Genomic DNA, 56,305 nt, shown 5'->3' with positions numbered 1-56,305 from the left:
TAGATGGGGGTGGCCGGCGTCCCGCTGCGCGAACTCGGGTTGGTGATCCTGGTAGCGGCAGCGCTTACCTTCATCACCACCGGCATTGTGCGCAGCATCATGGTGCGCTCTGGGCACATGGCGGAGATCCGCGAACGTGACGTCCACAAGCAACCCACCCCGCGAATCGGTGGCGTGGCAATGTTCTCCGGGGCGCTTTCCGCCATTTTCGTAGCGGACCAGTTTCCTGCCTTGACTCGTGGCTTCCAACCCGTGACGCCAGAGATGAACGCCGTGGTGTGGGGGGCGTTCGTGATTGTGCTGGTGGGCGTGATCGATGACCTCTATGAACTCGACGCAATCACCAAACTCACTGGCCAAGTGCTGGCCGGAGTGGTGATGAGCCTGCTCGGCATCAACTGGACGGTGCTCTATGTGCCCTTTGGTGGGGGAACCACCATCGTGTTGGACCAGGTGGCCTCTACCGTAATCACCGTGCTGTTCACCGTGACCTTGATCAATGCAATCAACTTTGTGGATGGCCTTGATGGCCTAGCTGCGGGCCTGGGCATGATCGCTGCGGGCGCGATTTTGGTGTTTTCACTGACCATCCTCCATGACCAGGGCGGCATGGTGTCTGCCTACCCACCGGCGATCATCGCCGCCGCAGTGGTGGGGATGTGCGCAGGCTTCCTGCCCCACAACTTCGAGCCCGCCAGGATCTTCATGGGCGATTCTGGTTCTATGCTCATCGGTCTCATGCTGGCTGCGGCCTCCACCTCCGCCAGCGGCAAGATTGACATGAGCCTCTACGGCACGGTGGACATTATTGCCCTGATGAGCCCCATGATCGTGGTCATCGCGGCGGTGTTTGTGCCGCTGCTCGACCTTGTGATGGCGGTTGTCCGCAGGGTCCGCCGTGGCCAGTCACCTTTTTCCGCGGACAAGATGCACCTGCACCACCGCCTCCTTTCCCTCGGACACACGCACCGCCGGGTGGTGCTGGTGCTCTATACCTGGGTGATGGTGGTGGCCTTCGGTGCAGTGAGCTACTCCGTTGTCCCACCTGCGGTGGCAACCACCGGTGTGGTCGTAGCTATTGCGGCCGCGGTAGGCATCACCTGGCGGCCCGTGCAGCGAGCGGCACGGGAAAGCCTAGAAAGCAATTAAATTCCAGCGATGTGTAGGATTGATCAACCGTGAGCACCAATGAGCAAGAAAACTCCCAAAACGCCCAAAATGTAGAAAATGTCCCGGTGACTCCCGCGCCAAAGGTCAGCGCAGTGGGGGAGAAAACGGGCGAGATTTCGCAATACGATGATCAGCGCCGCCCCCTTTTGCGGGCATTAAAGTTTGGCAGCGTTGCCCTTGTGGTGATCACTTTGATGAGTTTGTCTATCTGGGGAGCGCTGCGCGACCTCCCAGGAATTTGGGGCGTACTCATTGGTGCGGCGATCGGCGGTAGTTTCGTGTTGCTGACCGTGCTCAGCGTGCTCCTCACCGCGAATACTAGCGCTTCCACCACCGGCGCTGTGGTTCTGGGGAGCTGGCTGGTGAAGATCGTTGCGGTGATCATCGTGTTCTACTTCATCCGAGACATGACCTTCTACGATCCGATCGCCCTCTTTGTGACCGTGGTGCTCGCTCTGGTGGTTGTGCTCGCCTGCGAAGTCTATGGGGTTATCACCGCAAAGGTGACCTACGTGAGCTAGGGGGTTGCCGTCATTTGCTGTAGCCGCGCCAGCGTTGCTGGGCGCGGTTTTTGCATGTGTGCCTCAGGGGTTTAGCGCCCTGTTGGGGACCTGTTGGGACCGAGTAGTCAAGCTACACCCGAAAGGGGGAGGTACAACGGGAAGAATTACCCCCTTTCTCCCGCGGTGTGACTGAGCTTACAAAGTTGTATTTTCAGTGCTAAAGCATGTTGTTTGCGGTGGTGTGGATAAGGGGGGCAAAGGCGGCACCGAGCCCACATGAATTCCCCTTGTTTTGCCTGATAGTGTATTTCGCGGGTCACTTGGGAAAGGCTGCCCAAATCCAAAAAGTGCACCGGAGTGGGTGCAACCTTTGGTTGGGGAGTTCTTGCCCAAGGCAATTCCCCTGCGAGCGCCATGCTGATGTGCGACGGAATCCGTGGCGGCCGCAGAGAGTTTTTTAGACGTCCATCGCACCGCAGTCTTGGGAACCCAAGGTTTGCGGCCCGAACACGGGAGAGAACGCTGAGCGTTACAACACTGTCCATGAAGGGTGAGTTTCACGCACCCTCTCTGGAACACGAATTCTTCCCGGATGCCTTGTGGTTCGCCGACGTGGCGAACGGCTGGTTCACAATCGACCGTCTGATGTTCGTCCGTCTGTTGATGGCTGTAATTCTGGGCTTGTTCTTTGTCATCGCCATGCGCAACCCGAAGCTTGTGCCTTCAGGTGTGCAAAACGTTGCTGAGTACCTGCTGGATTTCGTCCGAATTCACATTGCAGAAGAGATTTTGGGCAAGAAGGAGGGACGTCGTTTCCTCCCCGTGCTGGCCACGATCTTCTTCATCGTCCTCGTGATGAATGTGCCTTCGGTGATTCCTTTCCTGAACATCTCGCCAAACGCACGCATTGGTATGCCTCTCGTGCTGGCGCTGTTCGGTTACATTGCCTTCATTTACGCAGGTTCGAAGCGCTACGGCTTCTTCAAGTATGTGAAGTCCTCCGTGGTGATTCCGAACCTGCCACCGTTGCTGCACATTCTGGTTGTGCCTCTGGAGATTCTCTCCACCTTCATCCTGCGTCCAGCAACACTGACGGTTCGTCTCATGGCCAACATGCTCGTTGGTCACATCATCCTGGTTCTGCTCTTCTCTGCTACCAACTTCTTCTTCTGGCAGATGAATGGTTGGACCGCACTGTCCGCGCTGACCATCGTGGCCGGCGTTGCGTTCACCCTCTTCGAGATGCTGGTGATTTTCCTGCAGGCATACATCTTCGCCCTGCTGGTTGCCGTGTATATCGAATTGTCGCTGCACGCAGATGAGCACTGACGAACACCGATGAACAACTGACCCCGCGCATCCCGCGGATCACAAGTCTCTACAACATTCATACTTTTAGCTCCTGGGAAAACATCCCAAGAGCACCAAGAAAGGGAACGACACTCTCATGAACGAAGTCATCCTGGCTCAGGAAGCTGCTGGCATTTCCGGCTCCATCGCAACCGTCGGCTACGGCCTCGCAACCATCGGCCCAGGCCTCGGCATCGGCATCCTCGTTGGTAAGGCTCTCGAGGGCATGGCACGTCAGCCTGAGATGGCCGGCCAGCTCCGCACCACCATGTTCCTCGGCATCGCATTCGTTGAGGCTCTCGCCCTCATCGGCCTCGCAGCAGGCTTCATCCTCTAATACATTCCAACAACTGACGAAAGCCTGAGATTCATGACGAACGTCATCAACTACCTGGCAGCAGGTGGCGCTGAGACTCTCCCTCTGGAGAGCCAGCCAAATGTGCTCCTGCCTGCCTCTTACGACATCGTCTGGTCGCTCGTCGTGCTCGTAGTTATTGGAATTCTCTTTTGGAAGTTCGTTCTTCCAAAGTTCCAGGAAGTCCTTTCCGAGCGTGAGGACCGGATCAAGGGCGGCATTGAACGCGCAGAGGTCGCACAGGCCGAAGCTAAGGCCGCGCTTGAGAAGTACAATGCTCAGCTCGCAGAAGCCCGCGCTGAAGCAGCAGAGATCCGCGAAGAAGCCCGTGCAAAGGGTAAGCAGATCGAAGCTGAGATGAAGGCAAAGGCTACCGAGGAGAGCAACCGCATCATCGAGTCCGGTGAGAAGCAACTGGCCGCCCAGCGTGAGCAGGTAGTGGCTGAGCTTCGCCGCGAGATGGGTCAGAACTCCATCAACCTTGCAGAGCGCCTCCTTGGTGAGCAGCTCTCCGAGAACGTCAAGCGTTCCGGCACGATTGATAAGTTCCTGGCGGATCTCGACACCGTGGCACCGGCAGGAAAGTAGGCACAATGCACGCAGCGAGCCGCAACGCACTGGACCAAGTGATTTCCCACCTCGACACAGCACTGTGGGAGGCAAAGGAAAACGCAGGTGCAGTGGCAGCGCAAACCGGCGCTGAGCTTTTCAAAGTGGTGGACACCCTGGACGGCGAGCGCGCACTGCGCATCGCAGTAGCGGACCCATCCTCCACCGCTGACAAGCGTGCAGGCTTGATTTCTGCTGTGTTTGGCGGAAAGGTTTCCCAGGCCACCCTGGAGGTGCTCAACACTGCAGCATCCCAGACTTGGTCGAACCCCCGTGAATTCCGCACCGGACTGGTGACCTTGGGTCGTCGTTCGCTGCTTCGCTTCGCGGAGGGCCAAGGGCAACTTGCACAGGTAGAAGACGAGCTTTTCCGCTTGTCTCGAATCCTCGAGAAGGAGCCAGCGCTCACGCTGCTCCTCGACGACCGCAGTGCCGACCGCAACAATAAGCGCGAACTCCTGGCCAAGGTGCTGTACGGCAAGGTCACCGCAGTGACCGAAGCCCTTGCACTTCAGGTGATTGGGCGCCCCGAGCACAACGCGATTGACGACATCAACAACCTCTCCAAAGAGGTTGCCGCACTTGCGAACCGCGATGTTGCACACGTTGTCTCTGCCGCACCGCTTACCAACGAGCAGAACCAAGCACTAGCACAGAAGCTAGAGCGTATTTATGGTCGCGAGATGAACATCCACTCTGAGGTTGATGCCAGCCTCCTCGGTGGACTTGTCATCCGAGTCGGCGACGAAGTTATCGACGGATCCACCTCGGGCAAACTCGAGCGACTCCGCGCAAACTTCGCCTAAGACACGACGAGAAACTGATTGAAATTGCTGGACCAAACTACCGAGAGCAGGAAGAACATGGCGGAGCTTACGATCTCCTCCGATGAGATCCGTAGCGCGATTACGAACTACACCTCGAGCTACTCCGCGGAGGCCTCCCGTGAGGAGGTCGGCGTGGTTATTTCCGCAGCAGATGGTATCGCCCAGGTTTCTGGCTTGCCATCCGTTATGGCGAATGAGCTCCTCGAGTTCCCAGGCGGCGTGATCGGCGTCGCACAGAACCTTGACACCGACCGCGTCGGCGTTGTGGTGCTGGGCAACTTTGAGACCTTGAAGGAAGGCGACGAAGTCAAGAGGACCGGAAACGTTCTCTCGATCCCAGTCGGCGACAAGTTCCTTGGGCGCGTTATCAACCCTTTGGGTCAGCCAATCGACGGCCTTGGCGCCATCGAAGCTGAGGAAGACCGCGTGCTGGAACTGCAGGCACCATCCGTGCTGCAGCGTCAGCCAGTGGAAGAGCCAATGCAGACCGGCATCAAGGCTATTGACGCAATGACCCCAATTGGTCGTGGTCAGCGTCAGTTGATCATTGGTGACCGCAAGACTGGTAAGACCGCAGTCTGCATTGACACCATCTTGAACCAGAAGGCCAACTGGGAGTCTGGTGACAAGACCAAGCAGGTTCGATGCATCTACGTTGCAGTGGGCCAAAAGGGTTCCACCATCGCAGCAGTGCGCAAGACCCTCGAAGAGCACGGCGCTCTGGAATACACCACCATCGTTGCAGCACCTGCATCCGATTCCGCAGGCTTCAAGTGGCTCGCACCTTTCACCGGTGCAGCACTCGGCCAGCACTGGATGTACCAGGGCAACCACGTTCTGGTGATCTACGATGATCTGACCAAGCAGGCAGAGGCCTACCGTGCAATCTCCCTGCTGCTGCGCCGCCCACCAGGCCGCGAGGCATACCCAGGTGACGTCTTCTACCTCCACTCCCGTCTGCTGGAGCGTGCTGCAAAGCTCTCCGACGACATGGGTGCAGGCTCGCTCACCGCTCTGCCAATCATCGAGACCAAGGCAAACGACGTTTCTGCCTTCATTCCTACCAACGTGATCTCGATTACCGACGGTCAGGTGTTCCTCGAGTCCGACCTGTTCAACAAGGGTGTCCGTCCAGCAATTAACGTTGGTGTGTCCGTCTCCCGTGTTGGTGGTGCCGCACAGACCAAGGGTATGAAGAAGGTTTCCGGCTCCCTGCGTCTGGACCTCGCTGCATACCGTGACCTCGAGGCGTTCGCTGCCTTCGCATCCGATCTGGACGCCGCATCTAAGGCTCAGCTCGAGCGCGGCGCTCGCCTGGTCGAGCTGCTGAAGCAGGCAGAGAACTCCCCTCAGCCAGTGGAAGAGCAGATCGTCAGCATCTGGCTCGCCGGCGAAGGTGCCTTCGACAACGTTCCCGTTGAAGACATCCGCCGCTTCGAGTCCGAGCTGCTCGATCACCTGCACTCCGCAGCTCCTGAGGTCTTTGAGCAGATCAACGGTGGTGCACAGCTCTCTGAAGAGTCCACCCAGACCCTGCTTTCTCAGACAGAGGCTTTCAAGAAGGGCTTCCAGACCACTGACGGTACGCCAGTGATCAACGAGCCTGAGGTGGAAGCACTTGCTGCTGATCAGGTGAAGAAGAACACCCTCACTGTCAAGAAGTAAGGCAGTAGGCCGCAAGGCCAACAGAAACCATGACCCATCAAGGAAAAGAAGGGAGGCGTTTGATCCATGGCTAATCTTCGTGAGCTTCGTGACCGCATCCGGTCAGTGAACTCCACCAAGAAGATCACCAAGGCCCAGGAGCTGATCGCAACTTCGCGTATCACCAAAGCTCAGGCCCGAGTGGAAGCTTCGGAACCGTACGCCACCGAGATTCACAACGTGATGGAACGTCTGGCGGCTGCGAGCTCCTTGGACCACCCAATGTTGCACAATCGCGAAGACGGCAAGCGCGCCGCTTTGCTTGTGGTAACAAGTGACCGCGGCATGTGCGGTGGTTACAACTACAACGTGTTCAAGAAGGCTGCTGAGCTCCAGAAGCTTCTGGAGAACAATGGCTATGAGGTTGTTCGTTACGTCACGGGTAACAAAGGCATTGGCTACTACCGCTTCCGCGGCGAAGAAGTTGCGGGTGCATGGAGTGGCTTTAGCCAGGATCCATCGTGGAAAGAGACCCACGATGTCCGTCGCCACCTGATTGACGGCTTCAGCGTAGGCTCCAACGGCACTGCAAAGTACCGCCAAGGCCTCAACACTGACGCAGAAAACGAGCTGCAGGGCTTTGACCAGGTACACGTTGTGTACACCGAGTTCGAGTCCATGCTCACGCAGACCCCACGGGCATTCCAGCTCCTGCCTATCGAGCCGGTCATCGAGACCGCTGAGATCAAGCAGGGCGACGGTATTCTCGATAACTCCGGTGAGCCAACTCCTGACGTGGAGTTCGAGCCGGATGCAGACACGCTGCTCGACGCGCTGCTTCCGCAGTACGTTTCCCGCAGCCTGTTCTCAATCTTCTTGGAAGCTGCTGCTTCCGAGTCCGCGTCTCGTAGGAACGCAATGAAGTCTGCAACTGACAACGCCACCGCGCTCGTGAAGGACCTTTCACGCGTTGCAAACCAGGCACGTCAGGCTCAGATCACACAGGAAATCACAGAGATCGTCGGTGGCGCTGGCGCGCTCGCCGAAAGCGGAGAAAGTGACTAGATTATGACTACAGCTCTCGCAGAGCAGAACTCGCAGACCAGCGGTGTAGCTGGCCGCGTAGTGCGCGTCATCGGTCCGGTCGTCGACGTGGAATTCCCGCGCGGCGAGCTTCCGGCACTGTATAACGCGCTGACTGTCGAGGTCACCCTCGAAGCAGTCGCAAAGACCATCACCCTCGAGGTTGCGCAGCACCTCGGCGACAACCTGGTGCGCACCATCTCCATGGCGCCAACCGACGGCCTCGTCCGTGGCGCAGAAGTGGCTGACTCCGGTAAGCCGATCTCTGTGCCAGTTGGTGACGTCGTGAAGGGCCACGTCTTCAACGCCCTCGGCGACTGCCTGGACGAGCCAGGCCTTGGCCGCGACGGTGAGCAGTGGGGTATCCACCGCGAGCCACCAGCATTCGACCAGCTCGAAGGCAAGACCGAGATCCTGGAGACCGGCATCAAGGTGATCGACCTGCTGACCCCATACGTGAAGGGCGGCAAGATCGGTCTGTTCGGTGGTGCAGGTGTGGGTAAGACCGTGCTCATCCAGGAGATGATCACCCGTATTGCCCGCGAATTCTCCGGTACCTCCGTGTTCGCAGGTGTTGGCGAGCGTACCCGTGAGGGCACCGACCTCCACCTCGAAATGGAAGAGATGGGCGTGCTCCAGGACACCGCGCTTGTGTTCGGCCAGATGGACGAGCCACCAGGAGTCCGTATGCGCGTGGCACTTTCCGGTCTGACCATGGCGGAGTACTTCCGCGATGTGCAGCACCAGGACGTGCTGTTGTTCATCGACAACATCTTCCGTTTCACCCAGGCTGGTTCTGAGGTTTCCACGCTGCTTGGCCGTATGCCATCCGCAGTGGGTTACCAGCCAACCCTGGCTGACGAGATGGGTGTGCTGCAGGAACGCATTACCTCTACCAAGGGTAAGTCCATTACCTCCCTGCAGGCCGTGTACGTCCCCGCTGACGACTACACCGACCCAGCACCTGCAACCACCTTCGCGCACCTGGACGCAACCACCGAGCTTGACCGCGGTATTGCTTCCAAGGGTATTTACCCAGCAGTGAACCCGCTGACCTCCACCTCTCGTATTCTCGAGCCAGGTATCGTCGGCGAGCGTCACTACGAGGTTGCGCAGCGCGTGATCGGTATTCTGCAGAAGAACAAGGAACTCCAGGACATCATCGCCATCCTCGGTATGGACGAGCTGTCTGAAGAGGACAAGATCACCGTGCAGCGTGCTCGCCGCCTGGAGCGCTTCCTGGGCCAGAACTTCTTTGTTGCAGAGAAGTTCACCGGTATCCCAGGCTCCTACGTGCCACTCGCACACACGATCGACGCTTTTGAGCGCATCTGCAACGGCGACTTCGACCACTACCCAGAGCAGGCATTCAACGGCCTGGGTGGCCTGGACGACGTCGAGGCTGCGTACAAGAAGCTGACCGAGAAGAAGTAGGGGAGCAGAAGCAATGGCTGATATCACCGTGCAACTGGTTTCCGTGGAGCGCATGCTGTGGTCCGGTAAGGCAAGCATCGTGACCGCGCAAACCACCGAAGGTGAAATCGGCGTGCTGCCAGGTCACGAGCCAATGCTCGGCCAGTTGGTCGAAAACGGCGTTGTGACCATTCGCCCAGCAGACGGCGGCGAGAAGCTCGTCGCCGCCGTGCAGGGTGGCTTCCTTTCCGTCTCTAAGGAAAAGGTCACCGTTCTTGCTGACTACGCCGTGTGGGCATCCGAGGTGAACACCTCTGCTGCCGAGGCTGCGTTGAAGGAAGACGACGACCTAGTGAAGGCACGCGCCGAGGCAGAGCTCAAGGCAGTGCGCCGAAGCTCCGACTCCTAAACACGACCCCCAAAAAATCCGCTCAACCTGCGGGTTTTGAGGAGTAAGTGGCCTAAGTGCCCCGCAATGGATTTTCCGTTGCGGGGCACTTGGTATTTGCCGGGAAAACGTGCGTAAAATGACACCATTAATCGCTAAGTTTTCAAAGAGTTGGGCAACCGGCAGTCTTTCATCAGCTCCAAAAGGCCGCGGAATAGAATCTTTGAAGACCGTCCTCGGAGGAAGTCTCAGTGGAAATCCTTGTTGTGTTTCTCATTGTGATTGCTGCGGTGTGCGTAGCACTAGCTGCATGGCGATTTTTCACCTTGCACTCCAAGGGAACCCCGGCGGTGCTGCGAAAGCAGCCGAGCCAAGGCATGCATGGCTGGCGTAACGGTATTTTCCGTTACAAGGGCAATAATCTTCAGTTTTTTAAAGTGCGCTCCCTTTCTCCCGCCCCTGACCTTGTACTCCACCGCGTTGGAGTAGCAATCACTGGTCAGCGAGACGTAGAGGAAGAGGAGCGCTTAGTGTTGTCCTTGGGCTCGCGGATCTTGGAGTTTACTCATGAGGGGGACGAGTATCAGCTTTGCCTCTCGCAGCGCGCAGAGATGGCGTTTCGCGCGTGGGTGGAGGCCGCACCAGACGCCCGCATGGAGCGGATGAGCCCCAAGGAGCTGCGGGCCCGGTTCCGCGAGTCTTAGGCTTTGGGGTGTGGCGCTGGCGGCGTCGTTCAAGCGTAATTGCTGCTGCAGTGTGTTGGGGCTACCCTAGACCCCATGCGTTTGATGATCGCCCGTTGTTCCGTTGATTACATTGGCCGCCTGGAGGCCCACCTTCCGCTGGCAGACCGCCTGCTGATGGTGAAGGCCGATGGATCGGTGTCAATTCACGCGGATGACCGGGCGTACAAGCCGCTGAACTGGATGACGCCGCCCTGCACGCTCACTGAGACGGAAGAGGATGGTCAGATCAAGTGGGTAGTGGAGAATAAGAAGGGCGAGCAACTGCGCATCACCATTGAGCAGGTGCATTCGGATGTGCATCATGAGCTGGGCAAGGACCCAGGACTGCAGAAGGATGGCGTGGAGGCGCACCTGCAAGAGCTGCTGGCGGAGCACATTGAGACGCTCGGTGCGGGCTACAGTTTGGTGCGGCGCGAGTACCCTACCGCCATTGGTCCGGTGGATATCCTGGCGAAAGACGCACAGGGGCGCACCGTGGCGGTGGAAATCAAGCGCCGCGGAGGCATTGACGGCGTGGAGCAGCTCACCCGCTACCTGGAGTTGCTCAACCGCGACGAACTCCTCGCTCCCGTCCATGGCGTGTTTGCGGCCCAGGAGATCAAGCCTCAGGCCCGCACCTTGGCCAAGGATCGCGGCATTGAGTGTGTGACCTTGGATTATGATGACCTTCGCGGCATCGAGTCCACCGAGCTTCGCCTCTTCTAACGCCGCGGGTACAAGCAGGATGGGCAGGAAAAATAGGCGCCAGGCGCCAGTGCTCAGGGCGTTGCCTGCCGACGGCGCCGCGTACTTTGGTACCCAGGCAGTTGAGGGCCCGCGCTGGACGAACGGGGAGACGTATCTCATGCGCCGAATGGGTGCGCATGCGGCCGTGAAGTTCTACATTTGCCCCGGTTGCAACCAGAATATTCCGCCGGGGATCGCCCATGTGGTGGCCTGGCCAAAAGATTCAGGCCGGGGCGCGCAGGATCGTAGGCATTGGCACGCGGCCTGTTGGGAACGTCGGTAGGCACAAAGAAGCCACCCGCAGTGTGCGAGTGGCCTGTGTGAGTTGGGTTAGACCGGCTGGGTGAGCTCCAGCAGCACGCCGCCTGCGTCCTTGGGATGAACAAAGTTGATCTTTGCCCCGCCGGTGCCGCGCTTTGCCTCTGGGTAGAGCAGGCGCACGCCGTTGTCGGTGAGGTGCTTCTGCAGGGCCTCGATGTCCGTGGTGCGCAGGCACATCTGCTGCAGGCCAGGGCCCTTCTTGTCCAGGAACTTGGCGATGGTGGACTCCTCGCTCAGCGGAGCGAGAAGCTGGATCATGCCGTCAGTTTCACCGAGGTTCTTGGGGCCGATCATTGCCTCAACAACGCCTTGCTCCTCGTTGGTCTCCTGGTGGTGGTTCACCCAACCGAAGGCGCTGCGGTAGAACTCCACCGCGGCGTCGAGGTCTGGAACTGCGATGCCAACGTGGTCAAGGCAGATCACGAGTTCATGTGGGATTTCGATGCTTGAGATGTCGTTGCTCATAGTGCCCAAGCATAGTCCGGACGGGCACAATCGGCGCGGGAGTCTACACATTTGAGGCTATGAAGATAATCACCGAAAATGATCACGGGTTTGGGCTTCGGGGCTGCGCGGGGAGCTCGGATCAACGCGGGGAGCTCGGGCACAAAGTTTCGTCTACGATCGGGTGCATGATTGTCGCGTTTTCTGTGGCCCCCACTGAGGTGCCAAATGCACAGGCAGAGATGGCAGAGGCTGTGGCTGCGGCCGTGAAGGTGGTCCGGGATTCAGGTCTGCCAAATGAGACGAACGCTATGTTCACGCTCGTCGAGGGGGAGTGGGACGAGGTGATGGATGTTGTTAAGCGTGCCACGGAGGCGGTGCTTGCGGTCTCGCCACGGGTGGGGCTGGTACTCAAGGCTGATATCCGCCCTGGTCACTCGGGGCAAATCACCTCAAAGGTGGATTCTGTGAACCGGATTCTGGGTGGTGATTTGGCATGACGATCCCCAATAGGTTTGTTGGCGGGGCGCTGGACCTCTCCCAATTGCGCCAGGCACCCGAGCAGACGGCAGGAATTGCCCACCAACCGCAGGGCCATCAACAGCCCGGAGTAGCGCAAGCGGGCCAGCAGAACGTGCTCGCAATGAGCCTGAACATGGACAACGTGGAGGCGGAACTTATCAAGCGCTCTGCGCAGGTGAGTATCGTGATCCTGATTGGCACCCCGCGCAGCCCGGAGTCGGAGCAGTTGCGCCAGGACTTCCAACAAATGGTCCAACACGGTGCCGGCAAGTGGGTGTTCCGCTACATCAACGCTGATACCGACCCCCAGGTTGCCCAAATGTTTGGTATCCAGGGTCTGCCCACCACGGTGGCGCTCGCTTCAGGCCAGCCGCTTGCGAACTTTGAGGGCGGTCAGCCCCGTGAAGCGCTCGAGGCTTGGGTCAATGCCGTGGTGCAGGCGGTGGGAGACCAACTTCCGGGCTTAAGCGAGCAGGAAATGGCAGCAGCGGGCGCCGCCGAAGAAGAGCCCGCCGAGGACCCCAGGTTTGCTCCCGCAACCGAAGCCCTGAACCGAGGCGACTTTGCTACCGCGGTGGAAGTCTACGAGTCGATCCTGCGCAGCGAGCCGAACAACAAGGAAGCCAAGGCAGCAATGGATAACGCCAAGCTCCTCGGGAGGCTCCAAGAACTTGGCACCGACCCAGCAAACGCGGTGGCTAAGGCGCAGGAAAACCCCTTGGATCTCGCCGCTGTCCAGCAGGCTGCGGACGCTCACATTGCACTGGGCCAGCCGGAGGCAGCGTTTGATGCGCTGATTCACATCGTTGCCAACGGCGCGACCCCCGAGGATAAGCAAGCCGCCCGCGAGCGCCTGCTGGAGATTTTCGGCATCTTCGAGCCAACGGACCCCAGAGTGATTGCCGCTCGCACCAAGCTGGCCTCAGCACTGTACTAGCCCCAGTGCCGCCTGCCGTGGCGCTGCTGTCCGGCTGCGAACTCGCCCTGGCTGCGTCGGCACGCTTTCCTTGAAGAAAAACGACGCCGCCAGCGCCGCAGCCACTTGAAGGCGGCAGTGCGCTGGCGGGTCAAAGGAATGTGGGGCTAGCCCACCCAGCGGTAGTACTGGGTGCTCATCGCGGGGATGCGCACGGTGAGCTCATGTGGGTAGCCGTCCCAAGGGGAGTCCCAGGCCACGTTGTGGTCCTCGATGAGGTTGTTGGCGCCCTCGTACACCCCGGCGTCCGTGTTGAGGATGCACTCCCAGCCGCCGCCAGCAGGGACGCCGAGCTTGTAGTGATCCTGGGTGGTGCCACCGAAGTTGCACACAATGAGCAGCTTCTCGCCATTTGAGCCGTAGCGGACGAAGGACAAGATGTTGTTGTCCGCGTCGTCGGACTTGGTCCAGCTAAAGCCCTCAGAGCCATTGTCCTGGGTGTAGAGCGCTGGCTCCTGTGCGTACACGGAGTTGAGGTCGCGGACCAGGTGGGAGATGCCTTCGTGGTATTCGCCTTCCCAACCAACCAGGTCGTCCCAGTCAAGGGAGCGGCCTTCAGACCACTCGAGTACCTGGCCAAACTCCTGGCCCTGGAAGAGGAGCTTCTTGCCTGGGTGGGCGTACATGTAGGCGTAGAGGGTGCGCAGGCCGGCTGCCTTGTTCCAGGCGTCGCCCGGCATACGGTCCCACAGGGAGCCCTTGCCGTGGACTACTTCGTCGTGGCTAAAGGGCAGCACGTAGCGCTCGGAGTAGGCGTACACCATGGAGAAGGTGATCTCATTGTGGTGGTACCGGCGGTGGATTGGGTCCAGGGAGAAGTACTCCAGCGTGTCATTCATCCAACCCATGTTCCACTTCAGGCTAAAGCCCAGGCCGCCGTGCTCGGTGGGGGCGGTGACACCTGGCCAAGAGGTGGATTCCTCCGCGATGGTGAGCACGCCGGGATGCAGCTTGTGCACGGTGGCGTTCATCTCCTGGAGGAACTGCACCGCCTCGAGGTTCTCGCGCCCACCGTACTGGTTGGGCAGCCACTCTCCCTCGTTGCGAGAATAATCCAGGTACAGCATGGAGGCCACGGCGTCTACGCGCAGACCATCCACGTGGAACTCTTCCAGCCAGTACAAGGCGTTTGCCACAAGGAAGTTGCGAACCTCGTTGCGGCCGAAGTCGAACACATAGGTGCCCCAGTCCTTTTGCTCACCGCGGCGCCAGTCTGGGTGCTCGTACAGCGCCTGCCCGTCAAAGCGGCCCAGGGCAAAGGCGTCCTTGGGGAAGTGTGCTGGTACCCAGTCCACAATCACGCCGATGCCGCGAGCGTGGAAGGCATCGATCAACGCACGCAGCTCGTCCGGGCTGCCCCAGCGGGAAGTGGGTGCATAGTAGCCGGAAACTTGGTAGCCCCAGGAGCCACCGAAGGGGTGCTCGGCCACCGGCAGGAACTCTACGTGGGTGTAGCCCATCTCTGCCACGTAGTCCACCAGCTCGGTGGCCAATTCCTTGTAGCCCAGCTCGGTGCGCCACGAACCCAAGTGGACCTCGTAGACGCTCATGGGGGAGTTGGCGTGGTCGCGCTTGGCGCGCGCCTCCAGCCAATCTGCGTCTTGCCACTGGTAGGAAGATTCTGCCACCACGGAACCGGTTGCAGGAGCAACTTCCGCCTGGCGGGCCATCGGGTCCGCCTTGTCAATGCGGTGGCCTTCCTTCGTGTGGATGGCAAATTTGTAGACCTCGCCCACCCCAATTCCTGGCAGGAACACCTCCCAAATGCCCGAAGAACCCAGGGAACGCATTGGGTATTGGTTGGGATTCCAGCCGTCAAAATCACCAATTACCGCCACGCCGGCGGCGTTTGGTGCCCACACCGCAAACGAGGTGCCGCTGACTTCACCCAATTCCGTGGTGTAGCTGCGCTGATGTGCACCGAGAACTTCCCAAAGGCGCTCGTGGCGGCCCTCCCTGATGAGGTGCAGATCCATTTCGCCCAATGTTGGCAAGAAGTGGTAGGGGTCAGCCTTGTCCGTGGTGCTGCCGTCCGCCCAGGTGACGCGCAGGCGGTAGTCGGTGGGTTCTGCGCTGGGAAGCGTTGCTTCAAAGATGTCGTCGCCCGTGGGTTCTGCGGGAACCACGGTGCTGGAATCGGCACCTAAGAGCACGTCAACGGCACTCGCACCAAGAATCCTGGTGCGCACAACGGCACTGCTGCCGTCCTCGATGGCGTGCCAGCCGTAGATACTATGCGGGTCGTGGTGCTGGCAGGTGATGAGGCGTTGGCGGTCAAAGTCAGCGATAGTGCTGGGCATGGGGCTTCCTTATAAAAATGCGGCGAGAGCCGGATTATGGGGTTTTCTCTGTGCTAGCTGGGCGGCTAGCTCGTGTGCTAGTTGTTGTAATCCACTTCCGTGCGCTGGGCGAGCACTGCCGCAGCACGCCGGTCAACCTGCGGAAGGTGAAGAACGTGGGCGACGTCGCCAAGCGGAGTCAGCCGGACGAAGGTGCGCTCGGTCCAGTTGAAGCTGGAGTTGGTCACAAGATCGTGCGCCGTCACCGTTGCATGAGGCTCGTACCCGAACTCTTGGAAGTTCAGCTCCACCGTACCCTCTTGAGTGTTATTGGGGTCCAGGTTGATGACCACCAAGATGTGATCACCAGAAATTGGGTCCACCTTGGAGTACGCCAAAAGCTGGTCATTAGTGGTGGGGTGGAAAATGATGGTGCGCAGTTGCTGCAAGGCAGGGTGCTCGCGGCGCATCCTGTTCAGCGCGGTGATGTACGGCTCCAGGGAATCACCGTGTTCCAGAGCTTGCTCGAAGTCACGGGGACGCAGCTCGTACTTTTCCGAATCGAGATACTCCTCGCTTCCAGTGGCAACAGCGATGTGCTCATACAGCTCGAAACCGGAGTACACGCCCCACAGTGGTGAAAGGGTAGCGGCCAGCGTGGCGCGGATGGCAAACATAGCACGTCCGCCATACTGCAAAGACTCATGCAGGATATCCGGGGTGTTCACAAACAGGTTCGGGCGAGAGACGTCCGCCATCTCCGCGATCTCCATGCCGAAGTCTTCAAGCTCTTCCTTGGAGGTTTTCCAGGTGAAGTAGGTGTATGACTGGTCGAATCCCGCCTTTGCCAGGCCGTACAGACGCGCCGGGCGGGTGAAGGCCTCAGCCAGGAAGATGACCTCGGGGTTGTCTTCGTGCACCTTCGCTATCAGCCATGCCCAGAAGTTCGTTGGCTTGGTGTGGGGGTTGTCTACGCGGAAGGTGGTCACGCCCATATCCACCCAGAAACGGACAACACGCAGGATTTCCTTGTAGATTTTCTTTGGCGCGTTATCAAAGTTCAGAGGATAGATGTCCTGGTACTTCTTTGGCGGATTCTCTGCGTAGGCGATCGTGCCGTCCGCGAGCACCGTGAAGAACTCAGGGTGAGCCTTAGCCCAGGGATGATCGGGGGCGGCCTGTAGTGCCAGGTCCAAGGCGATTTCCAATCCGAGTTCCTTCGCGCGAGCCAGCAGAGCCTGGAAATCTTTCACCGTACCGAGTTTGGGTTCGGTGGCATCATGCCCGCCTGCCTTGGACCCGATTGCCCAAGGCGATCCGACGTCCCCGGGTCCCGGGGTGAGGGTGTTGTTGCGGCCCTTACGGTTGATCTCACCGATGGGGTGGATTGGTGGGAAGTACACGGTGTCAAAGCCCATCGCGGCCACGCGGTCCAAAGCGGCTGCCGTGGTGGCAAAGGTGCCGTGCACTGGCTTGCCCTGCTCATCAACACCACCCGTGGAGCGGGGGAAGAGCTCGTACCAAGAATTAAACAGCGCCTCGGTACGGGTTACTTCTACCTCATGCACATGGCCAGGGGTGACCAGCTCACGCAGCGGGGTGGCAGCCAGGATCTCACTGACTTCAGTGGAAAGCGCAGGGGCGAGGCGGTGGCGCAACGACTGAGGAGAGGAAAGTGCGTCCGCGGCGGCGTCGAGAGACTCGCGCTGAGCTTTGTCCTCGATTTGGGCGGCAGCAGCTCGGAAGAGGGTGGCGCCGTGGGCGAGGTCATTGGCGAGTTCCTGCTCGTCCTGGCCCGCGTCGGTCTTTTTAATAACGGCGTTGCGCCAGGTAGAGATCGGGTCACTCCACGCCTCTACCTGGAAAGTCCAGATGCCAGGAGAATCGGGGACAAAAGCGCCGTGGACGCGGTCCTGGTCAAACTGGTCACGCTCCATGGTGACACGCGCCGAGCGGCCGTTTGGGGACGTCACGAGCAGCGATGCAGCGATAGCGTCATGGCCTTCGCGCCACACAAGTGCAGAGACGGGGATGTACTCCCCAACAACTCCCTTAGATGGCCTCGCGCCACCATGGACGAGGGGACGGACGTCTTCTACTGCGAGTCTTCCGATCATGAGGTCAAAAGGCCTTTCGTTGGAGAAATAGAGGTGCCGCGAACGTGATTTTCACGTGCCGTAATGGCAAGTGTGACCCACATGCAAACTGTATCGAAGCGAACCCAGGAACACACCTGTTTTGCGGAACAAATGCTGTGTAACCAGACACGTCGAACGGGCAAAACGGGCAAATCGGGAGCACTGGCCACATTGCTATCTTTGGCGGAATCAGAGACCTTCACACTTCACCGGATTTTTGCAGCGAATTTGTGTCAATTCCACACAGCTTGCGCCAGTTGCGCAATGATGGAAAGCATGACTCCCGCAGCAGACCAAAACCACACCGCAGCTACCGCAAGTGGCCACACCGGCGCCCACATCAGTGATCACAACGGTGGACCGAGGAACCCGGATGCGCTGGTGGACTTTGCTCAAGTGGAGTTCATTCGCGGCGGGAACACCTTAGTAGGCCCCGTTGATTGGCAGGTGGAACTCGACGAACGTTGGGTAATCATAGGCCCCAATGGTGCTGGTAAGACCACGCTGGTGCGCATGGCTGCAGCGCAAGAATTTCCCTCCAAGGGAAGGGCGTGGCTCATGGGTGAGCAGGTGGGGAAAACGGATATGCGGGACCTTCGCGCCTTCATAGGAATGAGCTCTTCCGCCTTGGGGAACCGAATCCCGGCGGATGAAAAGGTTGCGGATCTGGTGATTTCTGCGGGCTACGCCATTTTGGGTCGCTGGCGCGAGGAATACGATGCCTCGGATCACGAACGGGCAACCGACCTGCTCGAACAAGTGGGTGCGATCCATGTTGCGGATAGGACGTGGGGGCAGCTTTCAGAAGGAGAGCGCAAGCGCGTCCTGGTAGCCCGTGCGCTGATGACCGACCCCGAGCTGCTCATCCTCGATGAGCCGGCGGCGGGAATGGACCTCGGCGGACGTGAAGACCTGGTGAACTATGTTGGTCACCTGGCGAAGGATGCGGACGCCCCAGCGATCATCATGATCACGCACTATGTTGAGGAAATTCCCGAAGGCTTCACCCACGCGCTGCTGCTCGATGAAGGAAAGGTGGTAGCGCAAGGGCTGATCGACGACGTCCTCACCTCAGAAAACCTCACCCAAGCGTTCCATCAGCCGATCGAACTTTCCAAGATCGATGGGCGGTACTTCGCCCGTAGGGTCCGCAGAGCACGGCACACCCGCCGTCGCGCCGAGTAGTGACAACCCGTCAACCCGTGCGGTTGCAGCGACCGCGAAAACGGGCATGGGAAACATAAAACACCTAAAGTGGTGTGCATGCCTTAACGCTGCCGTAGGGTGACAGCCGCCCGAGTGGCTTGACTGGCTGAGGAGGGAGATTCATGGCACCGGTGGAAACTGGCGCAAGTGGCATTGACGGAGCCAAACTTGCTGTCACGGTGCTGATGATTCGTGATGCCCCAGACGGCATCGAGGTCTATGTCCAAGAGCGCGTCTCTACAATGCCAACATTCCCCAACACCACGGTGTTTCCCGGTGGCGGTGTGGACCCGCGCGACTTTGAAACCGGAGACTTCCAGAGCATGCGCTCCCTCATTGCCGGCGCCTCCCTCAGCAGGTGGGCGAAGGCGCTCCACGCCGATGAGGCCCGCGCTCGGGCGTTGCTGTTCGCCGCGGTGCGAGAGCTCTTCGAGGAGACAGGCACGCTCCTCGCGGTACACAAAGACGGCACTCCGGTTACCGACGCCACCGCGTACCACCCCCAACGCCTCGCCCTGGAAAGCCACCGGCATTCCCTCACCCAAATGCTGAGTAACAATGAGCTCAAAATCCGCTCGGACCTGTTGCGCCCATTCGCCCGCTGGGTGAGCCTGCCAGAGGACCCCTACCACTTCGATGTGTTCTCCTTCGTGGCAGTAGCTCCCTATGGGCAGGAACCAGACGGCAACACTCGGGAAGCAGCAAGCTCCGGATGGTTCCCACCGAGCCTTATTCTGGACGGCTGGCGCGCGGGCCTCCTCCGCCTGGTGATCCCCACATGGGCACAGCTCACAAAACTTTCTAAGTTCGATTCGGTGGAGGAAGTCATGAACGCCCTGCGCACCGCAGACATGACACCGCACTACGGGCGGATCACCGAAGACCCAGACTTTGCCCAATTCCACAACCACGTCCCCCCAAAGCGCTTCTAACTCAAGCGAGGCAGGCGTATACATGAGCTTTAGCCCAGAAGAACTTCACACCATCTTGCAGCGCCGCCCCGAAATCGATGCGGCAATCCGTGCGCGGCCCCTTAGCAAGCACACCCAAATGGCGGATGCACAAGCATTCCGCGAAGCCTTTGGAGCAGCAGGTCGCGCAGTAATGGAACTCGCTACCGCACAAGCAGCCGCAGAGCATAATGGCAAGCTCCCACATACCTGGCTCATGTGCAACGAATCCATGCAGCAGGCAACGGCAATGCCAGTAGCGCAGTATCGCGCACGAAAAATCGCCGAGCACGGATATGCCCAAGCCATTGATGTGACCTGCTCCATCGGCACCGAGGGCGCAGCACTCACGGAACAAGGCCTCAGCTATTTTGGCAGCGACATCGACCCAGTCCGAGTCCGCATGGCCACCCATAACGTCCAGGAAGGGCACTTCATCGTGGCCGATGCCCTGCAGCCCGCCTACCGTGAAGCGGGCCTTGGCAGCGTCGTTATTGCAGACCCTGCCCGCCGCAGCAATGGCCGCAGAATCTTTAGCCCCGAAGACCTCGCGCCGCCGTTATCCGCTGTGCAAAATGCGTGGCGCGGGGCTCCGATGGCCGTCAAATGTGCCCCAGGGATCAACTACACCGGCTGGGAAGGCCTGGTCAGTGTGGTCAGCCTCAACGGATCCGTGAAAGAAGCCTGCTTGTACTCCCCAGAATTCGGCACTCGCCGGGAAGCCGTGGTGCTGCGAGACAACCACCAAGAAATTTGGCACTCCGACATGCCAGCAGAGGCCGAAGTCCGCCCACCGGGAAAGTACATCATTGACCCTGACGGGGCAGTGGTGCGCGCCGGGGTGGTGCAGCAATACGCGGTGGCGCATGGGCTGTGGATGCTGGATGAACACATTGCCTACCTTTCAGGAGAGCGCATCCCGCAGGGGCATAGCGGATTTCCATTCATGCAACGCGTCGGGTTGAAACAGCTCAAGGTGGCGTTGCAGGCTTTGGATTGTGGAGCCTTGGAGATTCTCGTTCGAGGAGTAGATGTTGATCCTGACCTGCTCCGAAAGAAACTGAAACTCAAGGGAAGGAGCCAGCTCGCGGTGGTGATTACCCGGCTTGGGGATGACCGCGTGGCCCTGATTTGCGGACCGCGCGAGTTTGCAGCCTAGGGGGCGTGTCCGGCGGTTGCGTTAGACTTGCTCGTTGGGTGCCAAGCCTTCGGGTTTGGCTCAACATGTTGCAACAGCACTGCCAGCTCCTGTGGGCAATAGGCCTGCAGCTTATGGATGCTTTGCTGAACGCGCACTCAATGTAAAGAAAGGTGAAGCCGTGCCTGCAATTGTGGCTCTGGTGAAAAACGTGCCGGATACCTGGTCAACGAGGTCTTTGGAAAAGGATTACACCCTGGACCGTGTGGGTGTGGATTCTGTGATTGATGAGATCAACGAGTTTGCCGTGGAACAAGCGCTCAGACTGCGCGAGGCAAATCCTGACGCAGGCTTTGAAGTGGTGGCACTTTCTGCAGGTCCAGCAGGCTCCGAAGAGGCGCTGCGCAAGGCTCTCGCGATGGGTGCGGATCGTGCAATCTTGCTTTCCGACGAAGCCCTGGCCGGCTCCGATGCGCTAGGCACTGCCTGGGCACTCACCAACGCGATCAACCACGTTCCAGACGTAGCCATTGTGGTGATGGGTAACGCGTCCTCCGACGGCGCCACCGGTACCCTTGCAGGCCTGCTGGCGGAATACCGCCAGGTGCCGGCGCTGACCAACATGCGCGAGCTGCGCGTGGAAGGCAACGAATTGGTGGGCGTCCGGGAAACCAATGAGGGTGACTTTGATCTCCGCGCGCCAATGCCAGCGATCGTGAGCGTCACAGACAAGGCGGACAAGCCACGCTTCCCCAACTTTAAGGGCATCATGGCTGCGAAGAAGGCAGAAATTGAAGGTCTGGACCTGGCGGCCATTGGTGTGGACGCCGCCCAAGTTGGCTTGGGCCACGCAGCAACCGCAGTGCATAGCGCGACCCAGCGTGAAGCACGCCAAGGTGGAGAGGTGATCCGCAAGGATTCTGCTGCTGCAGCGGCAGCGATCGCCGACTTCCTGGTGCAGGAAAACCTCATTTAGGGCAATACACCCAACTTCGCATTGGAACACTTCAAAGGAACAATTCAATGACCAACGCTTATGTTTTGGTAGAGCACCGCGAAGGCGCACTGCTTCCTGCCACTGCCGAACTTCTCACTGCCGCACGGGTGCTTGGGAGCGTCACAGCCGTCGTCGTGGGCGCCCCAGGTGTGGCGGAGCCGCTACGTGAGGAACTGGCCTCGCTCGGTGCTGCCGTGATCTATGGCGCTGAGGCCGCCGACTACGCCGAGCGCGTGGTTCTGCCTGAAGTCGATGCGCTGCACGCGCTCGCTGCACAAACCCCAGCGCCGATCGTGGTGGCCGCCGGTGCACACGGCAATGAGATTGCCGGACGGCTGGCAGCTCGTCTGGCCTCGGGTGTGCTTACTGACGTGGTGGAAATTCTTGCTGACCGTAGCGCGAAGCACTCCATTTTTGGCGACGCGTATGAGGTCACGGCCGCAGTGGGCGGCACGAGCCCCATCTACACCCTGCGCCCTGGTGCCGTGGCGGCGCAACCAGCACCGGCTGCTGGCGCGTATGTGAACTTCGCGCTTCCAGCGGCGAGTGCTAAGGATGTGAAAGTGACCAAGTTCGCTCCTGCTGTGCAGGGCTCGCGTCCAGATCTCACCCAGGCCAAGGTGGTTATCGCCGGTGGACGTGGCGTGGAATCCCCGGAGAATTTCAGCACCCTTGTGGAGCCTCTGGCTGACGCACTGGGCGGTGCCGTGGGTGCGACCCGCGACGCCGTAGACCTGGGCTACTACGCCCCGCAGTACCAGATTGGACAAACTGGTGTGACCGTTTCCCCAGACCTCTACATCGGCTTGGGTATTTCCGGCGCAATCCAACACACCTCCGGTATGCAAACAGCCAAGAAGATCGTGGTAGTCAACAACGATGAAGACGCTCCGTTCTTCCAAATCGCCGACCTCGGCGTGGTGGGTGACATCCACGAGATCACCCCGCTTCTGATTGAAGAGATCAACAAGCGGAAGTAATCCTTCCGTAGTTTGAGCCCCATGCATCCGGGTATCCCGAATACCCGAAACCCCAGCAGTCCGGTGCATGGGGCTCAGTTGCGTTCGGTGGCGGCGTAGAATTGCTGCCCATGGAAGTTTCCTCGCAGTGCTATTTTGACCACGCCGCAACCACCCCCATGCGTCAGGTGGCGATTGATGCCTGGTTGGAGCATGCCCACGCGGGAAATGCGGGCGGCCAGTATGCGTTTGGCCGCGCCGCGCGATCAGTGCTGGATACCTCCCGGGAGACTATCGCTGAGCTGCTGGGATGCGAGCCGATCGAGGTGATTTTTACCGCCAGTGGAACTGAGGCGGACAACCTTGCGGTACGTGGGCTCTTTGCTGCGAGCGTTGCTGGGGGTGCTGCTCGGCGCGTGATTTCTACCCCAATCGAGCACCCCGCAGTCAAGGAAACCGTGGAGTACTTAGAGGCAACGGGCGCAGACGTCGAGCTGCTGGAGGTGGGTTCCAACGGCATCGTGATCCCCAGCGCCGCTCTGGATACAAAGGCCGCCGTTGCCACCTGCATGTGGGCAAATAATGAAACTGGTGCGATCCAGCCCGTGGAGGAAATCATTCACCGCGCTCTGGCGGCTGGAACCCCGGTGCACATCGACGCCGTCCAGGTGGTTGGCCACGCTGACGTGAACTTCCACGCCCTCGGCGCCACCACCCTTGCCGCCAGCGCACACAAATTTGGTGGCCCGCGCGGCATGGGCCTGCTGCTTGCCAAACGGTCTCCGGCTCCGAAAGCAATCATCTTGGGCGGTGGGCAGGAGCGCGGCCTGCGTTCCGGCACTGTCGACGTCGCCAGCGCCGCAGCCACCGCCGCTGCACTGCGCGAAGCGGTCCAAGAAAGCACGGGGGAGAATGAGCGGCTGCGCGGCCTGGTGGCCGAGCTTCGCCAGGGGATCGCGGCGAACATTGAGGACGTGGTGTTCCACACTCCCGAAGCTGATAAGGCGCTTACCGGGCATCTCCATGTTTCGTTCCCCGGCGCGGAAGGCGATAGCCTCATTATGCTGCTGGATTCGCGTGGGTTTGCCGCCTCCACGGGTTCGGCATGTGCAAATGGAGTGAACCGCGCAAGCCATGTGCTGCTTGCCATGGGGGTAGAGGAGTCCGTTGCACGGGCGGCGCTGCGCGTCACCCTTGGCCGCACCACCACGCAAGAGGATGTGCAGGCCTTGCTCCAGGAATTGCCCGAGGTGGTGCGTTTGGCCCGCAGCGCCGGCATGGCGTGATGGAGTTTGCCTAGGTGGTGTCTACGTGGCGTGTTCGGCGTCAAAGCGCAGCACACCTGCGGCCATGAAGCGTTCACACCAATCGTGATCTTTGAATTGCGCAGGTACGGCGCCTTGGAGCAGCGAGCGCGTGATGGCGTGCATGGCTTCCTGGCCCGGAAGTTCACTATCTGTGCCGAGTAATACGATGTTGCCGTAGCGCCGACCTTTGAGCATCTGGGGGTCTGCGATGCAGGCGACGTTGCGAAACACCGTGGCCATAGTTTTCAGCTCGCTTCGCGCTAGCGTGAGGTCGCGGTGGTCGCCGCAGTTGGCAATGTAGAGGCCACCTGGGCGCAGGCTGCGGTGCACGTTGGTGAAGAATTCTGTAGTGCTCAGGGAAGCTGGGGTGGTGTCTCCGGCAAAGACGTCTCGGATGAGAACATCGCGGGAGGCGTCGGTGAAGCTATCCGTGACCTGGCGCGCTTCACCCACTCGGATCTTGAGGTGTGGAGCGCGGGGCAGGTTAAAGAACTTCCTGGCTAAGATGGTGAGCTTTTCGTCGAGCTCCACCACCGTGTTCCTGCTATCCGGGTACTGCGCGCAAAGATAGCGCGCCATGGTGCAGGCCCCTCCGCCCAGGTGGGTGATGCTGAGGCGCTCACCCGCCGGGTTCGCTCCTACAAACCAGGCGATTGCGGTGGCGAACCAGCGCATGTACTCAAACTCCAACTGCAGTGGGTCCTCCGCGATGTGTGAGGATGGCACTCCGTTCACACTTACCAGCCAACCGCCTCTTGCGTAGGGGTCGGGTTCTACGCGGACCCAACCGGTGTCCGTTGGGTATTCACCGGGAATCAACTCGTTTGGCGCATTGCTGCCTGGCGTTAGGCTGCCAAGGGATTGGGAGAGTTGGGAATGCTTTTTGGCTGATCCCTGTTGTGTAGATGGTGTGCGCTTCCTACCCATAGGTGGATACTGTAGGGCGTGTCCGTTAAGAACGCGCAATGCGTTGTGTTCTTGAGAGTTCGGTGGGTTAGGGTAGTGCTTTGATTTGGAGGGAAGTTTCATGAGAGTGCTCGCTGCGATGAGCGGAGGTGTGGATTCGGCGGTGGCCGCTGCCCGTGCGGTTGCTGCTGGTCATGACGTCACCGGTGTCCACCTCGCCCTATCCCAGGATCCGCAGGCGGTGCGGGAGTCCTCGCGCGGGTGCTGTTCCTTGGAGGACTCTGCCGACGCCCGCCGCGTGTGCGACAAACTTGGAATCCCTTTTTACGTGTGGGACTTCTCCGACCGCTTTAACGCTGAGGTGATTGACGACTTTGTCTCATCCTATGAGGCGGGTGAAACTCCGAACCCTTGCTTGCGCTGCAATGAAAAAATCAAGTTCGCAGCCTTGCTGGAACGCGGCATCGCCTTGGGCTTTGACGCCGTGGTGACCGGCCACTATGCCCGCCTCGTACAGCCCGAAGATGGTGGTGACGGCTACCTACGCCGCGGCGTGGACCCACAAAAGGACCAGTCGTATGTATTGGGCGTGCTCGGTGCCCGCGAGATTGCTCACTGTATGTTCCCTGTAGGGGACACCGTGAAGCCCAAGATTCGTGAGGAAGCCGCCGAGCATGGCTTCTCCGTGGCCAAGAAGCCTGATTCCTATGACATCTGTTTCATTCCCGACGGTAATACCCAGGCGTTCTTGGGTAAGCGCATTGGGCTACGTCCGGGCATGATAGTGGATACTTCCGGCACGGAACTCAAGCAGCATGATGGTGCTTGGAATTACACCATTGGCCAGCGCAAAGGCTTGGATATTAAGCAACCGGCGGCGGACGGTAAGCCGCGGTATGTGACCGACATCGACGCAGCCACTGGCACCGTCACCGTGGGCTCTCGGCGCGATCTTGAGGTGCACTCCATTGGTGCTGACCGCTTGAAGTACCTCCATCCCGCTATGAGCGGCACGTTTGAGGCTGAGGTTCAGGTTCGCGCCCACGGCGAGGCCGTGCCGTGCACGGTAACCGTGGACCAAGTGGCAGATCGCATGGAGATCACGTTGCACACGCCGCTGTCCGGTGTGGCTCGTGGCCAGGCTGCAGTTTTGTATCTGCCTGATGAACAGGGCGACATCGTCTTGGGGTCCGGGACGATCTGCGCTACTTCCAGCAGTATTTAGCTAAGGCGAGCTCTGCAATTCTGTTTTTCCTGTGGAGCTGCGTGAGCGCTGGATGGTGTGCCGATTTCAGCTTGCGGGTGCTTGCGGGTGCTTGCGGTGTTTGCGCTGCTCTCGCCAGGTTTGGAAATGTGGCTGGAAGAAAAACGCGGCGCCGAAAATTGCGACGCAGAGATACCACACCCACACGATTCCCATTGATTGGAAGGGAACCGCAACCCGCGCGATGACCAGCATGACGGCTGCCGTGGCCAGCGTGGTCCAGAATGACTTGTCCCATAGCGCCGAGAAAGCGAAGAAGAACAATACGACGACTGAGAGAAGTTGCATCATGGTGGTTCCTTTCCACCTAGTTTGAGGTTGGGGATGGGATTGCTGTCGGGGTTTCGTCCGGAGTTTCGTCCGGGGTTTCGCGCATCATTTCCAGCAGCAGTGCATCTGGGCTCGCGGTGGTGTCAGCCAGTGCCAGCATGTATTGGCCGGTTGTAGGACGCAGCACAACTTGGGAGCTAAAGCCGCCAGTTTTACCGTTGTGCCAGGCTAAGCCGTCATCGGTATGCACCCATCCGTACTCAGGGACCCCGTGATCGAGAACGTGCCGGACAAAGATTTCCAGATCATTCGCGGTGGATCGCACGGCACCTGCGGGCGCGTAGCCATCCATTTCCCAGGCGGCTGCCTTGTGGCCTGCTTCGTTGTAGCCCCGTGGGTTTTCTGAGTTGAGGGAACCTACCGTGGCAACAAAGGTATTTTCCATGCGGAGGGGAGTGAAGATTCGTTGCTCCATGAGCGTGGGGTAGTCATGACCGGCTGCCTCGGCAAGTGCCGTGCCGAGGATTGCATACCCGAAATTGGAATAATCTTTGTCTGCCCCGTGTCGTGATTCTGCGGCGGCGGCCTCGTTGAGGACATCCTGGGTACTTGTATTCGCGTAGGGGTTTCTTCCTAGTATTGGAGCAAATACGCTGGTTCCAGCGATGCGTTTGACTCCCGCGGTATGGTTAGCCAGATCCTCTAAGGTGATCTCAGGGTTGGGGAACTCAATCAGCGTGGCCACCGGGGTATCGAGTGACACCTCTCCGCGTTCAATCGCTTGGCGGAGCAGTTCAATCGTCATCATTTTGGTTACTGAGCCGATCTCAAACTCATCATCCGCGGTTGCCCCGAGTCCGGCAAAGGTTCCGTTTTCTATCACCGCTAGGCGGTGAGTGCCGGTGGGGGCGCGCTCGCTGAGTGTTGTAGCAAGCGCCTCAGAACCCTGGAATTCCCTGGACTGCATTATCGGCCTCACACCAAAGAACAACAGTGCTGCGAGGACCACGATGATAAGGAGTATTCGGGGCCAGGTGTGCGCCTTAATGTGCTTTGCGTTGGTGGTTGGGCTGCTCATTCGAAATCACTGGTCCTTGCTTGGGTGGTTGTTTTGGGCGAAGGCTCCGCAGCCAATACGAGTGCAAGCAGAGCCACAATCTTGTTCGCGGGAATACGCAACCGCGCCTGGGGGAGGCGTTCCACCCACCCTGCCTGTGTGAGGGCCTTGACGTGGTGATAGAGGGCGCCTTGGCTCTGGGCGAGCCCTTGATCAAGGAGGTATTGCACCGTCACATCAGCCTGGCCGGGCACACACAGCATCTCTTTGAGAATCCGCGTTCTTACTGGATGGGCAAGGGCAGTGAGGGATTCCATTGCCTCCTCCCAATGATGCTGGACAATTGAGTCAGCACTGCGTTGCCAGACGTACTGCACGTTGCGGCCATCCGGCAGTACCACTTCTCCGGAGTAGCCCACCTCACCTACTGGAGCTCCGCCAGCATGGGGTGCCGCCTGGGGGTTCGGCTCGAAAGATGCCTCGCTGTGGCTGGATGGTGGCTGGAGCTCATGCGTGAGGCGTTGTTCCATGGCACTGATCTGGTGTGCGTCGTGGTGGAACGTGGTGGCGTCGGCACCGCTGATAATTTGCGAGTATGCCGTTTCCAGAGCGAGGAGCCGCTGCTCGTAGGCCAGCATCCGATCCTGGAGGAGGCTGATCTGCTCCGACTCGGATTGATGATCCAAATTCTGCATATTTAAAATATTAAAATTATGGTTGAGGGTTGGCAAGGGTTTGAAGAATTTGAGCGCTATTTTGGCCTTGCTAGCATTGCCCCATGCAGTCCGTGCCAGTGCCAGTGCCAGTGCCAAGTTTCGCCCAGCCGACGTTTCCGGGTACCTCCTTTGCGCAGGCTGCAGAGGTCATTGCCGGGGAGACGGGGGAATTGCGTACCGTCCCGCTTCTGCCTTCCCGAGGGCTTCGAGCGGATCATGTGGCTTTTACCTGTGCGATGCTGCCAGAACTGCCCATTGAGAAGGGGCCGCGTTCGTGGCGGGTGTCGCAACGCCCTCAAATCTTGACTCGGCGTGCATGGGATACCTTTGAGCAGGACAAAGACGAGCTGGAATCGGCGTGGGGAAATAATGTCCCGCTGCTGACCCATGCACTCGGCCCGCTTTCATTGGCGGTTGAGCTGGAACTTTCCAATGGACATAGGATGATCACAGATCGCGGCGCTGTTCGCGACCTCGTGGAAATGTTGGCGGAGGCAATTGCGCGGGAGATTTCAACTTTGCGTGGCCGTTTCCAACAACCAGCGGCGGTGCATCTCTACGAGCCGCACCTTGACGCGTTAGCCCAGGGCAGCATTCCGGGGACACATGATTTTGATGCGATTCGTGCTATTCATCGCAAGGACATCACCGAAATCTTGCAACGGTTCGTGGGCATCATCAGGTCAAAAATGCAGCCTGAAGAGCAATCGATGAAACACCTGCGCCACATCGGGTTGGCCAGCGAACCCAGCGAAACCGCCCTGGAGGTGATGGGTGCCATTGGAGTGGATGTAGTTCTTCTTGACCTTCAGAAGGTGCGGGGAACTCAAGCCCTCGACTCCTGCGGTGCCCTCCTCGCATCAAGAATCACTCCTGCGTTCATCCTTGGCGAACGCAACATTTCAGCGAGGCAGGCGGCGATCCAGATCGCGCGGCGTTACGACGAACTCGGGCTGGACCGCAGTCTCCTCACTGCTGCCACGGCTACTGTTCCAGGCACTGCAACCGGGAGTCTGCTGGAACACGCGCACCGGTTGGGGCACGCGCGGGAATGCGCGGCAATCCTTGTGCGTGATGCGGGCGATCTCTAGCGTTTAGCCCTGCATGGGCCAGGAGGTGTTCACCGTTTCCGCGTTTTTCCCCTGCCCCAACAGGTAATTTTTGAAGCTCGTCTGGAGCTCAAAGTAACGCACAGTTTGGAATTCCATCAGCTCGTTGAGCGTCTTGGTGGAAATCTCTGCGCTAAACCGCTTTTTGGCCTGCACCCACGCAATGCGCGCGGCTGCCAGGGCATCTGAGGTGGCCTCGTGGGCGTTGTCGATGCGCACGTTGTACTCAGCGCAAAGATCGCTCAACGTGCGCTTGCCTTTGCGGTACGGATCAAGGGCTTTGTCCATCACGAAGGGGTCATACACCGGGCCGTCCACCACAAAATTGCCAGTGAGCTGGCGCAGCACGGTGAGGTCATAGGCCGCGTTGAACACAATCAGTGTGTAGCCATCGCGCCAAGCTTGTTGGATTGTTTCCACCGTGGTGGCAAGCACTTCCTCGTGCGGTTGGCCGTGCTCGCGGGCGCGCTCCGTGGTGATGCCATGGACCTTTGTGGCTTCTTCGGGGATTTCTACTCCAGGGTCCGCCAAAAGCTCCCTCGGATGGGCGCCTTCTGAGTCAATGTGCACCAATGCTGAGGTGACAATGCGCGCTTCAAAAGGATTTGCTGAGGTGGTTTCCAAATCAAAGCTCAACACCTTGGAGGGATTGAATGGTTCGGTGTTGGGATCAAACGCTGGTGCAGTCATGTTCCCAAGCCTATCGAACGCCCCGGACACGCGCGGTGGAGTTGCATTTTGCGATGCGGAAAATGGGCTATTCCTGCAGCTAAAGGGCGTGTCCGTGGGTGCAGGTAGACTGACCACCGTGACTGAACATGAGCAAGCCAACCAGCAAACCACTCAACAGGTACCGGATGCTGAAATCCGCCACCAATGGGAGGATTTAGCCGAACAAATCCGCTATCACCGCCAGCGTTATTACAATGCGGAGCCGGAAATTAGTGACCAAGAGTTTGATACCCTTTTCCGCGCACTCCAGCGCCTCGAGGAGGAGTATCCGGCACTTGCGGTTCCGGAGAGCCCCACTGTTGAGGTGGGTGCCGCGCCGGCGCAGTCCTCCTTTGCCAACGTAGAGCACCTTGAGCGGATGCTCAGCCTGGACAATGTATTTAGCGGGGAAGAACTTACCGAGTGGCTTTCGCGCACTCCTGCGAACGCCTATCTGACCGAGTTGAAGATCGATGGCCTGAGCATTGACCTGGTGTACCGTGGCGGCAAACTGGAGCGTGCTGCTACACGCGGTGATGGCCGAGTGGGCGAGGACGTGACCGAAAATGCCAGGGTGATTGCAGACATCCCCCATGAACTTCAACACTCCCCAGATTTTCCCGTTCCTGAGGTGTTGGAGGTTCGCGGAGAAGTATTCATCGCGGTAGAAGATTTCTCCGTGGTCAATGAGCTGCGCCAAGAAGAAGGGGGGAAGCCGTTTGCGAATCCAAGGAATGCGGCGGCGGGGTCTTTGCGGCAAAAAGATACAGAAGCGGTGAAGCGACGCCGGCTCAAGATGATCTGCCACGGTCTGGGGCACACGGAAGGCTTTACTCCTGATTCCCAGTTCCACGCATACGAGGCGCTGGCGGCTTGGGGTCTGCCAGTTTCTGAGTACACCGCGCTTGTACGCAGTGCAGAGGAAGTGCAGGAAAGGGTCCAGTACTGGGCGGAACATCGCCATGACGCCACTCATGAAATGGATGGCCTGGTGATCAAGGTGGATGACATCGCAGAGCAGCGTCGCCTTGGTTCCACCGCAAGGGCTCCGCGGTGGGCGATTGCGTACAAATACCCACCGGAAGAAGTGACCACCAAACTCTTGGATATTCAGGTTGGCGTAGGGCGCACCGGCAGGGTCACGCCCTTTGCGGTGATGGAACCCGTCTTCGTGTCTGGCTCAACTGTGTCTATGGCAACGCTGCATAACCAAACGGAAGTCAAGCGCAAGGGCGTGCTGATTGGTGACACCGTGGTGCTGCGCAAGGCTGGAGAAGTAATCCCAGAAGTATTGGGGCCGGTGGTGGACCTGCGTACCGGGGAGGAACGGGAGTTTGTCTTCCCAGCGCAGTGTCCATCGTGTGGCACCACTTTGGCGCCGCAGAAAGAAGATGATGCTGACTGGCGCTGCCCGAACTCCCAATCCTGCCCTGCACAGCTCAGTGCAAGGCTCACCTACTTGGCTGGGCGCGGATCTTTTGACATCGAGGCCCTTGGCGAGCGCGCAGCGGAGGACCTCATCACCTCCGGTGTGCTCAAGGATGAGTCCACGCTCTTTGATCTCACTGAGGAAGACTTGCTTAAGACCAGCGTCTACACCACCAAAGCTGGCACACTCAACGCCACAGGAAAGAAGCTCCTGGCCAAATTGGAACAGGCGAAACGAGCCGACCTATGGCGAGTCCTCGTGGGCCTTTCCATCCGCCACGTGGGCCCAACCGCAGCGCGAAGCCTTGCTACCAGGTATCGCTCCATCCCAGCCCTCATGGAGGCTGAGGTAGAAGAAATCGCCAACACCGATGGCGTTGGCATGGTGATCGCGCAGAGCCTCAAAGATTGGTTCACCGTGGACTGGCACCAAAACATCTTGGAGAGTTGGGCGCAATCTGGGGTGACCATGCAAGAGGATGCATCTGATCTTCCCGAACAAGTACTCGCAGGGCTTACCGTGGTGGTCACTGGCAGCCTTGAGGGATTCAGTAGGGACAGCGCAAAGGAGGCGATTTTGAGCCGCGGCGGCAAGGCTGCCGGTTCCGTGTCCAAGAAAACCGATTTCGTGGTGGTGGGTGAAAACGCTGGATCCAAAGAAACCAAGGCTCGCGAGCTCGGCCTAAGGATCTTGAACGAAGAAGAATTCGTCACCCTGCTGGAAGCTGGTCCCGACGCCCTGTAGCCGGAGGGGGTGCGTTCCGCAGGCAGCACAAAGCCCCTGCCGCAGAAGCGCAGCAGGGGCTCTATGGCAGAGGCGACGGTGGGCCGGGTTGCAGGGGTTGCAGGAGCGGCCGGGTTGCAGGGTGCTCTAGTGGCGCAACAGCCTTCCCAGGATCACTGCCAAATTCCCAATGTGCTGGACCTCTGATGCCAGGAAATCTGGGCCACCAACACGGCCTATCACCAGTACGAGGCCGGTGTCACCAAGTGGGGCTGCCGCGAGGGAAGAGTCCAACAAAGACCAGGACTCCGGAATCCATTGCTCACGCTCAGGGTTGAGGGTGCGCGCCGTTGTGACTTCAATGTGGGTCGGGGTGGAACCATCTTCCTCCGGCGCGGCAGGAGAAGCGGTCACGCGGCTGACCCCATCGCGCACATCAAGCAAAACTGCCCAGTTGGAGGTGAGCGCCTGGGGCATGCGATTCACCAAATCTACAAGTGCCTCAGAATGGGTGGAGGCACCGGCAACAGTTGCCAACAATTGGATCTGGCCACGCCGATCAACGGTGCCGGAAAATGGGCGAATAGAATCCACCTCCACACCATCCAAAGCCTGTGCGGCGGTGATAATCGCATCTGCCATCACGTCTGGAGGCAGGGAAACCACCATGTCATCCATCACGGTGCCATTCGGAAACACCTGCACCACATCCACGGAATGGATGTTCGCGCCGGCCTCACCAATTGCATTGGCAATCCGACCAAGGCTACCCGGCCGGTCTGGCATGAGCACACGGATCAAATATGACATAACAAGCCTTTCTAGGGGGCGCAACCTGCTGAAACTCCAAGCGAGGGCACCGTTGCCTGTGGTGGTGGCGGATGCCTTGCCCACTGCATCGGAAAGCTGCGTGCGGCCTAGGGTTGGTTGCGCATGCACAGCACACGCAGAGCTAAAGAGCAGAATCAACACAGCACTTGTATGTAGGTGACACAAGCGCAATCGCTCCTAATACTACGTGCAAATTTTGCGAAGCGCGGAACCCCCAATATCCGAACCCACGGTGGGTCCCGTGCCGGGGTGGGGGAGAAGGGTGCCTTGGGGGCGTCGGAAAGCTGAGAATCCGTGCGGTAGTATTGTGTACTCAGTGCTGCCTGCGGGGCCCGTTGCCCACGTGTTGCCCAGGCAGGCGGAATCAAGAAGACCTACGAGAGTAAGGATGCGCGAAGTGCCTGAGATTTCACGCGATGAAGTCGCCCACTTGGCTACATTGTCACGGTTGGCCCTCAGTGATGAGGAGCTGGACCAATTTGCCACCCAAATCGAAGCGATTGTGGGTGCAGTGAGCAAGGTGCAGCAGGTGGCCGCGGAAGGCGTGGAGCCCATGTGCCACCCGCATGACATCACCACCACCATGCGTGAAGATGTTGTAGAGCAAATTCTTACCCCTGAACAGGCGCTGGATCAGGCACCGGCAGTGGAAGAACAGCGTTTCGTCGTTCCGCAGATCCTGGGGGAGTAAACCATGACCAACTACCTTGTTCCTGAAACTGGCCTCACCTCCCTGAGTGCTGCCGAGCTCGCCGAGAAGATTCACTCTCGCGAAGTGTCCTCCCGTGAAGTCACCCAGGCGCACCTGGACCGTATCGCCGAGGTAGACGGGAAGCTGCACGCATTCCTGCACGTGGGTGCCGAGGAAGCTCTCGCGGCTGCCGACGCCGTAGACCGCTCCCTGGATGCAGGGGAGGCACCGGCCTCACCGCTGGCAGGTGTTCCACTGGCACTTAAGGATGTGTTCGTGACCACGGACGCACCAACCACCTGTGCATCCAAGATCCTCGAGGGGTACGTTGCGCCTTACGACGCCACCGTGACCCGCAAAATCCGCGAGGCCGGGATTCCGATTTTGGGCAAGACCAACATGGACGAGTTCGCCATGGGTTCCTCCACGGAAAATTCCGCGTACGGCCCCACCAAGAACCCTTGGGACGTGGAACGCACGCCTGGCGGCTCCGGCGGCGGATCCTCCGCAGCGCTGGCATCCGGTGAGGCCCCATTGGCAATTGGTACGGACACCGGCGGCTCCATCCGCCAGCCGGCGGCACTCACCAACACCGTTGGTGTGAAGCCCACCTACGGCACCGTGTCTCGATACGGCCTGGTGGCATGCGCATCCTCCCTGGATCAGGGCGGCCCTACTGCACGCACGGTCCTGGACACGGCATTGTTGCACGAGGTCATCGCGGGCCACGATAAGTACGACGCCACCAGCGTCAATCGCCCAGTAGCGCCCGTTGTGGAAGCAGCGCGCGAAGGGGCCCGGGGTGACCTCAAGGGCATGAAGGTTGGCGTGGTGAAGCAGTTCAACCGCGAAGGCTACCAGCCGGGTGTGATTGAGCAGTTCCGTAAGGCCGTGGACCAGCTCGTGGACCAAGGTGCAGAGATCGTAGAGGTGGACTGCCCGCACTTCGATGACGCGCTCGCCGCCTACTACCTGATCCTGCCTTGTGAGGTTTCCTCCAACCTCGCCCGCTTTGATGGCATGCGCTACGGCCTGCGCGTGGGCGATGACGGCACCCGCTCCGCCGACGAAGTGATGGCACTCACCCGTGCAGCGGGCTTCGGCCCAGAGGTAAAGCGCCGCATCATCCTGGGCACCTACGCGCTGTCAGTGGGCTACTACGACGCCTACTACCGCCAAGCACAGCGCGTGCGCAGCCTGATTGCCCAAGACTTCGCACAGGCATACGCCCAGGCAGACGTGCTGATCTCCCCAACCACCCCAACCACCGCCTTCAAGCTTGGGGAAAAGCTTCAAGATCCAATGGCGATGTACAACTTCGACCTCTGCACCCTGCCACTCAACCTCGCCGGCCTCTGCGGCATGTCCCTGCCTTCGGGTTTGGCAAGTGACACCAACCTGCCAACCGGCTTGCAGATCATGGCACCGGCGTTCAAGGATGACCGCCTCTACAAGGTAGGCGCAGCCTTCGAAGCTGGGCAGAAGTAAGGAACTAGGAACTCAGATAGGAACCCGGCGCTCCCATACTGGTTGCACCCACAAGGTCCCGCTGCCCGCACCTGAGAACAGGTGGCAGCGGGATTGTGTATTTCGCGCTAAAATCACTAGCGCACAACGAACAACTTGCTGGCGCATTTCGCCAAGGTACTGAATGCTTGGTGCCCAGAGCTCCAATGCTGGGGCTCCAATGCTGAAGTCCCTTGAGGGAACCCGGTGCGAATCCGGGGCTGACGCGCAGCGGTAAGTGGGGACTAGCCATCCACAACGTCACTGGGTGCCCAAAAGGTACCTGGGAAGGCGGATGGTGAGGGTTGATCCACAAGTCCGAAGACCTGCCAGGAAGTGACCATCGCGCAGCCGTCCGCGTACATGCGGCTGCCTGATACGGACCGCGGCCTCACCAACCACGGGAAGGCTGAAGGCAACGTTCCTGCATCAGTGAAGGTCACACACCATCACGGTGTGCGCTCGGTGCAAGAACGCCTTTTGCTGTGGTGAATGTCAGGCACCAAAAGCGATGCGCAGTTCACTCCCCGTCAGCGGTGAGGCGGCACAAGATTAACGTGCTCCCTCTCCACTGGCGGGTTTTTGGTTCGTAGGGGTGCAAGACTGAGGGTGGCTTATGGGGGAGTATCGTTGGTGCAATGAGCACAGAACACATTGAAGCCCATGCAAATCACCAAGGGGAGGCAGGCGGCATCCAGACCAAGGTGCTGCAAAAAACTGCCGCTGGACGCCCCTTTGAAGTAGCTACCATTACCCGCCGCGCACTGCGTGAAAACGACGTGCTGATTGATGTGAAGGCAGCGGGCATCTGCCACAGTGATATCCACACAATCGAATCCGAGTGGGGCCCAGCACATTATCCGCTCACCGTTGGCCACGAAATCGCCGGCGTAGTCCAGGCCGTGGGCTCTCAGGTAAGCAAGTGGCAGGTTGGGGACCGCGTTGGCGTCGGTTGCTTAGTGAACTCCTGCGGAGAGTGTGAACAGTGCCTCGCCGGGTTTGAAAACCACTGCCTCAAGGGCGCGGTGGGAACCTACAACTCCGTGGACACAGACGGAAGCATCACCCAAGGTGGCTACACCCAGAAAATCGTGGTGGATGAAAACTTTGTGTGCCGAATCCCCGACGAACTGGACTTTGACCACGCAGCTCCGCTTCTGTGCGCGGGCATTACTCTTTATTCACCAATCGCCGCGTGGGATATCAAAGAAGGAGACCAGGTAGCCGTTGTGGGCTTAGGCGGCCTTGGACACATGGGGGTGCAGATCGCAGCCGCAAAGGGCGCTGAAGTGGAAGTGCTCTCGCGCACTCTCAAAAAAGCGGAACTTGCAAAGGAACTCGGGGCTGTGGCAACGCATGTAACCACCGACCCAGATTTCTTCAGACACAATCGGGGACGCTACGACTACATCATCAGCACCATCTCCGCTGACTTTGACGTGGATGCCTACCTTAAATTGCTCAAACCCCGCGGCGTCATGATCGTGGTGGGCCTTCCCCCTAAGGCACAATCATTAAAGTTTGGCTCCTTGATCATGGGATCCAAGGTGCTCACCGGCTCAAACATCGGTGGAATTGCAGAAACCCAAGAAATGCTGGACTTTTGCGGTGAACACGGAATCGGTGCCTACATTGAAAAGATCGGGGTCAAGGACGTGGACCGCGCCTACGAGCGAGTTGTCGCGTCGGACGTGCAATTCCGCTTTGTGATTGACACCTCCACCTTTGATGAGCTGTAACCCCGCGGGCTGAACCTGGGCCTGGGTGAACCTGGGCCTAGCTGAATCGGAGGATGAGGCGGTGGTATTCGGAATCGCTTGCTCCAGGTGCTTGAGCGCTGGGAGGTACAGGTTTGTATCCCAGTTTGAGGTAGACCTCGTGTGCGTGGTGGTTGTCTGCATCAACGGAAAGCGAGATACCTGGGGCGCCCGCGGCCCGCGCGATTTTTGCAGCTTCGTTGAGCAATAGCCTGCCAAGCCCATGTCCACGGAAAGCGGTTTCTACAGCAACAGCCACCTCCGGCACACCCGATTCCACATGCCCGTAGCCATGGTGGTCTTCGGTGCCCCAAATCAACCATGCACCACCAGCGGGGATGTGGTTGCTCCAGGCAATAACACCGCCGCGTTCCGGCGTCCACCGTTCCACATAGGTGTGGTAGTCCTCTGCGAAAGCAGCGGTGACTTCACGGCCTTCATTACCGTGCACATCAGTAAGGAAGTTCAGCCGGGCGATGTACGTCCGATCAGATTCTGTGGTTGGTGTGAACAGAAAATTCTTGTCTGGCATGACATCAATTGTGCCAGCCGCGCTGGCCTTCGGCAGGGGCAGCAGCGGTGCCGACGTGCTGCCGTTTGGACTACGCCGCCTTGGTGCCTGGAAGCCTTGGGCGTCGGCAATGCTCCGCCTCGAGACGTTGCCTTTGGGACGCAGGAGACAGGACACAGGACGCGGGGCGTGTCCTAGATGGGGTGTATAACTAGATCGACGTATGAAACCGGGCGTACATAACCTTGGGAAGGTGTGGGAACATGGCATCTCAGGCGCAGAAGGCCACCGCGTTGCCGCTGCCGGAGAAGCAGGCATGGCCCGCGCTGTTTGCGCTGTGCATTGGGTTTTTCATGATCCTGCTCGACCAAACTATTGTCGCCGTGGCTACGCCGGTGCTCCAGGAAGAGCTGGGCGCAAGCTACAACCAGATCATCTGGGTGAATTCGGCGTACCTGCTGACCTTCGCCGTGCCGCTGCTGGTGACGGGACGCTTGGGGGATCGTTATGATCCTCGCAACGTATATGTGCTGGGTATGGTCATCTTTACCGTGAGTTCACTCATGTGTGGTTTGGCGCCGAATATCAGTGCGCTCATTTGGTGGCGCGCAGCCCAAGGATTGGGTGCGGCGCTGCTGACACCGCAGACAATGAGCGTGATCAACAGGATTTTTGCCAAGGAACGCAGGGGTGCAGCTCTCGGTGTGTGGGGGATGGTCGCGGGGCTCGCCGGGCTGACGGGGCCTCTTGCAGGTGGGGTGATCAGCGGCAGCGTGGGCTGGCAGTGGATCTTCATCATCAACGTGCCAATCGGCGTGATTTCGATTGCCGCAGTGTTGCGCTATCTGCCAAGTTTCCCGCGATCCCAACGGCCAATCGATGCATTGTCAGTGTTGCTGAGCATGGTCGCCGTGTTCGCGGTGGTCTTCGCGCTGCAAGAAGGCCAGCAGCAGGGGTGGGCCCCAAGGATTTGGGTTTGCATGGCGTTTGGCATTGCAGTGGCGGCGTTGTTTGTGCGCCAGCAGGGCAGGGCAGAAGCCCGTGGAAAAGATGCCTTAATGCCACTTGGGCTATTCCGGGTGCACAATTTTTCCTTAGGCCTAGTGGGCATTTTTGCCCAAGGGTTCGTGATCGCAGGAACACCATTGCCGGTGATGCTCTACCTCCAAGAAGTCCACGGGCTCACACCACTGCAGGCAGGGCTGGTGACAGTCCCGCAATCCATTGCCGCACTCGTGCTTTCCCCGTATGTGGGAAGGCTCGCGGATCGGATCTCACCAAACCTCTTGGCAGCCGGCGGATTTGGTGCGAGCGCCCTGTGCCTTGCTGCGCTGTGGGTATCCATGAGTGCAGCCTGGCCAATTTGGACAATAGTGGGCATACTTGCAGTGTTTGGCCTGGCCAACAGCTTCATTTGGGCACCCAACTCCACGAGTGCCATGCGCGACCTCCAACCCCAGCAAATGGGCGTGGCATCTGGCACCTACAACACCATCCGACAATTGGGGTCCGTCCTTGGCTCGGCTGCGGTAGGCGCGGTGCTGCAGTGGCGCATCATCATCGACTCCGCCGGCACCGCCTACGGCCGCTCGATTTTGCTCGCGGCCATCGTGATCAGCTTTGGCGCGGTTGCAGCGCTGCGAGCGAACACCCTATCCCGTGGGGTTGAAGGAGCGCCCTCAACGATCAGCAATAAGGCGGAGCAATAAGAAGGTAATCCGCTCCTTGCAATGCGGTATTAGCGAGCGAGCTTTTGGGCTTCCTCGGCCTCAGCCTGCGCCACGAACTCCATCTTGCTCGCCTGCCATTGATCCTCCGTCATACCAAGGCGCCAATATCCAGAAATGGAAGCGTCATCCTTAGGCACGCCAAGTTCCACGAACAGCAGGCTACGAACCTCCTTCACCATTTCCGCCACACCGTGCACAAACCAAGCGGTTCCAGTTGGGGCCGAGGTGGGAGCGCCATTAGGTGTGGTGGTCAAGAAGTGTTCGCGCAGCGCCTGTACTAGTGCGGTGCCGTGGGTCGCACCGTTGCGGTGCACAAAACGCACCTCTTGCCCTGGCGCAAGATTTTCGGGCAGAGGCATCTCTGCTGCAGCGTCTGCCACTTCAATGAGCGTGAACGACGTTGCCAGCGCGGGCAGCGCCGCAAGGCCCTCGAGCACGGCCGGGGCGGCAGCTTCATCACCAGCAAGCACAAAGTGCTGGTAGCGTTCCTCGGGGTGCCACGCGCCACCGGGGCCGAGGAAGCTAATCTGCGCGCCGGGTTCCACCCGGGAAGCCCACGGACCAGCGACCCCCTGCGGTGCACCTGAATGGTTGTGCTCCACAAAGTCGATGGAAAACTTGCCGTGCTCTGGGTCGATTGCACAAAGCGTGTAGGTGCGGCGCACCACTTGCTGAACGCCAATCTCTTCAGCGCTGTTGACCACCAAAGGCTCACCGTTTTCCTGGAACAACAGCTTCACGTAGTGATCCGTATGGGCAAACTCTGCGCCAACCAAGTCTGGGCTATCAAAATGCACCCGGATCAGGTTGGAGCTTCTGCGCTGCTTTCCGGTGACGGTGGCAGTCCGAGGAATCATCTTGCGCCGTGGGCGAGGGGAAGAAGATGCTTGTGGTGCTGCTGATGCGGGAGGTGTGGGTTCCATAGCAGCAAAGCCTACCCAACATTGTTGCTTAGGGTAGGCTTTGCTATTTTCCGTTGCCGGCAAATACCAATACTGCTGCGAAAACCCTCAAGTTGTGCCTTTCCCCTTCCCTTGGGGGACGCACGGTGGGGCAGCGGGGCTCTGTTGTCTCGCGTTGTCTTGCGTTGACTTGCGCGGCTCCTGCCTTGCGGGGCTGAGGTCTAGCGGGCGTCGGAAAGCGCGTACGCCGCTCCGGCAGAAGCCGCGGTGACGGCGAGTACGCTCGGCCAGGCACCAATCTTTTTGGCGAGTGGGTGAGAGAGGCCGAACGCTGCGATGTAGGCTGCGCTCAGGCCAGCGGTGAGTGGAACGCCGCCTTTTGCGTACCAAGTGCGCCCTGCCCAAATTCCTGCCGCAGCGAGGAGAACCCCACCGAGTGGGCGGATCCCGGTTTCGCGGGCGGTGAGCCAGCCGCCGATGAGGCCAGTGGCGATTAGCGGTGCGGTCTGGACGTCTTTGGCTTTTTTGATGTCGATTGCGCTCATGCTCATCGAGGATACCTGATGCGAGTGGTGGCCGATGCGAGTAATCTCACAGGCATGCCCGAGTCTTTCCGCAGCAAGACACTGATTTTTGCTCGGGCGTAAGCGGGCACGTTCGGCTATTATTGGGCACATGCGTATTGCAACTTTGACCTCAGGCGGCGATTGCCCCGGCCTGAATGCAGTGATCCGCGGCATCGTCCGCACCGCCTCCGAGTACGGCTCCACGGTGGTGGGCTACCAGGACGGCTGGGTGGGCCTGATGGAAGACAAGCGGGTTCAACTCTACGACGATGAAAACATTGACCGCATCCTGCTGCGCGGCGGTACCATCCTGGGCACCGGTCGCCTGCACCCTGATCGCTTCAAGAACGGCATTGAGCAGATCAAGGAAAACCTGGCAGACGCAGGGATCGACGCCCTCATTCCCATCGGCGGCGAAGGCACCCTCAAAGGTGCAAAGTGGCTCTCCGACAACGGCATTCCCGTAGTTGGCGTGCCAAAGACCATTGACAATGACGTCAATGGCACGGACTACACTTTCGGCTTTGATACCGCCGTATCCGTTGCAACCGACGCAATTGATCGCCTGCACACCACCGCTGAGTCGCATAACCGCGTGATGATCGTGGAGGTCATGGGCCGCCACGTTGGTTGGATCGCCCTACACGCTGGCATGGCAGGTGGCGCGCACTACATCGTGATCCCCGAGGTGCCATTCGATATTGCAGAGATCTGCAAGAAGATGGAACGCCGATTCCAGATGGGTGAGAAGTACGGAATCATCGTGGTGGCTGAGGGTGCGCTGCCCAAGGAAGGCACCATGGAGTTCAACGAGGGCGGCGTGGACCAATTCGGACACCAGACCTTCAACGGCATCGGCCAGGTCATCGGCGATGAGATCAAGCGCCGCTTGGGCCACGACGTCCGCACCACCGTACTCGGCCACATTCAGCGCGGCGGTACCCCAACCTCCTTCGACCGCGTCCTGGCAACCCGCTACGGAGTCCACGCGGCACGCGCTTGCCACACCGGCGACTTCGGCAAGGTTGTTGCACTCCACGGTGAGCACATTGAGCTCATCCCACTCGAGGATGCAGTGGGCCAGCTCAAGGTTGTGCCTCAAGGGCGCTACCGCACCGCGCAGGCTCTGTTTGGCTAAATGTTTGGCTAAAAGTGAGGCTCAAGAATGTAGAGCAACTTCGCTAAAATCGGCCGTCTCGTATGGGGCGGCTGATTTTTTTGTGGACTCCTCACGGCGGTAGGGTTCTCCATCGTTGTCGTCGGCGTTCGTTCCTCATCCGCATTGTTGTAAACTCGTAGGCTATGACTGACCTGATGGATTACGAGGACGTTCTAGAAAAGTTTGACCCTGTAATGGGCCTTGAGGTGCACGTGGAGCTCGCCACGGAAACCAAGATGTTCTCAGCCCCCTCCGCACACTTTGGTGCAGAACCAAACTCCAACGTTGACCCAACCTCCCTTGGTTTGCCAGGTGCGCTGCCTGTGGTCAACGCGAAGGGTGTGGAATGGGCAATCAAGATTGGTCTTGCGCTGAACTGTGAGATCGCAGAATCTTCCCACTTCGCGCGAAAAAACTATTTCTATCCGGATCAGCCAAAGAACTACCAGATCTCGCAGTATGACGAGCCAATTGCCTACAACGGCTACCTCGACGTTGTGCTTGACGACGGCACCACTTGGCGCGTTGAGATTGAGCGCGCCCACATGGAAGAGGACACCGGTAAGCTCACCCACCTCGGTGGTGCCGACGGCCGCATCCACGGTGCCACCGCTTCTTTGGTGGACTGCAACCGTGCCGGCGTACCACTCATCGAGATCGTGACCAAGCCAATCATTGGTGCTGGTGAACGCGCCCCAGAGGTTGCCCGCGCATACGTTTCCGCACTGCGCGACCTCGTGAAAGCCCTCGGCGTGTCTGACGCGCGTATGGACCAGGGATCGATGCGCGTGGATTCCAACCTGTCCCTCATGCGCAAGGGCGCAACAGAATTTGGCACCCGCACCGAAACCAAAAACATCAACTCGCTCAAGTCTGTGGAGCAGGCGGTCCGCTACGAGATGCAGCGCCAGGCCCAGGTCATCGAGGACGGTGGTGAGATCGTCCAAGAGACGCGCCACTATCAGGAAGCCGACGGCACCACCTCGAAGGGCCGCCCTAAGGAGACCGCTGAGGATTACCGCTACTTCAACGACCCTGACCTGCCACCAGTGATTGCTCCACGAGAGTGGGTTGAGGAAATCCGGGCAACTCTGCCGGAGCTGCCATGGGTCCGCCGCGCCCGCATCCAGGAGGAGTGGGGCCTCAAAGATGAGGAGATGCGTGACCTCGTGCGCCTTGGTGCCCTCGATCTCATCGTGGCCACCGTTGACGCAGGGGCGCCTTCCGATGAAGCACGTTCTTGGTGGGTCGCCTACTTGGCACAAAAGGCCAATGAGCAGGGTGTGGAACTCGATGCCTTGTCAATTGAGCCTGCCCAGGTTGCAGAGGTTATTGCCCTGATCAAGGACGGCAAGCTCACCAACAAGCTCGCCCGCCAGGCTGTGGACGGCGTGCTGGCTGGGGAGGGCACCGTGGCTGAGGTGATTGCTGCCCGCGGCCTAGAGGTGGTGCGGGACGACGGCGCCATCGAAGCCGCTGTTGATGAGGCGCTTGCAGCAAACCCAGATATCGTGGAAAAGTACAAGGCCGGCAACACCAAGGTTGTGGGCGCAATTGTGGGTTCAGTGATGAAGGCAACCCGCGGTAAGGCCGACCCTGCACTGGTGAACCAGCTCATTGCCAAGAAGTTGAGCTGAGCTCACCCATAAACAACACCTACCCCTAGGAGCATTCCGTTACGCGGAACCCTAGGGGTTGTTTGTTGTTTTCGTGGACACGCCGCCCGCAGGTTGGCAAACTGGAGCGCATGAGTTACCGTCTTGATCCCGTTCCGGTATATACACCTTCGTCCACCCGCTACCACGAGATGCAGTATCGCCTCGTGGGGCATTCAGGGTTGCGGCTGCCTGCACTCAGCTTGGGCTTGTGGCACAACTTTGGCGATGACCGCCCATTTGCAAACCAGCGTGACATCGTACGCAGCGCCTTCGATCACGGCATCACACACTTTGACCTGGCCAATAACTACGGCCCACCTCCAGGATCGGCGGAGGAAAACTTCGGCCGAATCCTGCGCAAGGACTTTGCCAACCATCGCCATGAGATGATCATTTCTTCGAAGGCGGGTTGGAACATGGATGCGGGGCCATATAGCTTTGGCGGGTCCAGGAAGTACCTGATGAGTTCATTGGATGCTTCTTTGGAGCGGATGGGCCTGGACTACGTGGATATTTTCTATCATCACCGTCCGGACCCAGATACCCCGCTGGAGGAGACTATCTACGCGCTGCGTGACATCGTGGCTTCCGGAAAGGCCCTGTATGTGGGTATTTCCTCATATGGGCCAGAGCTCACCGCGGAGGCTGCGCAAATGGCTGCGGAGGAAGGTTGCCCGCTGCTCATCCACCAGCCGAGCTACTCCATTTTGAACCGCTGGGTGGAGGAGCCCGGAGAAGATGGGGAATCGCTGCTTGCCTCGGCGGCAGCCAATGGCCTCGGCGTGATTGCGTTCTCTCCACTTGCGCAGGGCCTGCTCACGAACCGCTACCTTGAGGGCGTTCCAGCGGATTCACGCGCTGCGGCTGGTAAGTCACTTGGCATGGACATGCTGCGGGAAGAAAACCTCAAGATGGTGCGGACTCTCAATAGCATTGCAGAGTCCCGTGGCCAATCGCTCGCACAAATGGCTATTGCTTGGGTACTGCGTGAACAGGGTGATTACGGTTCACAGACGGTGGCAAGTGCCCTGATCGGAGCATCCAGTGTGGAACAACTCGAGCACAACCTCAAGGCCCTTGAGAACACGGAGTTCAGCGTGAAGGAGCTCAATGCGATCGATGCCGCTGCGAGTGACGCCGGCATCAACATCTGGGCTGGGGCTACCCGCTCCAAGATTCACGGAGATTCCTAGAAACCCGTGCCCAACTGGTGCTAGTGCATAATCAGCCGTGCGCACAGCACTAGCATCAGCACTCCGATGGCAAGGTTTACCCATGCCCACACCTTTGGTTTGCTCAGCACATGGGCAAATCGGGTGGAGGCGTATGCAATAAAGGGGAACCACAAGAAGCTAGCGGCAAGTGCTCCGAAGGCGAACACCCATCGACCATCGGGTCCGTGTTGGTTTGCCATGCCGCCGAGCATCACGAGTACGTCGATGTACGCAGCTGGATTCAGCCAAGTAAACGCCAGCGCCGCGAGGACCGGCTTGACCCAAGGTCGCGCTGGCTGCGTCGTTACCGCGGGAGCTTGCTTTGTTGCCACCGCGCTGCCGCCGTGGGGCTTGCGGGAGGAAGATGGAGAGCCATTTTTCTTAGCCGGCGAGGGGGATTCGCTGAAGTTGAGGGATTCGCGTTGGGGGCGCAGGCCATCGCGGAAGCAAACGTAGGCGAACCACAGTAGGTAGGCCGCACCCATCCATTTCAGTGCTTCGAGCATAGCCGGTGCGCGGTCCACAAGGGCGCCCACTCCGGCTGTACCACCAAAAATGAGCAAAACGTCTGAGATCATGCACACCACAATCACTGGGATAACGCCTACGCCTTTGATGCCTTGGCGGATAATGAGCGCGTTCTGCGGCCCGATAGCCACGATCAACGAGAGGCCGATGAGAAATCCCGAGATGGCGATAGCAAAAGTGGTCATGGCATCATTTTGGACCCGTTGGTCTATGAAGTAAAACGATAGAAATTAAACTTGATGTAGAATTGCTTCATGAACCCGGTTCACCTGCGCACTTTGCTCGCCATCCTGGACGAGGGCAGCTTTGAGGGGGCTGCATTTCGCTTGGGGATTTCACCCTCCGCGGTGAGCCAACGCGTGAAAGCATTGGAGAAGGAAACGGGCAGGGTGGTGCTGCGCCGGACCATTCCTGTGACGGCAACCCAAGCCGGCGAGGTGCTGGTGCAGGCGGGGCGGCGTTTGGAGTTGCTTCAGGCGGAGACGAGCGCGCTGCTTGGCGAGCAGTTGGCCGCAATCCCGCTGGCAGTCGCCGTAAACGCAGATTCGCTTTCCACATGGTTTCGGCCAATGTATGCCGCAGTGGCTGCGCGCGAAGGCACCACGTTGAGCGTGACGGTGGAGGATGAATCGTACAACCTTGCACTGCTGCAGCGCGGTGACGTCCTCGGGGCAATCGCCAGCACCAAAGAGACCGTGCCAGGCTGCGATGCCGAGTTTTTGGGCATCATGCGCTACGTTGCCGTTGCGAACCCACGGCTATTGGATCGCTACACCAACAACGGAGAAGTGGATTGGCAGCGCCTGCCAGTATTGCGATTCGGCCCGCGCGATCACCTGCAACACAAAAGTCTCCAAAGCAAGCTCAAGGGTGCGAGTTCACGGCAGGTTCCGGTGCATCAAGTACCTAGCTCAGAGGGGTTCATGGAGGCAGCCAGAGTTGGACTTGGATGGGCGCTGCTCCCAGAAACTCAGGCGGTGCCGCTGCTGGAAAGTGGGCAGGTGGTGCGGCTTGATGACGCGCACAATGAAGTCACTTTGTACTGGCATCACTGGCGCCTCGCCTCCGAATCTTTGGAGTGGCTGACCAAGCAGGTGCACAGCATCGCGGCTGAGCACCTGTACCAGCCACCGCCTTCTAGCTAAAAAACTCCACTTGGCCCGCGATTGGATTCTTCACTTCCTCGCCTGCGGGGATCGGGCTGGGCAGTGTCACACCCTGGGCAAACGGGGTGCCGCCGAGGGCCTCGCGGCGATGTTCAGTAAACAGCCCGGAGAGATCAGGGCCCTGGGGCACGATTTGGGTGGGGTTAATGTCAGCGTGCACGATGAAGTAGTGCTGCTTGATCTCGGTGAAGTCCGTGGTATCACCAAACCCTGGGGTTTGGAACAGGTCCCGCAAATAGCCCCACAGTGCCGGCATTTCGGTGATCTTATTGCGGCTTGCCTTGAAGTGGGAGTAGTACACAGCATCAAAGCGAATGAGGGTGGGGTAGAGGTAGATGTCCGCCAACGTGATGTGCTCGCCCACCAAGTAGCGCTGTTTGCTCAGCCGCTCTTCCAGCCAGTCCATGGTGGTCCAGAGGCGGTGATAAGCATCGTTGTAGGCCTCCTGGGTGCCCGCGAAGCCGCAGCGGTACACACCGTTGTTGACCTCAGTGAATACCCGCTTTGTTACTTGGTCGATTTCCTCGCGGAGAGCCTCAGGGTACAAGTCTGGGGCGCCTTCTCGCTCATACGCTGCCCACTGATCATTGAAGTCCTTGGGGATGGATGGGAAGTCGTTGCTCACAATCTCGCCGGTAGTGGTGTCCACGATGGAAGGCACGGTGATGCCGCGTGGGTAATCGGGGAAGCGCTTGAGGTAGGCATCCTTGAGTTTGGGGATGCCCAGTACGGGGTCTACTTCGCCGGGGTCAAGGTCAAAGGTCCAGGAGTCGGCATCATGGGTGGGGCCCACTAGGCCGAGGGAAATAACGTCTTCCAGGCCCTTCAAGCGCCTGGTGATGACTGTGCGGTGTGCCCAAGGGCAGGCGCGGGCAGCGATGAGGCGGTAGCGCCCCGGGGTGACGGGCCAGAGGAAACTTCCGTCTTCCTGCGGGGTTGGTTCGCTAACGGAGTTCACAATGCGGTCAGTGATGTATTGGGTATCGCGGACGTATTCGCCGCCGGTTGCAATGTATGAAGCTTTATTTGACATGTCAACAATCTTAGCCCTAATGCCTTGCTTGAGCAAGGCTTTGTGGGGTGGGGTGGCGCATTTCGAAAATATGTTCTAAGGTGGCGGGTGTCTTGAGGGGACGTGTCCTGCCGCCCTAGTAACGTGCGGTACGCAACCTCATAGGTAGTCCCTCCCCCCTCAGCCTGTGAGGTTGCGCCAAACGTGGAATCAGAAACTGCCGTCCGCTCGGCAGGTGGGTCATGGTGCCGAGCCTCAGACGAACCCGGGAAGGAGGTGGGATGCAGATGGTGCGCAATGCGGTAATTTCCTCCCGCAGGAGAAAAGGCACACGCCATGCCGCAAGGAGGTCAAAGCGTTGGACTGTTGTTGGCATCCTGGGTCTGCTGGTTGCCATTTTCGCCGGTGTGGCCAACCTGCCAGGAAAGCCTCAAATCGGTTCAGGTGGTGTATTCGATCGAGGCCTATTGCCGGCTCAAGACGTCCCAGTATCTACTACTGGGGCTGCTGCGGATGCCTTTGCTTTGCTTTCTGAGCTCGGCGTGCAAGATGAGCTTCCTCTCGGCCTCGCCGAATACCAGCGCTCTGCGTTTGGGCAGCGGTGGAGTGATGACGTGGAGGTGGAGTTCGGGCACAACGGGTGTGACACGCGCAATGACATACTCAAACGCGACCTCCTGAACCCGAGGTTTCGCCCAGGCACCCGGGACTGCGTAGTGGTTTCCGGCACGTTGCAAGACCCTTACAGTGGGACAACTCATGAGTTCCTCCGCGGAGAAGGCACCAGTGACCTCGTGCAAATTGACCATGTGGTGGCATTGGCAAACGCCTGGCGATCAGGTGCGGCCTCCTGGGATCCCGCAACGCGCCAAGCGTTTGCCAACGACCCCAAAAACCTGCAAGCCACCCTCAAGCAGGAAAATCAGCGCAAAGGTGCGCAGGCAGCTGACGGTTGGCTGCCGAGCAACCCCGCATTTGCCTGCGGATACGCCACCGCGCAGATAGAGGTGAAGCATGCATACGCCTTGAGTGTGACCACTGCCGAACGCCAAGCCCTCGTGCAGGCACTACAGACCTGCACCTGAGATCCGCCCCGACCAAGCGCATTCACCAAGCCTCGCTCAGATCCACACTTCACAATGGCCCCAAAATTGACATGGCGCGCCGACACCACCTCCACACATTGCCTTATCCCTGATTTACGCTGGAAAGCATGAGTCAAGACAACACACCAGACCGCGCAAGCGATTTCGACGACGACATCCCAACCTACCGGGAGCCTCAGGCGAATACGCCCAACGCCGATTCCACGCCAAAGAGCGTGTACGAGCGCGCTGGCCGTGTTGCGCCACAATCAATCCCAGCAACCAATACTCCAGCAACCAACTCTCCGGCGGCCTCGCACACCGAAGCTCCGGACGCTTCCGGAGCTGCCGGAGCCGACGCAGGCATCGAAGGTGCAGAGGCCACAAAGGGCACGGTTGGTGCCGAGGGTACTGAAGGCATTGAGGCCCCAGCACAACAACCACAGGAGATCGCAGTGAACAAGCCTCACGACGACGAGCGCAGCAAGCCGCTCGCTTCCGACGCGCCCACCAGCATCTTCGACGCAAAACCTCAAGCCGAGTACCACACCGCGGACTACGAAACCAGAGTGGTTTCTGAGGGTGCGCCAACCACTCAGTACGCCCAGCAGCCGCAGGATCAATACCGCGAAGAATACCGCGACACGGATTTTGCACCTATCGCATCAGCACCCGCTGCTGCGGCACACACCACGGACGCTGCTGCACCAGTGAACTTCGCGCAAACGGCACAGCTAGGACAGCCTCAGGAGCCACTTCCAGGAGCTGCTCCAGCTTCCGCAGTGCCACCTGTGGTAGCTCCCGCGTCCGCAGCTCCAGCAACCAGCGGTTGGGAAACCCCAGCCGAGCAGCAAGAGCCCGTTGGGATGATTGAGCACGCGAAGCGCGGCACCATCGACTTCGGCATTTTCCTGCTTCGCGTGTTCACCGGTGGGTTCTTGGTATTCGACGCCGCCTCCACCTTCTTCGGCTTCGGCCCGTACGAAGGCATCCAGACCCTGGAAAACTTGTACGCGGCGCAGTCTTACAGCCTCCCAGGCCTGTTGGCAGTGCTGATCCCGGCGATGAAGCTCGCCGCCGGCCTGTTCCTCCTGCTCGGACTGGTCCACCCAATCGCTGCAGCAGTGGCCACAGCAGTAACTGCATTCGGAGCAATCGACGCCCTCAACACCCAAGGCCTGAGCAGCATCGGAGATACCAGCAACCCAATCTGGTTAGCCTTCGTTCTGGCTCTGCTCGCACTCAGCCTCCAGTTCACCGGCCCAGGTAAGATCTCCCTGGACTACTCCCGCACCTGGGCGCAACGCCCACTCGCAAGCTCCTGGATCTTCGCAATCGTTGGCATCGCAGGTGCAGTAGCAATGTGGTGGTTCCTAGCTCAGGTCAACCCGCTGTAATGCACAACTGAAACCATCGCAGCAACAAGGCGTGTGCTCACAACGAACATCGTTGAGCACACGCCTTTTCTAAGGAGAAAAGTGAACACAAGACAGCACTCCGCAAGAGTCCTCCGTACCCTCATGGTGGTGCAAATCTGCACAGGACTCGCCAACGGCGCAACGTTTGGCGTAGGCGCCCTCGTTGCCGCCAAATTGGGAGGCACCCAAGCCGGTGGGCTCGCATCCACAATGATCACGCTCGGCTCCGCGCTCACCGCGGTGCCCCTGGCTCGGCTCGTAGCCAGTAAGGGACGCCGCGTCGCTATGACCACGGGCATTGCCACCGGCATGCTCGGTGCGCTGCTCGCAGCAATCGCTGCAAATACAGAATCCTTTGCCCTCGTGATCGCTGCATTCTTCCTCCTGGGCACCACAGGCGCAATCAACCTGCAATCCCGATTCGCCGCCGCTGAAACCGCAGATGAATCCTCACGCGGACGCAACATCTCGCTCGTCGTGTGGTGTACCACCGTCGGCGCCGTGGCAGGCCCCAACCTGCTGCCGCTGGGCGCGTCGGTAGGCGGAATGTTCGGCATTGATCCTTACGCAGCGGTGTTCCTGATCGGCGCACTCGCGCTCCTTGCGGCGCTGCCGCTCGTGCATTTTGGGCTAGCTGGAACGCCAGCGGCAAGGCCGCAGGGCATAACCCAAGAACAGCATGGGGCGGCAGGGTCGCAAGCTGTAGCGAAGGGGGCGTACCTGGTGATCGCGCTGATGGCGGGTGCCCATTTCACTATGGTCGCGCTGATGTCCATGACGCCCGTCCACATGCAGGCGCACGGAGCGGCGATATCTTTGATCGGTATCACGATTTCCCTGCACATCCTGGGTATGTTCGGGTTTTCGCCGGTGTTTGGTATGAGCGTGGATAAGCTCGGCCACACGCTCACCTTGACCCTCGGGTTTGTGCTGCTTGCTGCATCGATTCTCTTGCTGATCTTTATGGGCCAAAGCCACGAATGGGTAGTGGCGGCATTGATTCTGCTTGGGTTGGGGTGGTCGGCTGCGCTTGTGAGCACCTCGGCGATGCTGCAGGAAAAAGTGCCACCACATGTGCGCCCACGCTTCCAGGGGCGCAATGACATGCTGATGAACATCGCCGGTGCATTTGGCGGGCTTATCGCAGGCCCAATCGTGGCGGTGTACGGCATGCCTGCCATGGCGATGGTCTGCGCCGGCGTGCTGTTGGTGCTCACACTCATCGGTGTGCGGGGCTTCACCGCAGCCACAAAGCACCAACGCACAAAAACCCCAAGCCGCACACAATAGGGCTTGGGGTTCTCGGCAGGAGTTCTAGGCAGGAGTTCTAGGCAGGGGTTCTGGGCAGGGGTTCTGGGCAGGGGACTTAGGGCGCCGTAGGGTTCCGACGGGCAGGCTCCGAAACGGCAGTCAGGCGCTCAGGCGCAGGACCGCACTCCCGCGCCTCAATCACCAACTCATTAGTCAACCTGACGCACAGCACCCTTATCCGCGGAGGTAGCCATCTTGGCGTAGGCGCGCAGAGCCTTGGACACTACACGGTCGCGGTTGGGGGTCCAAGGGTTCTCGCTGGCCTCCATCGCCTCGCGGCGCGCCTGAATTTCCTCATCAGAGACGTTCAAAGTGAGCTCGCGCTTTGCCACCGAGATTGTGATGGAATCACCATTTTGTACCAGGCCGATGAGGCCCTTGTGGGCGGCCTCTGGAGAAATGTGGCCGATGGAAAGACCTGAGGTTCCGCCGGAGAAGCGGCCGTCGGTGATCAGCGCGCATTTCTTGCCCAAACCAGCACCCTTGAGGAAGGACGTTGGGTGCAGCATTTCCTGCATGCCTGGGCCACCGGCGGGGCCCTCGTAGCGAATCACCACAACCTCGCCAGGCTGGACTTCGCGCTTGAGGATCATGGAAACCGCAGCCTCCTGGGAATCCACCACGCGGGCGGGGCCCGTGAACTCCCACAGTTCCTCGTCCACGCCAGCGGTCTTCAGCACGGAGCCGTCGGGGGAGAGGTTACCTCGCAGAATGACCAATCCACCGTCTGCGGAGTAGGCGTGCTCAATGTCGTGGATGCAGCCGTTCTCGGTATCCGTGTCCAGGGAGTCCCAGCGAGTGGACTGGCTAAAGGCCTCCGTGGTGCGGATGCCGCCGGGGGCAGCGTGGAAGAGTTCAATGGCTTTGTCGATGGCTTTTCCGCCGCGGATGTCCCAGTCACCCAGCCAGCCGTCTACGGTGTCGTAGGCAACGGTGTGCACGGATTCGTCCAGCAGCCCAGCGCGGTACAGCTCGCCGAGGATCGCGGGGATGCCGCCCGCGCGGTGCACATCTTCAATGTGGTAGGTACCGTTTGGTGCCACCTTGGAGATGCACGGGATGCGGTGGGAAAGTTCGTCGATGTCACGCAGGGTGAAGTCCACCTCGCCCTCCTGGGCCGCAGCCAGGGTGTGCAACACGGTGTTGGTGGAACCGCCCATGGCCATGTCCAGTGCCATTGCGTTCATGAACGCAGCCTTGGTGGCGATGTTACGTGGCAACACGGACTCGTCTTCCTCGCCATAGTAACGCTGGCACATGTCCACGATCATCTCGCCGGCCTGCTCAAACAGCGCCTTGCGGGCGGTGTGGGTTGCCAGGGTGGTGCCGTTGCCGGGAAGGGAAAGCCCCAGTGCTTCGGTGAGACAGTTCATGGAGTTTGCGGTGAACATGCCGGAACAAGAACCACAGGTGGGGCAGGCAGACTGCTCAACTTGGAGGAGGTCTGCGTCAGACACCTCATCGCTCGCCGAGGCCGTCATGGCAGTAATCAAGTCAGTGGGGGCGTGCGCCACACCGTTGACGGCAACCACCTTGCCGGCCTCCATTGGACCGCCGGAAACAAAGATCGCTGGGATGTTCAGACGCAGAGCCGCGTTGAGCATGCCTGGGGTGATCTTGTCACAGTTGGAGATGCACACCATGGCGTCTGCGGTGTGGGCATTGACCATGTACTCCACGGAGTCTGCGATGATCTCGCGTGAAGGCAGCGAGTACAGCATGCCGCCGTGGCCCATTGCAATGCCGTCGTCCACAGCGATGGTGTTGAACTCCTTGGGAACGCCACCCGCAGCGCGCACGGCTTCAGCAACGATGTCTCCCACGTTCTTCAGGTGAACATGGCCTGGCACAAACTGGGTGTAGGAGTTCACAATGGCCACGATTGGCTTGCCAAACTCGTTTTCCTTAGTGCCGGTGGCGCGCCATAAAGCGCGGGCACCTGCGGCATTACGGCCTACGGTGGTGATGCGTGAACGAAGGGGGATCATCTTGGCCTTCCCAAATGAAACGAGAAAAAGAAAGTAAAATTACAGCGTGCGGCTTCAAGCGGAGATTTTCCGACGGAAACCTGTTCAGCCTCAATCCTGAGGCGTATTTTGGGCCTTTTGGGTGGCGGCCTGTTGCTGGCGCTCATGTTCTGCTACGCGCATACGAGCGTACTCCTCATATTCGGATTCGGTCATCAGCACCTCCTCGCCGTCGCGGTTTACCACACGAACCTTTTCATCAACGGCGGCCCGGCCTTGCCCGAGTGCATCGGGAATCCTGCCCGCGGAGGCTTCCTCCAACAAAGGCAGGGAATTGAAGGAAACAGCAGGAAGCGCAACCTTGGTGCCGTCGTGACGCTGTGCAAACGCCTTGGTCCCTTGGAACCCCACACCGGCGAGGTCCTCCCACGCCACCGTGCTCTGGGCCCGAAACGCGGGGGAAGCGGTGATGCCGCGAGCGTCCACTGTGGTTTTCGTGCGCAGCACCCAGAGGAAAAACACTACGGGAAGCGCAAGGAGCAGCAGGTACACCGGGAGCGGCAAGGTGCTCCCCAACACCAAAATCATCAAAAATAGCAATACGGCTACAAAGAGGTTCATGCGGTCTGGGGAAATCACAACTTGTGGTTGTTCGCTCATGAAGCACCATCCTAGTTCAGCGTTGGGGATTTTCTAAGGCGCCACGGCTGCACTCGGAGCGGCACCGGGATTCGCCGTTGGCACCGGCGCTCCGCTGACGTCTGGCGTGGGCTCCGATTCTGCCGTGGGGGCTTGATCCGCTGGTGTTTGGGCAGGCGCGCTCGAGTTCTGATTCAGGGGTGTATCCGCCGTTGGGGTTGGTGTTGGGGTTTGTGGATCTGTTGCGGGGCTGCTGCTCGGTGCCTCAACCACGGCTTCGGGGGTAGTGGTGGGCAGTTCCGACGTCGCCGCGGGGGTGCGTTGCGGCGCGAGCCAGCCGGAGTTGCCGTCCCATTCGTCGCCGGTGTCTACAGAAAAGCCCTTCAGCAGCACCACGGTAAAAAGGCCGAGCAGGAGGAAGGCGGTGGAGACGCGCATCCGCCCACCGAGGGTGATCTTGGAGCGCCAGCCGGTGAGAACCTCATCATCTCGTTCCTTGTGGCCGCCGGGCTGCGCATCATCGTCCTGGAAGTCCAGCTCGTTGGTGGTTGCCGGGTCCTTTTCTGCAAACTCTCCGCGGTTAGGGTCCTGGGCATCCGGGGTGTTGCGGAAGCGCTCTGCACCGTCATCGGCGCTCGTACCTGCGGTTGCAGTCGTGGTGGAAAGTGTTGCCGCAGGCAGCGCCTGAGTTGAAACGTTGCCTTGGATCCCTTGGGTACCTGCCGCGCTGCCTTCCCCTGATTCACTGTGAGGTGCGACGGCGGGGGCGTCGGAAATTGCCGCGGTATGCAGGGTGGACGTGACTGTGCCGTCGAGTGTTGGGGCGGAGCCGTATTCTTGCCAGAATTCCTCGATGATGCTGGTGCGCACGGCGCGCTCTACAGACCACTGCGTGCCGGGGCGAACTTGCACCACAAAGCGCAAGTCAACAGTCCAGGGCATGCCAACGGTGGTTGGCGGGTTGACGGCCACGGATTCGTGAACTTTGAGTTCGCCAAGGATGTTCGGGGCGATGTCTTCCCTTGTCAGCGCTTGGCGGGTGGCGGCGGTGGCGCGGTCGATTGCCTCGTGGATGGAGCTGGAACCGAGCAGAGGGATTGGCATCTTGATCACCGCGGAGGACCAGTAGTTCGAGTTGTTAATCGAAACTCCGGCCTTGGAGTTCGGGATGATCACCGTCTCCTCGGCCAAGGTGCGGATGCGGGTTGCACGCATGGTGATCTGGATGACGGTACCCTCAACCGTGGTGGCGCCGCCTTCAAAACGAACCCAGTCGCCAACACCGTACTGTTTTTCGGAAAGCACGAAGAAACCGGCCAGGAAGTCGGCGATGATGGACTGTGCGCCCAAACCAATTGCAGCGGAGGCCGCCGTGGCGGGGATCGCGGCACCAGCGAGGGAGAAGCCCAACTGCTGGAGCATGAACACGAACACCAGGAAGTAGGCAATCATCTGCGCGATGTAGATAGCCACGCCCGCAAAGGCAAGGTGGGCCTTTGACTCATCTTCATTTTCATCCGCTACCTGGCGTTCCACCAAGCGCATTGCCAGCCGCCCGACGCGCGGCACCAGGAATGCCAGCAAAATGAGCAGCACCAGGTTGATGCCTGTTTCTAGAAACCATGTCCAAGTTCTCGAAAGAATGTAGGTAAACGGCATGAGTTCGATGGTAACGGCTTGAGCGCCAAAGTGTTGCGGGGCCGTCAGCCGTCGATCCGACGCGCGCCGCCGCGCATCGACGCGCACCGCCGCGCATCGACGCTTACCGGGGTGGTGGGGTAGATGGGCGGAATTCTACGGGCACGGAGGCGAAACGGAGGTGAAGCGGAGGCGGGCCGGGAAGGCACGGGGAAGGGACGGGGGAGAGACCGGGGGCAAAATTGCCGGCAAAATGTGGGGGAAACGCGGGGGAAACTCGGGGAAAGCCACAAAATCTCAGCAAATATGTGGAATTGAGCTGGGCGTTGTGTAGAGTATGCAGGCATGAACATTCTTCGACTCGTACTAGTACGCGGTGCGGCGCCTGCCGTGTCGGCTCGCTAGTAGTCGAAACGTCAAGCGCCCTCGTTGCCACCACAAGTGCCAGCGAGGGTTTTTGCCGTCATGGATCACCATGTTCGTGTTGCTGTGGCCGTCAAGGACAGTACAACTTGTATCGCGGCCATAGCAGACCCAAGATCAACAACCGCAGAAAGAAAGAACCTGGAGCAATCCAGGCAGTGAGCAGTGGATTTGCTGGAAGAAACTGCAGCCTCACCACCAGGAATAGCGTGCTGGGATGAGCTAGAGTTTCCTCGAGTGCCGCTAGCGCAGCTCATGCCGCTAGTGCCGCTGCTTGCCTGCCCGTTCTTCCTTTCAGCATCCTTATCGCCTTAAGGAGCAACAAGAGTGGCAGCCTCTCACCAGCCCACCCCACCC

Annotated in this window: 53 protein-coding genes and 1 riboswitch (1 of these 54 cut by a window edge); of the genes, 36 read left to right on the top strand and 17 right to left on the bottom strand. The window is 59.5% G+C overall.

The window, feature by feature from the left end; all coding sequences use genetic code 11:
- From NQ050_RS02135 to NQ050_RS02070, 14 genes are all read left to right on the top strand, one after another.
- Nucleotides 1-3 carry the 3' end of an L-threonylcarbamoyladenylate synthase gene (locus NQ050_RS02135; protein ID WP_257037616.1) on the top strand. 648 nt of this gene lie to the left of the window's left edge, so the window shows 3 of its 651 coding nt (coding positions 649-651); its start codon lies off the left edge, out of view; it ends in the stop codon at nt 1-3.
- Nucleotides 4-1,149 carry an MraY family glycosyltransferase gene (locus tag NQ050_RS02130; protein WP_257037615.1) on the top strand — a complete coding sequence of 382 codons (1,146 nt, stop codon included), beginning with the start codon at nt 4-6 and terminating at the stop codon, nt 1,147-1,149. It begins immediately after the preceding gene.
- A gap of 113 nt (nt 1,150-1,262) precedes the next feature.
- Nucleotides 1,263-1,691 (top strand): hypothetical protein, encoded by a 429-nt coding sequence (locus tag NQ050_RS02125; RefSeq protein WP_257037748.1) that lies wholly within the window; start codon nt 1,263-1,265, stop codon nt 1,689-1,691.
- Nucleotides 1,692-2,216: 525 nt separating this feature from the next.
- Complete coding sequence (gene atpB, locus NQ050_RS02120) at nt 2,217-3,002, top strand: F0F1 ATP synthase subunit A (protein WP_257037614.1); 786 nt, start codon at nt 2,217-2,219, stop codon at nt 3,000-3,002.
- A 118-nt stretch (nt 3,003-3,120) separates the two neighbouring features.
- Entirely contained in the window at nt 3,121-3,360 is a 240-nt protein-coding gene (locus NQ050_RS02115) for an ATP synthase F0 subunit C (RefSeq protein WP_257037613.1), read from the top strand.
- 33 nt (nt 3,361-3,393) lie between these two features.
- The gene (locus tag NQ050_RS02110) at nt 3,394-3,966 is read left to right on the top strand and encodes a F0F1 ATP synthase subunit B (RefSeq protein WP_257037612.1); all 573 of its coding nucleotides are present in this window, start codon (nt 3,394-3,396) and stop codon (nt 3,964-3,966) included.
- A 5-nt stretch (nt 3,967-3,971) separates the two neighbouring features.
- The gene (locus NQ050_RS02105) at nt 3,972-4,793 is read left to right on the top strand and encodes a F0F1 ATP synthase subunit delta (RefSeq protein ID WP_257037611.1); all 822 of its coding nucleotides are present in this window, start codon (nt 3,972-3,974) and stop codon (nt 4,791-4,793) included.
- Nucleotides 4,794-4,850: 57 nt separating this feature from the next.
- Nucleotides 4,851-6,479 carry a F0F1 ATP synthase subunit alpha gene (atpA, locus tag NQ050_RS02100; RefSeq protein WP_257037610.1) on the top strand — a complete coding sequence of 543 codons (1,629 nt, stop codon included), beginning with the start codon at nt 4,851-4,853 and terminating at the stop codon, nt 6,477-6,479.
- A 66-nt stretch (nt 6,480-6,545) separates the two neighbouring features.
- The gene (locus tag NQ050_RS02095; protein WP_257037609.1) at nt 6,546-7,523 is read left to right on the top strand and encodes a F0F1 ATP synthase subunit gamma; all 978 of its coding nucleotides are present in this window, start codon (nt 6,546-6,548) and stop codon (nt 7,521-7,523) included.
- 3 nt (nt 7,524-7,526) lie between these two features.
- Nucleotides 7,527-8,975: a F0F1 ATP synthase subunit beta gene (gene atpD / locus NQ050_RS02090; protein ID WP_257037608.1), complete on the top strand. Its 1,449-nt coding sequence runs from the start codon at nt 7,527-7,529 to the stop codon at nt 8,973-8,975.
- Between the two features lie 13 nt (nt 8,976-8,988).
- A complete protein-coding gene (locus NQ050_RS02085) occupies nt 8,989-9,363 on the top strand; it encodes a F0F1 ATP synthase subunit epsilon (protein ID WP_257037607.1) in 375 nt (124 codons plus the stop codon).
- Between the two features lie 230 nt (nt 9,364-9,593).
- Nucleotides 9,594-10,046: a DUF2550 domain-containing protein gene (locus NQ050_RS02080; protein WP_257037606.1), complete on the top strand. Its 453-nt coding sequence runs from the start codon at nt 9,594-9,596 to the stop codon at nt 10,044-10,046.
- A gap of 75 nt (nt 10,047-10,121) precedes the next feature.
- Nucleotides 10,122-10,793: an endonuclease NucS gene (nucS, locus tag NQ050_RS02075; RefSeq protein ID WP_257037605.1), complete on the top strand. Its 672-nt coding sequence runs from the start codon at nt 10,122-10,124 to the stop codon at nt 10,791-10,793.
- Between the two features lie 19 nt (nt 10,794-10,812).
- Complete coding sequence (locus NQ050_RS02070) at nt 10,813-11,097, top strand: hypothetical protein (RefSeq protein WP_257037604.1); 285 nt, start codon at nt 10,813-10,815, stop codon at nt 11,095-11,097.
- A 47-nt stretch (nt 11,098-11,144) separates the two neighbouring features.
- Here the strand turns inward: NQ050_RS02070 and mce are convergent, their stop codons facing one another.
- Nucleotides 11,145-11,600 carry a methylmalonyl-CoA epimerase gene (mce, locus tag NQ050_RS02065; protein ID WP_257037603.1) on the bottom strand — a complete coding sequence of 152 codons (456 nt, stop codon included), beginning with the start codon at nt 11,598-11,600 and terminating at the stop codon, nt 11,145-11,147.
- Between the two features lie 167 nt (nt 11,601-11,767).
- Between mce and NQ050_RS02060 the strand changes: the two genes are divergently transcribed.
- Both NQ050_RS02060 and NQ050_RS02055 read left to right on the top strand, forming a co-directional pair.
- Complete coding sequence (locus NQ050_RS02060; protein ID WP_257037602.1) at nt 11,768-12,079, top strand: thiamine-binding protein; 312 nt, start codon at nt 11,768-11,770, stop codon at nt 12,077-12,079.
- On the top strand, nt 12,076-13,038 hold the full coding sequence (locus tag NQ050_RS02055) for a tetratricopeptide repeat protein (RefSeq protein WP_257037601.1): 963 nt from the start codon (nt 12,076-12,078) through the stop codon (nt 13,036-13,038). Before NQ050_RS02060 ends, NQ050_RS02055 begins: the two co-directional genes overlap by 4 nt.
- A gap of 146 nt (nt 13,039-13,184) precedes the next feature.
- On the opposite strand, the gene glgB is transcribed toward NQ050_RS02055, so the two are convergent.
- Both glgB and NQ050_RS02045 read right to left on the bottom strand, forming a co-directional pair.
- The gene (glgB, locus tag NQ050_RS02050; RefSeq protein ID WP_257037600.1) at nt 13,185-15,377 is read right to left on the bottom strand and encodes a 1,4-alpha-glucan branching protein GlgB; all 2,193 of its coding nucleotides are present in this window, start codon (nt 15,375-15,377) and stop codon (nt 13,185-13,187) included.
- Between the two features lie 77 nt (nt 15,378-15,454).
- Entirely contained in the window at nt 15,455-17,473 is a 2,019-nt protein-coding gene (locus NQ050_RS02045; RefSeq protein ID WP_257037599.1) for an alpha-1,4-glucan--maltose-1-phosphate maltosyltransferase, read from the bottom strand.
- Nucleotides 17,474-17,770: 297 nt separating this feature from the next.
- Between NQ050_RS02045 and NQ050_RS02040 the strand changes: the two genes are divergently transcribed.
- From NQ050_RS02040 to NQ050_RS02015, 6 genes are all read left to right on the top strand, one after another.
- Nucleotides 17,771-18,679: an ABC transporter ATP-binding protein gene (locus NQ050_RS02040; protein ID WP_373456404.1), complete on the top strand. Its 909-nt coding sequence runs from the start codon at nt 17,771-17,773 to the stop codon at nt 18,677-18,679.
- A 143-nt stretch (nt 18,680-18,822) separates the two neighbouring features.
- Nucleotides 18,823-19,632, top strand: coding sequence for an NUDIX domain-containing protein (locus tag NQ050_RS02035; protein ID WP_257037597.1), 810 nt, complete (start codon nt 18,823-18,825; stop codon nt 19,630-19,632).
- Nucleotides 19,633-19,654: 22 nt separating this feature from the next.
- A complete protein-coding gene (locus NQ050_RS02030; RefSeq protein ID WP_257037596.1) occupies nt 19,655-20,809 on the top strand; it encodes an SAM-dependent methyltransferase in 1,155 nt (384 codons plus the stop codon).
- 160 nt (nt 20,810-20,969) lie between these two features.
- Complete coding sequence (locus tag NQ050_RS02025; protein WP_257037595.1) at nt 20,970-21,764, top strand: electron transfer flavoprotein subunit beta/FixA family protein; 795 nt, start codon at nt 20,970-20,972, stop codon at nt 21,762-21,764.
- A 47-nt stretch (nt 21,765-21,811) separates the two neighbouring features.
- Entirely contained in the window at nt 21,812-22,765 is a 954-nt protein-coding gene (locus NQ050_RS02020; protein ID WP_257037594.1) for an electron transfer flavoprotein subunit alpha/FixB family protein, read from the top strand.
- 110 nt (nt 22,766-22,875) lie between these two features.
- Nucleotides 22,876-24,030 carry a cysteine desulfurase family protein gene (locus NQ050_RS02015; protein ID WP_257037593.1) on the top strand — a complete coding sequence of 385 codons (1,155 nt, stop codon included), beginning with the start codon at nt 22,876-22,878 and terminating at the stop codon, nt 24,028-24,030.
- A gap of 21 nt (nt 24,031-24,051) precedes the next feature.
- On the opposite strand, the gene NQ050_RS02010 is transcribed toward NQ050_RS02015, so the two are convergent.
- Complete coding sequence (locus NQ050_RS02010; RefSeq protein ID WP_257037592.1) at nt 24,052-24,777, bottom strand: fused MFS/spermidine synthase; 726 nt, start codon at nt 24,775-24,777, stop codon at nt 24,052-24,054.
- A gap of 301 nt (nt 24,778-25,078) precedes the next feature.
- Between NQ050_RS02010 and mnmA the strand changes: the two genes are divergently transcribed.
- Nucleotides 25,079-26,182 carry a tRNA 2-thiouridine(34) synthase MnmA gene (gene mnmA / locus NQ050_RS02005; protein WP_257037591.1) on the top strand — a complete coding sequence of 368 codons (1,104 nt, stop codon included), beginning with the start codon at nt 25,079-25,081 and terminating at the stop codon, nt 26,180-26,182.
- 66 nt (nt 26,183-26,248) lie between these two features.
- Here mnmA and NQ050_RS02000 read toward each other — a convergent pair whose 3' ends face one another.
- The 3 genes from NQ050_RS02000 to NQ050_RS01990 are packed head-to-tail and all read right to left on the bottom strand — an operon-like array spanning nt 26,249 to nt 28,243.
- Nucleotides 26,249-26,512, bottom strand: coding sequence for a hypothetical protein (locus NQ050_RS02000; RefSeq protein ID WP_257037590.1), 264 nt, complete (start codon nt 26,510-26,512; stop codon nt 26,249-26,251).
- A 16-nt stretch (nt 26,513-26,528) separates the two neighbouring features.
- Nucleotides 26,529-27,569: a serine hydrolase gene (locus tag NQ050_RS01995; RefSeq protein WP_257037589.1), complete on the bottom strand. Its 1,041-nt coding sequence runs from the start codon at nt 27,567-27,569 to the stop codon at nt 26,529-26,531.
- Nucleotides 27,566-28,243 (bottom strand): helix-turn-helix transcriptional regulator, encoded by a 678-nt coding sequence (locus NQ050_RS01990; RefSeq protein WP_257037588.1) that lies wholly within the window; start codon nt 28,241-28,243, stop codon nt 27,566-27,568. Before NQ050_RS01990 ends, NQ050_RS01995 begins: the two co-directional genes overlap by 4 nt.
- Nucleotides 28,244-28,326: 83 nt before the next feature.
- On the opposite strand from NQ050_RS01990, the gene NQ050_RS01985 reads away from it, so the two are divergent.
- Nucleotides 28,327-29,355 (top strand): hypothetical protein, encoded by a 1,029-nt coding sequence (locus tag NQ050_RS01985; RefSeq protein ID WP_257037587.1) that lies wholly within the window; start codon nt 28,327-28,329, stop codon nt 29,353-29,355.
- A gap of 3 nt (nt 29,356-29,358) precedes the next feature.
- Here the strand turns inward: NQ050_RS01985 and NQ050_RS01980 are convergent, their stop codons facing one another.
- The gene (locus NQ050_RS01980; protein WP_257037586.1) at nt 29,359-30,063 is read right to left on the bottom strand and encodes a 3'-5' exonuclease; all 705 of its coding nucleotides are present in this window, start codon (nt 30,061-30,063) and stop codon (nt 29,359-29,361) included.
- Between the two features lie 175 nt (nt 30,064-30,238).
- Here NQ050_RS01980 and ligA point away from each other — a divergent pair, with 175 nt between their 5' ends.
- The gene (gene ligA, locus NQ050_RS01975; protein WP_373456405.1) at nt 30,239-32,257 is read left to right on the top strand and encodes an NAD-dependent DNA ligase LigA; all 2,019 of its coding nucleotides are present in this window, start codon (nt 30,239-30,241) and stop codon (nt 32,255-32,257) included.
- A 126-nt stretch (nt 32,258-32,383) separates the two neighbouring features.
- Here ligA and NQ050_RS01970 read toward each other — a convergent pair whose 3' ends face one another.
- Complete coding sequence (locus NQ050_RS01970; RefSeq protein ID WP_257037584.1) at nt 32,384-33,046, bottom strand: ACT domain-containing protein; 663 nt, start codon at nt 33,044-33,046, stop codon at nt 32,384-32,386.
- Between the two features lie 418 nt (nt 33,047-33,464).
- Here NQ050_RS01970 and gatC point away from each other — a divergent pair, with 418 nt between their 5' ends.
- The 3 genes from gatC to NQ050_RS01955 all read left to right on the top strand — a co-directional run bounded on the left by gatC (nt 33,465) and on the right by NQ050_RS01955 (nt 37,003).
- Nucleotides 33,465-33,758: an Asp-tRNA(Asn)/Glu-tRNA(Gln) amidotransferase subunit GatC gene (gatC, locus tag NQ050_RS01965; RefSeq protein ID WP_257037583.1), complete on the top strand. Its 294-nt coding sequence runs from the start codon at nt 33,465-33,467 to the stop codon at nt 33,756-33,758.
- Between the two features lie 3 nt (nt 33,759-33,761).
- Nucleotides 33,762-35,246 carry an Asp-tRNA(Asn)/Glu-tRNA(Gln) amidotransferase subunit GatA gene (gene gatA / locus NQ050_RS01960; RefSeq protein ID WP_257037582.1) on the top strand — a complete coding sequence of 495 codons (1,485 nt, stop codon included), beginning with the start codon at nt 33,762-33,764 and terminating at the stop codon, nt 35,244-35,246.
- 151 nt (nt 35,247-35,397) lie between these two features.
- Nucleotides 35,398-35,613, top strand: a riboswitch (cobalamin riboswitch).
- Between the two features lie 289 nt (nt 35,614-35,902).
- Nucleotides 35,903-37,003 (top strand): NAD(P)-dependent alcohol dehydrogenase, encoded by a 1,101-nt coding sequence (locus NQ050_RS01955; protein ID WP_257037580.1) that lies wholly within the window; start codon nt 35,903-35,905, stop codon nt 37,001-37,003.
- 37 nt (nt 37,004-37,040) lie between these two features.
- Here the strand turns inward: NQ050_RS01955 and NQ050_RS01950 are convergent, their stop codons facing one another.
- The gene (locus NQ050_RS01950; protein WP_257037747.1) at nt 37,041-37,553 is read right to left on the bottom strand and encodes an N-acetyltransferase; all 513 of its coding nucleotides are present in this window, start codon (nt 37,551-37,553) and stop codon (nt 37,041-37,043) included.
- Between the two features lie 242 nt (nt 37,554-37,795).
- Here NQ050_RS01950 and NQ050_RS01945 point away from each other — a divergent pair, with 242 nt between their 5' ends.
- Entirely contained in the window at nt 37,796-39,241 is a 1,446-nt protein-coding gene (locus tag NQ050_RS01945; RefSeq protein ID WP_257037579.1) for a DHA2 family efflux MFS transporter permease subunit, read from the top strand.
- Nucleotides 39,242-39,270: 29 nt separating this feature from the next.
- On the opposite strand, the gene NQ050_RS01940 is transcribed toward NQ050_RS01945, so the two are convergent.
- Nucleotides 39,271-40,185: a siderophore-interacting protein gene (locus tag NQ050_RS01940; RefSeq protein WP_257037578.1), complete on the bottom strand. Its 915-nt coding sequence runs from the start codon at nt 40,183-40,185 to the stop codon at nt 39,271-39,273.
- 200 nt (nt 40,186-40,385) lie between these two features.
- A complete protein-coding gene (locus NQ050_RS01935) occupies nt 40,386-40,709 on the bottom strand; it encodes a hypothetical protein (protein ID WP_257037577.1) in 324 nt (107 codons plus the stop codon).
- Between the two features lie 130 nt (nt 40,710-40,839).
- Here NQ050_RS01935 and NQ050_RS01930 point away from each other — a divergent pair, with 130 nt between their 5' ends.
- The 3 genes from NQ050_RS01930 to mgrA all read left to right on the top strand — a co-directional run bounded on the left by NQ050_RS01930 (nt 40,840) and on the right by mgrA (nt 44,740).
- On the top strand, nt 40,840-41,868 hold the full coding sequence (locus NQ050_RS01930; protein WP_257037576.1) for a 6-phosphofructokinase: 1,029 nt from the start codon (nt 40,840-40,842) through the stop codon (nt 41,866-41,868).
- A gap of 164 nt (nt 41,869-42,032) precedes the next feature.
- Nucleotides 42,033-43,526, top strand: a complete 1,494-nt coding sequence (gatB, locus tag NQ050_RS01925; RefSeq protein ID WP_257037575.1) for an Asp-tRNA(Asn)/Glu-tRNA(Gln) amidotransferase subunit GatB — start codon at nt 42,033-42,035, stop codon at nt 43,524-43,526.
- Nucleotides 43,527-43,636: 110 nt separating this feature from the next.
- The gene (mgrA, locus tag NQ050_RS01920; protein WP_257037574.1) at nt 43,637-44,740 is read left to right on the top strand and encodes an L-glyceraldehyde 3-phosphate reductase; all 1,104 of its coding nucleotides are present in this window, start codon (nt 43,637-43,639) and stop codon (nt 44,738-44,740) included.
- 20 nt (nt 44,741-44,760) lie between these two features.
- Here mgrA and NQ050_RS01915 read toward each other — a convergent pair whose 3' ends face one another.
- A complete protein-coding gene (locus NQ050_RS01915) occupies nt 44,761-45,474 on the bottom strand; it encodes a LysE/ArgO family amino acid transporter (protein ID WP_257037573.1) in 714 nt (237 codons plus the stop codon).
- 69 nt (nt 45,475-45,543) lie between these two features.
- On the opposite strand from NQ050_RS01915, the gene NQ050_RS01910 reads away from it, so the two are divergent.
- Entirely contained in the window at nt 45,544-46,434 is an 891-nt protein-coding gene (locus NQ050_RS01910; protein ID WP_257037572.1) for a LysR family transcriptional regulator ArgP, read from the top strand.
- Here the strand turns inward: NQ050_RS01910 and NQ050_RS01905 are convergent.
- Nucleotides 46,427-47,488 (bottom strand): glutathione S-transferase family protein, encoded by a 1,062-nt coding sequence (locus tag NQ050_RS01905; RefSeq protein WP_257037571.1) that lies wholly within the window; start codon nt 47,486-47,488, stop codon nt 46,427-46,429. The genes NQ050_RS01910 and NQ050_RS01905 overlap by 8 nt on opposite strands.
- A 260-nt stretch (nt 47,489-47,748) precedes the next feature.
- Here NQ050_RS01905 and NQ050_RS01900 point away from each other — a divergent pair, with 260 nt between their 5' ends.
- The 3 genes from NQ050_RS01900 (at nt 47,749) to NQ050_RS01890 (ending at nt 51,260) form a co-directional block, all read left to right on the top strand.
- Complete coding sequence (locus NQ050_RS01900) at nt 47,749-48,552, top strand: HNH endonuclease family protein (protein WP_257037570.1); 804 nt, start codon at nt 47,749-47,751, stop codon at nt 48,550-48,552.
- 128 nt (nt 48,553-48,680) lie between these two features.
- The gene (locus NQ050_RS01895; protein WP_257037569.1) at nt 48,681-49,949 is read left to right on the top strand and encodes a DoxX family membrane protein; all 1,269 of its coding nucleotides are present in this window, start codon (nt 48,681-48,683) and stop codon (nt 49,947-49,949) included.
- Between the two features lie 81 nt (nt 49,950-50,030).
- Nucleotides 50,031-51,260 (top strand): MFS transporter, encoded by a 1,230-nt coding sequence (locus tag NQ050_RS01890; RefSeq protein ID WP_257037568.1) that lies wholly within the window; start codon nt 50,031-50,033, stop codon nt 51,258-51,260.
- 170 nt (nt 51,261-51,430) lie between these two features.
- Here NQ050_RS01890 and ilvD read toward each other — a convergent pair whose 3' ends face one another.
- The 3 genes from ilvD to NQ050_RS01875 all read right to left on the bottom strand — a co-directional run bounded on the left by ilvD (nt 51,431) and on the right by NQ050_RS01875 (nt 55,546).
- A complete protein-coding gene (gene ilvD / locus NQ050_RS01885; RefSeq protein WP_257037567.1) occupies nt 51,431-53,269 on the bottom strand; it encodes a dihydroxy-acid dehydratase in 1,839 nt (612 codons plus the stop codon).
- 90 nt (nt 53,270-53,359) lie between these two features.
- Complete coding sequence (locus NQ050_RS01880; RefSeq protein WP_257037566.1) at nt 53,360-53,908, bottom strand: PH domain-containing protein; 549 nt, start codon at nt 53,906-53,908, stop codon at nt 53,360-53,362.
- Between the two features lie 33 nt (nt 53,909-53,941).
- The gene (locus NQ050_RS01875) at nt 53,942-55,546 is read right to left on the bottom strand and encodes a mechanosensitive ion channel family protein (RefSeq protein ID WP_257037564.1); all 1,605 of its coding nucleotides are present in this window, start codon (nt 55,544-55,546) and stop codon (nt 53,942-53,944) included.
- Between the last annotated feature and the right edge of the window lie 759 nt (nt 55,547-56,305).

Origin of the sequence: Corynebacterium sp. 122RC1 (assembly GCF_024580955.1) — a bacterium.
GTDB classification, from domain to species: Bacteria; Actinomycetota; Actinomycetes; order Mycobacteriales; family Mycobacteriaceae; genus Corynebacterium; species Corynebacterium kozikiae.
Note: the sequence above shows the minus strand (reverse complement) of the source record. Positions and strands in the feature narration are given on the sequence as shown.

Bases quoted from the DNA above. Each gene is read 5' to 3' on its own strand.
- NQ050_RS02000 (WP_257037590.1), bottom strand. From the start codon at position 26,512: ATGATGCAACTTCTCTCAGTCGTCGTATTGTTCTTCTTCGCTTTCTCG.
- mce (WP_257037603.1), bottom strand. From the start codon at position 11,600: ATGAGCAACGACATCTCAAGCATCGAAATCCCACATGAACTCGTGATC.
- mnmA (WP_257037591.1), top strand. From the start codon at position 25,079: ATGAGAGTGCTCGCTGCGATGAGCGGAGGTGTGGATTCGGCGGTGGCC.
- NQ050_RS02035 (WP_257037597.1), top strand. From the start codon at position 18,823: ATGGCACCGGTGGAAACTGGCGCAAGTGGCATTGACGGAGCCAAACTT.
- NQ050_RS01990 (WP_257037588.1), bottom strand. From the start codon at position 28,243: ATGCAGAATTTGGATCATCAATCCGAGTCGGAGCAGATCAGCCTCCTC.
- ilvD (WP_257037567.1), bottom strand. From the start codon at position 53,269: ATGATCCCCCTTCGTTCACGCATCACCACCGTAGGCCGTAATGCCGCA.
- atpA (WP_257037610.1), top strand. From the start codon at position 4,851: ATGGCGGAGCTTACGATCTCCTCCGATGAGATCCGTAGCGCGATTACG.
- NQ050_RS01945 (WP_257037579.1), top strand. From the start codon at position 37,796: ATGGCATCTCAGGCGCAGAAGGCCACCGCGTTGCCGCTGCCGGAGAAG.
- NQ050_RS01880 (WP_257037566.1), bottom strand. From the start codon at position 53,908: ATGAGCGAACAACCACAAGTTGTGATTTCCCCAGACCGCATGAACCTC.
- gatB (WP_257037575.1), top strand. From the start codon at position 42,033: ATGACTGACCTGATGGATTACGAGGACGTTCTAGAAAAGTTTGACCCT.
- NQ050_RS02060 (WP_257037602.1), top strand. From the start codon at position 11,768: ATGATTGTCGCGTTTTCTGTGGCCCCCACTGAGGTGCCAAATGCACAG.
- atpD (WP_257037608.1), top strand. From the start codon at position 7,527: ATGACTACAGCTCTCGCAGAGCAGAACTCGCAGACCAGCGGTGTAGCT.
- NQ050_RS02110 (WP_257037612.1), top strand. From the start codon at position 3,394: ATGACGAACGTCATCAACTACCTGGCAGCAGGTGGCGCTGAGACTCTC.
- mgrA (WP_257037574.1), top strand. From the start codon at position 43,637: ATGAGTTACCGTCTTGATCCCGTTCCGGTATATACACCTTCGTCCACC.
- NQ050_RS01910 (WP_257037572.1), top strand. From the start codon at position 45,544: ATGAACCCGGTTCACCTGCGCACTTTGCTCGCCATCCTGGACGAGGGC.
- NQ050_RS01995 (WP_257037589.1), bottom strand. From the start codon at position 27,569: ATGAGCAGCCCAACCACCAACGCAAAGCACATTAAGGCGCACACCTGG.
- NQ050_RS01985 (WP_257037587.1), top strand. From the start codon at position 28,327: ATGCAGTCCGTGCCAGTGCCAGTGCCAGTGCCAAGTTTCGCCCAGCCG.
- NQ050_RS01930 (WP_257037576.1), top strand. From the start codon at position 40,840: ATGCGTATTGCAACTTTGACCTCAGGCGGCGATTGCCCCGGCCTGAAT.
- NQ050_RS02085 (WP_257037607.1), top strand. From the start codon at position 8,989: ATGGCTGATATCACCGTGCAACTGGTTTCCGTGGAGCGCATGCTGTGG.
- NQ050_RS02015 (WP_257037593.1), top strand. From the start codon at position 22,876: ATGGAAGTTTCCTCGCAGTGCTATTTTGACCACGCCGCAACCACCCCC.
- NQ050_RS01940 (WP_257037578.1), bottom strand. From the start codon at position 40,185: ATGGAACCCACACCTCCCGCATCAGCAGCACCACAAGCATCTTCTTCC.
- NQ050_RS01875 (WP_257037564.1), bottom strand. From the start codon at position 55,546: ATGCCGTTTACCTACATTCTTTCGAGAACTTGGACATGGTTTCTAGAA.
- NQ050_RS01905 (WP_257037571.1), bottom strand. From the start codon at position 47,488: ATGTCAAATAAAGCTTCATACATTGCAACCGGCGGCGAATACGTCCGC.
- NQ050_RS01955 (WP_257037580.1), top strand. From the start codon at position 35,903: ATGAGCACAGAACACATTGAAGCCCATGCAAATCACCAAGGGGAGGCA.
- NQ050_RS02130 (WP_257037615.1), top strand. From the start codon at position 4: ATGGGGGTGGCCGGCGTCCCGCTGCGCGAACTCGGGTTGGTGATCCTG.
- NQ050_RS01895 (WP_257037569.1), top strand. From the start codon at position 48,681: ATGAGTCAAGACAACACACCAGACCGCGCAAGCGATTTCGACGACGAC.
- NQ050_RS02095 (WP_257037609.1), top strand. From the start codon at position 6,546: ATGGCTAATCTTCGTGAGCTTCGTGACCGCATCCGGTCAGTGAACTCC.
- NQ050_RS02115 (WP_257037613.1), top strand. From the start codon at position 3,121: ATGAACGAAGTCATCCTGGCTCAGGAAGCTGCTGGCATTTCCGGCTCC.
- nucS (WP_257037605.1), top strand. From the start codon at position 10,122: ATGCGTTTGATGATCGCCCGTTGTTCCGTTGATTACATTGGCCGCCTG.
- NQ050_RS02045 (WP_257037599.1), bottom strand. From the start codon at position 17,473: ATGATCGGAAGACTCGCAGTAGAAGACGTCCGTCCCCTCGTCCATGGT.
- gatA (WP_257037582.1), top strand. From the start codon at position 33,762: ATGACCAACTACCTTGTTCCTGAAACTGGCCTCACCTCCCTGAGTGCT.
- NQ050_RS02070 (WP_257037604.1), top strand. From the start codon at position 10,813: ATGGGCAGGAAAAATAGGCGCCAGGCGCCAGTGCTCAGGGCGTTGCCT.
- NQ050_RS01980 (WP_257037586.1), bottom strand. From the start codon at position 30,063: ATGACTGCACCAGCGTTTGATCCCAACACCGAACCATTCAATCCCTCC.
- NQ050_RS02055 (WP_257037601.1), top strand. From the start codon at position 12,076: ATGACGATCCCCAATAGGTTTGTTGGCGGGGCGCTGGACCTCTCCCAA.
- glgB (WP_257037600.1), bottom strand. From the start codon at position 15,377: ATGCCCAGCACTATCGCTGACTTTGACCGCCAACGCCTCATCACCTGC.
- NQ050_RS01900 (WP_257037570.1), top strand. From the start codon at position 47,749: ATGCAGATGGTGCGCAATGCGGTAATTTCCTCCCGCAGGAGAAAAGGC.
- NQ050_RS02030 (WP_257037596.1), top strand. From the start codon at position 19,655: ATGAGCTTTAGCCCAGAAGAACTTCACACCATCTTGCAGCGCCGCCCC.
- NQ050_RS02105 (WP_257037611.1), top strand. From the start codon at position 3,972: ATGCACGCAGCGAGCCGCAACGCACTGGACCAAGTGATTTCCCACCTC.
- atpB (WP_257037614.1), top strand. From the start codon at position 2,217: ATGAAGGGTGAGTTTCACGCACCCTCTCTGGAACACGAATTCTTCCCG.
- NQ050_RS01935 (WP_257037577.1), bottom strand. From the start codon at position 40,709: ATGAGCGCAATCGACATCAAAAAAGCCAAAGACGTCCAGACCGCACCG.
- NQ050_RS01915 (WP_257037573.1), bottom strand. From the start codon at position 45,474: ATGACCACTTTTGCTATCGCCATCTCGGGATTTCTCATCGGCCTCTCG.
- NQ050_RS02020 (WP_257037594.1), top strand. From the start codon at position 21,812: ATGACCAACGCTTATGTTTTGGTAGAGCACCGCGAAGGCGCACTGCTT.
- NQ050_RS02040 (WP_373456404.1), top strand. From the start codon at position 17,771: ATGACTCCCGCAGCAGACCAAAACCACACCGCAGCTACCGCAAGTGGC.
- NQ050_RS01970 (WP_257037584.1), bottom strand. From the start codon at position 33,046: ATGTCATATTTGATCCGTGTGCTCATGCCAGACCGGCCGGGTAGCCTT.
- NQ050_RS01950 (WP_257037747.1), bottom strand. From the start codon at position 37,553: ATGCCAGACAAGAATTTTCTGTTCACACCAACCACAGAATCTGATCGG.